The 56,291-nt window shown below is 51.8% G+C and carries 59 protein-coding genes and 2 pseudogenes (1 of these 61 running past the window's edge); 42 read left to right on the top strand and 19 right to left on the bottom strand.

Annotated elements, in window-relative coordinates:
• The 4 genes in view from JOE25_RS25250 to JOE25_RS25235 are tightly spaced (at most 50 nt apart) and all read left to right on the top strand, a layout consistent with a single transcriptional unit that may run on beyond the window.
• On the top strand, positions 1-1,661 hold the 3' portion of the coding sequence (locus JOE25_RS25250) for a hypothetical protein (protein ID WP_129941866.1). The gene continues 457 nt to the left of window position 1, outside the view; 1,661 of the gene's 2,118 nt are visible here — the last part of the coding sequence; the start codon falls outside the window, past its left edge; its stop codon occupies positions 1,659-1,661.
• Positions 1,658-2,029: a ddrA gene (locus JOE25_RS25245; protein ID WP_129941867.1), complete on the top strand. Its 372-nt coding sequence runs from the start codon at positions 1,658-1,660 to the stop codon at positions 2,027-2,029. The genes JOE25_RS25250 and JOE25_RS25245 overlap by 4 nt, the downstream gene beginning before the upstream one ends.
• A 50-nt stretch (positions 2,030-2,079) precedes the next feature.
• Positions 2,080-5,016 (top strand): hypothetical protein, encoded by a 2,937-nt coding sequence (locus tag JOE25_RS25240; protein WP_230118560.1) that lies wholly within the window; start codon positions 2,080-2,082, stop codon positions 5,014-5,016.
• On the top strand, positions 5,009-5,323 hold the full coding sequence (locus tag JOE25_RS25235; protein ID WP_129941868.1) for a hypothetical protein: 315 nt from the start codon (positions 5,009-5,011) through the stop codon (positions 5,321-5,323). The genes JOE25_RS25240 and JOE25_RS25235 overlap by 8 nt, the downstream gene beginning before the upstream one ends.
• 261 nt (positions 5,324-5,584) lie before the next feature.
• Here the strand turns inward: JOE25_RS25235 and JOE25_RS25230 are convergent, their stop codons facing one another.
• From JOE25_RS25230 to JOE25_RS25215, 4 genes are all read right to left on the bottom strand, one after another.
• A complete protein-coding gene (locus tag JOE25_RS25230) occupies positions 5,585-5,809 on the bottom strand; it encodes a hypothetical protein (RefSeq protein WP_129941869.1) in 225 nt (74 codons plus the stop codon).
• A 146-nt stretch (positions 5,810-5,955) separates the two neighbouring features.
• On the bottom strand, positions 5,956-6,444 hold the full coding sequence (locus tag JOE25_RS25225) for a glycoside hydrolase family 104 protein (protein ID WP_129941870.1): 489 nt from the start codon (positions 6,442-6,444) through the stop codon (positions 5,956-5,958).
• A 72-nt stretch (positions 6,445-6,516) separates the two neighbouring features.
• Positions 6,517-7,557 carry a hypothetical protein gene (locus JOE25_RS25220; RefSeq protein WP_129941871.1) on the bottom strand — a complete coding sequence of 347 codons (1,041 nt, stop codon included), beginning with the start codon at positions 7,555-7,557 and terminating at the stop codon, positions 6,517-6,519.
• A 349-nt stretch (positions 7,558-7,906) separates the two neighbouring features.
• A complete protein-coding gene (locus JOE25_RS25215; protein WP_129941872.1) occupies positions 7,907-8,929 on the bottom strand; it encodes a head processing protein in 1,023 nt (340 codons plus the stop codon).
• Between the two features lie 142 nt (positions 8,930-9,071).
• Between JOE25_RS25215 and JOE25_RS25210 the strand changes: the two genes are divergently transcribed.
• The 3 genes from JOE25_RS25210 (at position 9,072) to JOE25_RS25200 (ending at position 10,245) form a co-directional block, all read left to right on the top strand.
• The gene (locus tag JOE25_RS25210; protein ID WP_129941873.1) at positions 9,072-9,491 is read left to right on the top strand and encodes a DUF6283 family protein; all 420 of its coding nucleotides are present in this window, start codon (positions 9,072-9,074) and stop codon (positions 9,489-9,491) included.
• Positions 9,492-9,617: 126 nt separating this feature from the next.
• Positions 9,618-10,124, top strand: a complete 507-nt coding sequence (locus JOE25_RS25205) for a hypothetical protein (RefSeq protein ID WP_129941874.1) — start codon at positions 9,618-9,620, stop codon at positions 10,122-10,124.
• Positions 10,099-10,245: a hypothetical protein gene (locus JOE25_RS25200; protein WP_165366467.1), complete on the top strand. Its 147-nt coding sequence runs from the start codon at positions 10,099-10,101 to the stop codon at positions 10,243-10,245. Before JOE25_RS25205 ends, JOE25_RS25200 begins: the two co-directional genes overlap by 26 nt.
• Positions 10,246-10,330: 85 nt before the next feature.
• On the opposite strand, the gene JOE25_RS25195 is transcribed toward JOE25_RS25200, so the two are convergent.
• Complete coding sequence (locus JOE25_RS25195) at positions 10,331-11,971, bottom strand: phage portal protein (protein WP_129941875.1); 1,641 nt, start codon at positions 11,969-11,971, stop codon at positions 10,331-10,333.
• 87 nt (positions 11,972-12,058) lie between these two features.
• Between JOE25_RS25195 and JOE25_RS25190 the strand changes: the two genes are divergently transcribed.
• From JOE25_RS25190 to JOE25_RS25095, 20 genes are all read left to right on the top strand, one after another.
• Positions 12,059-18,853: an SNF2-related protein gene (locus tag JOE25_RS25190; RefSeq protein ID WP_242507341.1), complete on the top strand. Its 6,795-nt coding sequence runs from the start codon at positions 12,059-12,061 to the stop codon at positions 18,851-18,853.
• A gap of 41 nt (positions 18,854-18,894) precedes the next feature.
• A complete protein-coding gene (locus tag JOE25_RS25185) occupies positions 18,895-19,347 on the top strand; it encodes an olxA (RefSeq protein WP_129941876.1) in 453 nt (150 codons plus the stop codon).
• A gap of 487 nt (positions 19,348-19,834) precedes the next feature.
• On the top strand, positions 19,835-20,014 hold the full coding sequence (locus JOE25_RS25180) for a hypothetical protein (protein WP_129941877.1): 180 nt from the start codon (positions 19,835-19,837) through the stop codon (positions 20,012-20,014).
• Positions 20,015-20,059: 45 nt separating this feature from the next.
• Entirely contained in the window at positions 20,060-20,254 is a 195-nt protein-coding gene (locus JOE25_RS25175) for a hypothetical protein (protein WP_129941878.1), read from the top strand.
• Between the two features lie 40 nt (positions 20,255-20,294).
• Positions 20,295-20,642 carry a DUF5983 family protein gene (locus JOE25_RS25170; protein WP_242507342.1) on the top strand — a complete coding sequence of 116 codons (348 nt, stop codon included), beginning with the start codon at positions 20,295-20,297 and terminating at the stop codon, positions 20,640-20,642.
• Positions 20,643-20,653: 11 nt separating this feature from the next.
• Complete coding sequence (locus JOE25_RS25165; RefSeq protein WP_129941879.1) at positions 20,654-20,854, top strand: hypothetical protein; 201 nt, start codon at positions 20,654-20,656, stop codon at positions 20,852-20,854.
• 101 nt (positions 20,855-20,955) lie between these two features.
• Positions 20,956-21,339 (top strand): hypothetical protein, encoded by a 384-nt coding sequence (locus JOE25_RS26620; protein ID WP_242507343.1) that lies wholly within the window; start codon positions 20,956-20,958, stop codon positions 21,337-21,339.
• Between the two features lie 239 nt (positions 21,340-21,578).
• The gene (locus JOE25_RS25155; RefSeq protein WP_129941880.1) at positions 21,579-22,214 is read left to right on the top strand and encodes an AAA family ATPase; all 636 of its coding nucleotides are present in this window, start codon (positions 21,579-21,581) and stop codon (positions 22,212-22,214) included.
• Positions 22,214-22,537, top strand: coding sequence for a hypothetical protein (locus tag JOE25_RS25150; RefSeq protein ID WP_129941881.1), 324 nt, complete (start codon positions 22,214-22,216; stop codon positions 22,535-22,537). Before JOE25_RS25155 ends, JOE25_RS25150 begins: the two co-directional genes overlap by 1 nt.
• 640 nt (positions 22,538-23,177) lie before the next feature.
• Positions 23,178-23,762 (top strand): VRR-NUC domain-containing protein, encoded by a 585-nt coding sequence (locus JOE25_RS25145; RefSeq protein ID WP_129941882.1) that lies wholly within the window; start codon positions 23,178-23,180, stop codon positions 23,760-23,762.
• Entirely contained in the window at positions 23,750-24,061 is a 312-nt protein-coding gene (locus JOE25_RS25140; RefSeq protein WP_129941883.1) for a DUF4406 domain-containing protein, read from the top strand. Before JOE25_RS25145 ends, JOE25_RS25140 begins: the two co-directional genes overlap by 13 nt.
• A gap of 568 nt (positions 24,062-24,629) precedes the next feature.
• Positions 24,630-25,952, top strand: a complete 1,323-nt coding sequence (locus JOE25_RS25135; protein WP_129941884.1) for a hypothetical protein — start codon at positions 24,630-24,632, stop codon at positions 25,950-25,952.
• 28 nt (positions 25,953-25,980) lie between these two features.
• Entirely contained in the window at positions 25,981-26,442 is a 462-nt protein-coding gene (locus JOE25_RS25130; RefSeq protein ID WP_129941885.1) for a hypothetical protein, read from the top strand.
• Between the two features lie 8 nt (positions 26,443-26,450).
• A complete protein-coding gene (locus tag JOE25_RS25125) occupies positions 26,451-26,753 on the top strand; it encodes a hypothetical protein (RefSeq protein ID WP_129941886.1) in 303 nt (100 codons plus the stop codon).
• A 34-nt stretch (positions 26,754-26,787) separates the two neighbouring features.
• Positions 26,788-27,297: a 3'-5' exonuclease gene (locus JOE25_RS25120; protein WP_242507344.1), complete on the top strand. Its 510-nt coding sequence runs from the start codon at positions 26,788-26,790 to the stop codon at positions 27,295-27,297.
• A gap of 152 nt (positions 27,298-27,449) precedes the next feature.
• Complete coding sequence (locus JOE25_RS25115; protein WP_129941887.1) at positions 27,450-28,001, top strand: hypothetical protein; 552 nt, start codon at positions 27,450-27,452, stop codon at positions 27,999-28,001.
• Positions 28,002-28,373 carry a hypothetical protein gene (locus JOE25_RS25110; protein WP_129941888.1) on the top strand — a complete coding sequence of 124 codons (372 nt, stop codon included), beginning with the start codon at positions 28,002-28,004 and terminating at the stop codon, positions 28,371-28,373.
• A complete protein-coding gene (locus JOE25_RS25105) occupies positions 28,363-28,620 on the top strand; it encodes a DNA cytosine methyltransferase (protein WP_348539721.1) in 258 nt (85 codons plus the stop codon). Before JOE25_RS25110 ends, JOE25_RS25105 begins: the two co-directional genes overlap by 11 nt.
• A complete protein-coding gene (locus tag JOE25_RS25100; RefSeq protein WP_165366463.1) occupies positions 28,521-29,654 on the top strand; it encodes a hypothetical protein in 1,134 nt (377 codons plus the stop codon). The genes JOE25_RS25105 and JOE25_RS25100 overlap by 100 nt, the downstream gene beginning before the upstream one ends.
• Positions 29,655-29,867 carry a hypothetical protein gene (locus JOE25_RS25095; RefSeq protein ID WP_129941890.1) on the top strand — a complete coding sequence of 71 codons (213 nt, stop codon included), beginning with the start codon at positions 29,655-29,657 and terminating at the stop codon, positions 29,865-29,867.
• A 92-nt stretch (positions 29,868-29,959) separates the two neighbouring features.
• On the opposite strand, the gene JOE25_RS25090 is transcribed toward JOE25_RS25095, so the two are convergent.
• From JOE25_RS25090 to JOE25_RS25075, 4 genes are all read right to left on the bottom strand, one after another.
• Positions 29,960-30,562, bottom strand: a complete 603-nt coding sequence (locus JOE25_RS25090) for a GNAT family N-acetyltransferase (RefSeq protein ID WP_129941891.1) — start codon at positions 30,560-30,562, stop codon at positions 29,960-29,962.
• Positions 30,555-30,842, bottom strand: a complete 288-nt coding sequence (locus tag JOE25_RS25085) for a hypothetical protein (protein ID WP_129941892.1) — start codon at positions 30,840-30,842, stop codon at positions 30,555-30,557. The genes JOE25_RS25090 and JOE25_RS25085 overlap by 8 nt, the downstream gene beginning before the upstream one ends.
• Positions 30,842-31,291: a hypothetical protein gene (locus JOE25_RS25080; protein ID WP_129941893.1), complete on the bottom strand. Its 450-nt coding sequence runs from the start codon at positions 31,289-31,291 to the stop codon at positions 30,842-30,844. The genes JOE25_RS25085 and JOE25_RS25080 overlap by 1 nt, the downstream gene beginning before the upstream one ends.
• A 142-nt stretch (positions 31,292-31,433) precedes the next feature.
• Positions 31,434-31,964: a hypothetical protein gene (locus JOE25_RS25075; RefSeq protein ID WP_129941894.1), complete on the bottom strand. Its 531-nt coding sequence runs from the start codon at positions 31,962-31,964 to the stop codon at positions 31,434-31,436.
• A 423-nt stretch (positions 31,965-32,387) separates the two neighbouring features.
• Between JOE25_RS25075 and JOE25_RS25070 the strand changes: the two genes are divergently transcribed.
• Positions 32,388-32,876, top strand: a complete 489-nt coding sequence (locus tag JOE25_RS25070) for a hypothetical protein (protein WP_209640239.1) — start codon at positions 32,388-32,390, stop codon at positions 32,874-32,876.
• Here the strand turns inward: JOE25_RS25070 and JOE25_RS25065 are convergent.
• A complete protein-coding gene (locus JOE25_RS25065) occupies positions 32,844-33,323 on the bottom strand; it encodes a hypothetical protein (protein ID WP_129941896.1) in 480 nt (159 codons plus the stop codon). The genes JOE25_RS25070 and JOE25_RS25065 overlap by 33 nt on opposite strands.
• A 2-nt stretch (positions 33,324-33,325) precedes the next feature.
• Positions 33,326-34,429 carry a ParM/StbA family protein gene (locus JOE25_RS25060; RefSeq protein WP_129941897.1) on the bottom strand — a complete coding sequence of 368 codons (1,104 nt, stop codon included), beginning with the start codon at positions 34,427-34,429 and terminating at the stop codon, positions 33,326-33,328.
• Positions 34,430-34,634: 205 nt separating this feature from the next.
• Here JOE25_RS25060 and JOE25_RS25055 point away from each other — a divergent pair, with 205 nt between their 5' ends.
• Positions 34,635-35,882, top strand: a complete 1,248-nt coding sequence (locus tag JOE25_RS25055) for a hypothetical protein (protein WP_129941898.1) — start codon at positions 34,635-34,637, stop codon at positions 35,880-35,882.
• On the top strand, positions 35,872-37,389 hold the full coding sequence (locus JOE25_RS25050) for a terminase (RefSeq protein ID WP_129941899.1): 1,518 nt from the start codon (positions 35,872-35,874) through the stop codon (positions 37,387-37,389). Before JOE25_RS25055 ends, JOE25_RS25050 begins: the two co-directional genes overlap by 11 nt.
• A gap of 25 nt (positions 37,390-37,414) precedes the next feature.
• On the opposite strand, the gene JOE25_RS25045 is transcribed toward JOE25_RS25050, so the two are convergent.
• Positions 37,415-38,365 carry a hypothetical protein gene (locus JOE25_RS25045; protein WP_129941900.1) on the bottom strand — a complete coding sequence of 317 codons (951 nt, stop codon included), beginning with the start codon at positions 38,363-38,365 and terminating at the stop codon, positions 37,415-37,417.
• A gap of 1,134 nt (positions 38,366-39,499) precedes the next feature.
• Between JOE25_RS25045 and JOE25_RS25040 the strand changes: the two genes are divergently transcribed.
• A complete protein-coding gene (locus JOE25_RS25040; protein ID WP_129941901.1) occupies positions 39,500-40,534 on the top strand; it encodes a tyrosine-type recombinase/integrase in 1,035 nt (344 codons plus the stop codon).
• Between the two features lie 192 nt (positions 40,535-40,726).
• On the opposite strand, the gene JOE25_RS25035 is transcribed toward JOE25_RS25040, so the two are convergent.
• The gene (locus tag JOE25_RS25035; protein WP_047389788.1) at positions 40,727-41,431 is read right to left on the bottom strand and encodes an IS6-like element IS26 family transposase; all 705 of its coding nucleotides are present in this window, start codon (positions 41,429-41,431) and stop codon (positions 40,727-40,729) included.
• Between the two features lie 62 nt (positions 41,432-41,493).
• Between JOE25_RS25035 and JOE25_RS25030 the strand changes: the two are divergent.
• From JOE25_RS25030 to JOE25_RS25010, 5 genes and pseudogenes are all read left to right on the top strand, one after another.
• A pseudogene (locus JOE25_RS25030) lies at positions 41,494-42,240 on the top strand (IS110-like element IS4321 family transposase); the annotation flags it as partial.
• 277 nt (positions 42,241-42,517) lie between these two features.
• Positions 42,518-42,838, top strand: a pseudogene (trbF, locus tag JOE25_RS25025) (conjugal transfer protein TrbF); the annotation flags it as partial.
• A complete protein-coding gene (gene trbG, locus JOE25_RS25020; protein ID WP_129941811.1) occupies positions 42,835-43,884 on the top strand; it encodes a P-type conjugative transfer protein TrbG in 1,050 nt (349 codons plus the stop codon). The pseudogene trbF and the gene trbG, both read left to right, overlap by 4 nt.
• Positions 43,881-45,101, top strand: a complete 1,221-nt coding sequence (locus JOE25_RS25015) for a TrbI/VirB10 family protein (protein WP_011191355.1) — start codon at positions 43,881-43,883, stop codon at positions 45,099-45,101. The genes trbG and JOE25_RS25015 overlap by 4 nt, the downstream gene beginning before the upstream one ends.
• Positions 45,102-45,103: 2 nt before the next feature.
• Positions 45,104-45,340, top strand: a complete 237-nt coding sequence (locus JOE25_RS25010) for a DUF2274 domain-containing protein (protein WP_026227538.1) — start codon at positions 45,104-45,106, stop codon at positions 45,338-45,340.
• On the opposite strand, the gene JOE25_RS25005 is transcribed toward JOE25_RS25010, so the two are convergent.
• The gene (locus JOE25_RS25005; protein WP_011191354.1) at positions 45,337-46,233 is read right to left on the bottom strand and encodes a LysR family transcriptional regulator; all 897 of its coding nucleotides are present in this window, start codon (positions 46,231-46,233) and stop codon (positions 45,337-45,339) included. The genes JOE25_RS25010 and JOE25_RS25005 overlap by 4 nt on opposite strands.
• 367 nt (positions 46,234-46,600) lie before the next feature.
• Between JOE25_RS25005 and JOE25_RS25000 the strand changes: the two genes are divergently transcribed.
• Complete coding sequence (locus tag JOE25_RS25000; RefSeq protein WP_223296479.1) at positions 46,601-47,023, top strand: MarR family transcriptional regulator; 423 nt, start codon at positions 46,601-46,603, stop codon at positions 47,021-47,023.
• Between the two features lie 26 nt (positions 47,024-47,049).
• Complete coding sequence (locus JOE25_RS24995; protein WP_004099025.1) at positions 47,050-48,009, top strand: YeeE/YedE thiosulfate transporter family protein; 960 nt, start codon at positions 47,050-47,052, stop codon at positions 48,007-48,009.
• A gap of 38 nt (positions 48,010-48,047) precedes the next feature.
• On the opposite strand, the gene JOE25_RS24990 is transcribed toward JOE25_RS24995, so the two are convergent.
• Positions 48,048-48,407, bottom strand: a complete 360-nt coding sequence (locus JOE25_RS24990; protein ID WP_166479491.1) for a DUF6314 family protein — start codon at positions 48,405-48,407, stop codon at positions 48,048-48,050.
• A 297-nt stretch (positions 48,408-48,704) separates the two neighbouring features.
• Between JOE25_RS24990 and JOE25_RS24985 the strand changes: the two genes are divergently transcribed.
• Both JOE25_RS24985 and JOE25_RS24980 read left to right on the top strand, forming a co-directional pair.
• On the top strand, positions 48,705-49,193 hold the full coding sequence (locus tag JOE25_RS24985) for a DUF417 family protein (protein WP_004099027.1): 489 nt from the start codon (positions 48,705-48,707) through the stop codon (positions 49,191-49,193).
• A 557-nt stretch (positions 49,194-49,750) separates the two neighbouring features.
• Positions 49,751-50,245, top strand: coding sequence for a MarR family winged helix-turn-helix transcriptional regulator (locus JOE25_RS24980; RefSeq protein WP_004099028.1), 495 nt, complete (start codon positions 49,751-49,753; stop codon positions 50,243-50,245).
• Positions 50,246-50,641: 396 nt separating this feature from the next.
• On the opposite strand, the gene JOE25_RS24975 is transcribed toward JOE25_RS24980, so the two are convergent.
• The 3 genes from JOE25_RS24975 to JOE25_RS24965 are packed head-to-tail and all read right to left on the bottom strand — an operon-like array spanning position 50,642 to position 53,495.
• The gene (locus tag JOE25_RS24975; protein WP_004357654.1) at positions 50,642-51,667 is read right to left on the bottom strand and encodes a zinc-binding alcohol dehydrogenase family protein; all 1,026 of its coding nucleotides are present in this window, start codon (positions 51,665-51,667) and stop codon (positions 50,642-50,644) included.
• On the bottom strand, positions 51,667-52,230 hold the full coding sequence (msrA, locus tag JOE25_RS24970) for a peptide-methionine (S)-S-oxide reductase MsrA (protein ID WP_011191350.1): 564 nt from the start codon (positions 52,228-52,230) through the stop codon (positions 51,667-51,669). Before msrA ends, JOE25_RS24975 begins: the two co-directional genes overlap by 1 nt.
• Positions 52,231-52,262: 32 nt before the next feature.
• Positions 52,263-53,495 (bottom strand): bifunctional alpha/beta hydrolase/OsmC family protein, encoded by a 1,233-nt coding sequence (locus tag JOE25_RS24965; protein WP_004357650.1) that lies wholly within the window; start codon positions 53,493-53,495, stop codon positions 52,263-52,265.
• Positions 53,496-53,723: 228 nt separating this feature from the next.
• Between JOE25_RS24965 and JOE25_RS24960 the strand changes: the two genes are divergently transcribed.
• Positions 53,724-54,599: a LysR family transcriptional regulator gene (locus tag JOE25_RS24960; RefSeq protein WP_011191349.1), complete on the top strand. Its 876-nt coding sequence runs from the start codon at positions 53,724-53,726 to the stop codon at positions 54,597-54,599.
• A gap of 145 nt (positions 54,600-54,744) precedes the next feature.
• Here the strand turns inward: JOE25_RS24960 and JOE25_RS24955 are convergent, their stop codons facing one another.
• Positions 54,745-55,776: an IS630-like element ISEc33 family transposase gene (locus JOE25_RS24955; protein WP_032425611.1), complete on the bottom strand. Its 1,032-nt coding sequence runs from the start codon at positions 55,774-55,776 to the stop codon at positions 54,745-54,747.
• Between the two features lie 124 nt (positions 55,777-55,900).
• Here JOE25_RS24955 and msrB point away from each other — a divergent pair.
• A partial coding sequence (msrB, locus tag JOE25_RS24950) for a peptide-methionine (R)-S-oxide reductase MsrB (protein WP_209640235.1) occupies positions 55,901-56,291 on the top strand: 391 nt, incomplete at its 3' end.

Below are 56,291 nucleotides of genomic sequence, written 5' to 3'. Positions count from 1 at the left end.
CCGACGTTAAGCTGAAAGCTCAAGACGTTCTTGTCGCCTTTAAGTTTCTTCTGAATAAACGGGATGTTACTCATGTTGTGGCGCCGATCGGTGGGCGCGATATGTCTCTAAACCAAACTGCACAGACGCTCTCAAATCTGATTGAAAAAAACAGCTCGAAATTTTCAAAAAGCCGCGACAAGCACAACAAGCTGAAACTGGATGCTGAAGCTGCGGAATTTGAAGCTGAAAAGCTTGAAAGCCTTGCAATTGATGAAATGGCCAAAGCTGATGAGATGGCGCCGCAAATGGCGGATATCGATGCTCAAATTGAAGAGTACAGTGCCAGTATTAGCCGGCAGACCTCAGAAAATGAGCGCTTAAGTTCTGCAATCGAGTCACTGAAGGCAAAAAAAACTCAGAAGCAAAGCCCAATGCCTGAACTGGGCGTTTCCACGGGGGGAACTGCTGCCACTTCTGGCAGCTATACCGTGCCACTGGCAAGTATTCAAACCGGTGCGATGAACCCTACTTTAAAAAAAGCAGCGGTATCCGGCGAAAACCCAATCTGGTATTCACAAAGTAACGGCGACAATATCTCATTTTCTGGTTCGATCACTGTAAACGGTGTTGGCCCTTCCCCCGAAGCCGTTGCCTATAAAAACAAATACAAAGCTGCCAAAACGGCGGGATATCAATATACCTATTTCCGTATCTCTGGCCTGCAAGGTATTTACGTATTTGTGAAGGATGGACAAGTTCTTACCAAAGCCGGATTTGAAGCTATTACGGTGGCTGAGGAAACCGAGCAGCCAGCAACCACGACTGCGGCAGCAGCTGATGATATGGATACCGACACCTCTCAAGCCGGCGCGCTTTATTATTATGGGTTGAAAGCTCGACCAAATTGGCGGCCGGGTGGGGCAGTGAATACATATGATCCCGAGGGCTTTAGTGCTTCAGGAATTAAAACTGAGCGCTCCATTGGTGCTAATGACATTCGTTATGGTGTTGCCGTCTATAACAGCCCACTAAGTGCGGACAAGGTGGCTGATTATGAACTGGTTGATTTGCAATACAGCCAGGATGAGAAGGAGGCTTTTTCGAATATAGAACTGCTGAAGCCGCTAATCGGTCAGTTGAAAGGTAGAGAGCCTCATGCAACCAGTCAGGACTTTTTACGCAACTATCTGACGCGAAGCGGGGCCAATGCTACTGAGCTTCCAGACGGCCTTTCATTGGGAACGATTGTGAAGAACTTGCGTACTGCCGGCCTTGCCCAACGTAAGAGTGCTGAGGGAGTGTTAGAAACCATTTTCAATGAAGTACCACCAGCTTCACCACTTGCACCACCGGAGACTAAAACTCCTGGCGCTCCAATTCCCTCACCGGAACTGGACATTCCGCCTTCGCCGGCAGGAGAACCCCCACCAGTTTTAACCCCGTCTGAAAATGAAGTTGATACAAACGCGAACAAAGCCGTTGAGTTTTTGAAGGCGACTCTATCACTGCAAACGAGTGATATGGATGAGATCCGAGAGGCTCGAGGAAACACTCGTCAGGCCGTTGGTGCTCTGGCAAATGCCGGTATTTATGACGAGCATGAAAGCTTGGTAAACGACGTAGCACAGCATTTGTCAGATTTGTTAGTCGCCATCCAGCGTGAGGGGGCTGCCGCATGATTTTATCAGCAATAGAGCGTCTTGACCTGGCGGATCAGTTGGATGAACTGATGCGAAAGTCAGCCGCCGCCAAGGGGCTGGAAAAGCTTGATTATGACGACCGTATCGATGAGGTGATGGTCAAGCTCGGGTATGGTGGCGCGCAACCGCAACCGGAACCAGCACCAACCGCTACAGCTAATGACCATGACGTCCAACCCCAAGTTGTTGTCGATTTCTTGAGCGGGAAATTTAATCAGTCAGACAAGGATGAGTTCATTAGCGTGCTGGACGATCTGACCATTTATGTGGGTGAGCACTTGAGCTTTGAGGATGTGCAAATCGGCGCCTCAAATTGGGTACGACTGAATCACCCTGAAGCGGCTTAATTCTAGCGCTTGGCCCGTGTGATAGCGGGTCTTTTTTTTCGGAAATGACAATGCAAAAAGTTATAGAAAAAATCCAAAACACCGCCAGCATTAAAGCGCTGGTGGAGGTAATACGTAAGGCTCTGGGGAATGGTCGGAAATCTTATGTTGTTACCGCAAAAGGTGAAGAGGTTAAAACTCAGTTTGAGGTAGTCGATGCTTCAATGCTTCTGGTGTCCAATCATCTTGATGGCCGCATAAACGAGGCTTACCCACAAGAACTCCAGCCGCGAGATCGCACCCGTTTCTCCAGTAAACTCCAAGTTAATAATATTTCTCGGTCATTAAGGCCGGCTCAACTTACCGATTCCGGGTTATCAAGTCACGGCGCGCCGATCATCGGTGAAGATAATGCTGTGGAGTCGGGGAACGGCCGCAGCATGGGGATTATTAGGGCATATGCCGAGGGGCGTGCAGACGATTACCGCTCGTTTCTTATAAAACATGCACGTGACTACGGTGTCCGACCCAGGGATATCGAAAAGATGGAAAGGCCAATCTTAGTCCGTCGGCGTTTAACCGACGTCGACCGGGTGAAGTTTGCAAAAGACTCGAACCTATCTGACCTACAGGAAATGTCTGCCAGCGAAAAGGCCTTTGTAGACGCTGAGAGCATTACACCTGCGATGATGCAGCTCTTTGCCCCATCGGATAGCGGTGATTTGCTATCTCGATCTAACGCGCCCTTTGTGAAGGCGTTTATGGAAGAGATCGGTGCGACGGCGGCGGCCGGCTTGTTAACCGAAGATGGCCGGCCAACAAGACAGCTGATCGATAGGATGCAAAACAGCATTTTCGCCAAGGCCTATAAAGATAGCCGATTGGTGAAAATGGTGTCCGAAGAGCCTGATCCAGAAATGCGCAATGTGTTGACCGCTCTCAATTCTGCCGCCAGTGATTTTGCGCAAATGGTTATGCTCTCTGGTGATGTGCACAAAGAAACGGTCGGCTCTCTGTTGGAAGGGGCCAGTGAGGTAACGTCCCTTGATAAGACGGCCCTGGGCGCGTTGAAAGATGCAATAGACCTAGTGCGGCGATCTAAGGAGTCCGGGCAACATATCCAGGATGTTATAGCGCAAGTGGGTATGTTTGAGGAGGCGACGGATGAAGCTAAAGCTCTGGCCCTTTTCATTGTGGACAACAACCGGTCAGCTAAACGTATGGGCCAAGCCTTTAAGCTGATGGCGGAACGTATCAACGATGAGTTGATCCACCAGCAGCAGGCTATGGGGGATATGTTCGGCGGCGGCAGCGTGTCGCTCCAGGAGGTTTTGCAGATGGTATCTAACCAGATGCAGCTCGAAAGTGGCAAGGGGTTGGCGGGGGCACTTTTTGAATCGACAAAAAAGCGCGGTGACGCCGTGCTCCCGGTGTTGCGTAATGCAAGCAGTGTTCAGGGTATGAAGCGCATTATTGAGGCATTGACGTTTGATGGTAGTGGCTCTTTATCAACGCTAGCCGCAGCTGTGAACGCGGCGATAAAAACACTGACGATGACCAACCTCAATGATGCAGCTGCTTTGAAGCGATACCAGGTATTAACTGCAAGTATCCTTGGGAAGAAAATTGAAACGTTTACTGATCGGTATGGCCGGGCAAGCCTCTATACCCTTCATCCATTAATTCGTAATGCCCACATGTTCAAGCAACCAGATTGGTCTGCTCTCTTTAACTCCGGTCAAATTTTCCAGCTCCATTATGCAATCAAGCTTGTGATGGCTGATGAAGCCGAGCGAACAGAAGTGATAGCAGCTGCGCGCGCTGCTTACCCTGTGATCAGCAAAGTTATTGGGCGATCTCGGATTCTGACACAGGGCTATATGTCCGCTATGGGGATTATGTTGCCAGAATACCGACCAGCGGCGGTATATAAGGCGATCATCGCTGCATCGAGCGATAAAGGGCAGAGCACATTAAGCGCTACCGGAGCCAGTGTGGCCGTCATGTATGACGTTGATCGTGGTAGGGAACTGATGAAGTATGGGGATGTGACTGCTGAAGCCGAAGACACCAAGAAGCGTTACACGGGGTATTTATCAAGGGTTAAGGCGAAAATCGATTCACTTCAGGATAGTGATAAGGCGGTTGTTGAGAAGTTGCCGTATTCATTGCGTGCGGCTTTCCCTGCGTTTCATGCTGTGGATTTGTCCGGGCCAACACTAAACTTTGGGCAAACATATGGTCGCCGCAAATCTGTATCGAACTGGCTTGAGCGATATGACCCCGAAGAAATTCGCGATACTGCTGAAAAATACGGCAAAAGTAGTGTGTTAGTAAGTGAGATTATCAATGAAATGGCTGATGCCGCAGAAAATCACCAACAAGCGATAGTGAATCTATGCGACCGCGCGCGCGCGTTGGCGCAGGAAATTATCAGCGAATCGGACGTTACTGAAGCGGATGCTAATGAGTGGATTAAGGGAATAAAGATCCACAAAAAGGCCATTGAGACGATAGATGAAAAGCATGGGGAAGGTGCATTTTTGAATGCGCTCAACGACATTTACCGTTTATGTAGAGGCGGGATATCAACCCTAAAGGAAATTAAGTATCTCGAGCGTACCAGGGCGGCCGCCTGCGTGAACGATGGATCTCTAATCCTTGGCGCCAGTTCTGACCTTGGGGTGTTGTGGCATGAAGTGGGGCATCACTTCGAGTACAGCCATCCCGATCGACTGGCAAAGGCAAAAGCATTTATGGCTTCTGGTGGAGAAGCCGGCCTTCTGGATCTTGGCAGGAGCGAAATCGCTGCCAATTTAAACCTGAGTGACCCTTACATGGGGCGCCTGTATGGCTCCAAAACCATCGAAGATACACGTTCCACCGAAATATTCTCTATGGCCTTTCAATGCTTCTATGAGCCGCGTTATGCCGGTAATTCGATACTTAATGGCGATGCGATTCTGGATTTTGTGATCGGTTTGATTAAAGGGGAACACAATGCTTAACGTAACTATCATTTTTGATGGCCGGGAAGGGGTGATCCAATATGACGGTGACAGCATCGAAATACCGGCGCCTTTTGACGTTCTTGGAGCAATCAACAAAGCAGAGCTGGTGGATGAGGTGAAATTTGCTCATCTGAACCCGGTGCTGGGGTTTGTGCGTTCAGCTGAAGGGGCTTCACTTTATGAGCTGGTGAATACGTTGAGTGCTATCGGTTTTGAGGTGGAAATGGATGAAGAGACTAAAAACTCATTTGAAGATGTGCATGAGCGGGAGCAGCAGCTAGCCGACGAGCTTGTTGAATATTAACTTTCGAAATGTTGCACGAACGGCCCCTGGTGGGGCCGTCATCATTTGTAGATACGATGGGCTAAAAATTCTTTTGTAGAACCACCAGAAGGCTGGCGTGGCGATAGGTAGTGTTTTTGATTAGGTCAGTAGCCTTCCACCTTTTTCCTGAACGAGAGATCAGCATGTCAGGTCGTATTAATGTACCCTCAACTGTCTTTTTGAAGCCTTTTGACAGCCAGTAATTGCGAGATTTATTGATTTCCACTGTATCAGCGACAGTCATTCCTTTGGCCCCTCTCCATTATTTTTTTCCCTAAGAAACTCAACAGCCATTGCCACTGAGTTCCCCTTGTATCCTGCTTTCTTACTGATATCGAGCACTATGGTGAGCAGGTATTTTTGAACCTCCATCACTTCAAATGCCTGGCGCAGTAGAGGGCCGTGGATTTCGCTCGTTTTCGATATCTCAAAAATGCGTGTTGATACACTCTTTTTAATCGACAATTTAAAACCTAATTATCTATTAGATATTTGAAACAATACTATTAGTAAGGGCGCGGATAGGCAATAGGGAAGGTGAGATTTTTGGTGTGATAGCTTAGGGCTTAATCATATTATGTATTAATAAGGGGGCGCGACTCCCCTTCAGGTTACTCGGTTAGTGTCCCACCAAAGCGAACGTAGGCATTCAACAACGTATCAAGGCTATGCATTTTCTGGCCGTCATAATTGGCGCCAGGAAATGAAGCCCATGTTGCTCGGCATTTGTGGATGGCTGTAGCTATCCGGCCGGCATCTATATCAGCTAGCGCTCCTCGCTCTCTGATCTGCTGGAGAGCTACAGCATCTTGGCTGGCCGGCGAAAAGTCTTTTAAATTGAGCTGTATCTTGTATGGCTTCCACCAGCGATACAGGAGTTGGTATCGACCGGAAGCCGAAGATCTCTCGCCTTTTTTGTTAAACACTTTGGCCGGACGCCCGTTAGCGAATGGGTGATCGTTATAATCAGTGAACACCTCTGGTTTTAAGTCTAATCCTGTAACGATTACATCATAGCCATCATTTTTCGTGAGCACGTGAGTGCTTGTGCCTTCAGAAAACGCGATTACGTCGAAAAATGCGCGGCGGTTTTGATTCATTGGTAACTCCCACTTATTGTGCAGGCAAAGTGCCGTCACGAATCCTAATGGAAGTGTGTTTTTATACAGTGCCTATACCAAAGCAGGTTTTCTGCCAAGCATCGCTTTCAGCGAGTTCAAGTGAGTGCTTATTTTGGTTTTGTCTTTGAGCGCCCCCGCTTTTGAACGTGCTAAAGCCTCATCGAAGCGTTTTCCTTCAGCGATGATCCTCGAGTGGTTGTACTGGGTTTGAGAGTTCAGGGTGTGACTTCTGTTCCGGTTCTGTAAGAACGTAGCGCGTTCACGGCGTGCATGTGCTGCCCTGGTTATGGCGGCTGCTTCAGCTTCACGTATGAGACGAGTTGAAACAAGCTCAGCGTTAGTGATAGCGCGACGGGCTATCCCGGTTATGTTTTGCTTCTGCAAAGAAATTCCCGTGTTTGGGCCGCAGGCACGAACAAGGTTTTTATCTTCTTTTTTTCCCAAGGGTTGTACTTCTTTTTGTAGGTCACTTTGTCCCTTGGGGCTAACGTCATCTTGTCCTATGGGGTGGGCCTTTTTTAAAGGGGAAATATCCTTCAATTTCGATACTTTATGGATTAATCCACGGATAGGGGAAAGCGCAAGCTCAACGAATTTCTGTAGATCGCTATGGGCAATTTTGCGGATGTTCTTAATGCGTTCTTCACCCAGGTGAACCGTGAAGAATACACGGACGGCAGAAATAAACTCGCTGGTAAAAGTGTAGAGGTTTGGCTGGTGGCCTTTGATACTGTCGCTGACTGCTGTACGTGTCATGATCCCACTGGCCTCGATGACACGCATGTATCGTTGGACTGTGCGGGTAGATACGCCCGATTTCTCGGCCATAGTACTTTTGCTGTAGAAGAGACGGTATGCGTCCGAAGCTGCGGCGACATTGCAAATTTTTGATAAGAAGTCGCAGGCAGCGCGTGGGAGTAGAGTGTTATTAAGGTGGCGAATAAAAAACTCCAACGCCATTCCGGTTACATTTTCACCACGCACGAAGGGATTCCGCGCCACAACTGGCTTTTTTGCATGTTCCTGAGTGTTTTTTGGGCGTGCAGAGTTGCTACCAGCGATCTGCTGGGATAAAATTACATCCGGTGTCATTGCTTAGTTGCCTTGATTACCTGTTTCTTTAACCGCCAGGACAAAGAAATAGTTAGCTGGTGAAGTTCGTCAAAACTTATCAGCATGATTTAGAAAAAGGACGTCAGTTAAAAGCTGGCGTTTTTTTTCGCCTGTTAAAAGCTCAAATACTGTTAATCGCCTTCATTGAGAAGAGCATCAGAACGATCCTTTTTCGATCCGTGGCTCGGATGATAAGAGGTGATCCCCGTAAAACACAAACCATTAATTAGTTTTACGCAATCTTTTGGCCGGTTATTGTCCGGTTGCTGTATGGAAACACAGTGTGGTGGTGGAAACCCCTGATCGTGTGATCAGGGGATATTGTTTTTTACAGGAAGGATTTAAAACCATTGGGCAGAATTGGTGGCACTTCGCCAATTTTAGACTTGGAGGCCGGCGCCGCTTCTCTGGGAGTATTGCTACCAATAGGTAGAGAATTAAGGTTTCCGGCTGCGATGGACTCGAACATAGCATTTACAGTTTTAAGGTCGTCATCGGAATCTAAGCGTAATAGAGCCTTTTTCTGTTCTTCGCTTAGGAAAATCGGCAAGGTTCTGATTGCCGTTTCTAACATGGCGTCGCGGCGGTTCCGTTCGCGATTCGCTTCATCCAATGCCGTACCACTTTGTCGAATTTTATCCTCTAACTCCATCATCTGACCTTGCATGATAAGAAGGTCGCTTTGTAGGTGAACGTTTCTTTGTGCTGATTCGAACATCATTTCGTGGGACTGCATCTGGTCAAAATGCTTCAGGATATCGGAGGCGCCTTGTTCTGTGTAACCAGACTTGATTAGCTCTTCCAGGCGCCAGGTGTGCATATCGGACACGCCCTCCAGCATTGCTGCTTTTCGATTAAGACTGATGTAGTTCGGTGTAGTTACATAGTCAAAACCGTGGAAACTAGTTACGCGTGAAATTGCTGTGTCGCTGCCACCAGTCGCCCAGCTCCAGCCACCTGCCATTGACCGTTCCATGCCGTTAACAATATGACCTGGCTCTGTGTCTAAAATTTCCTGGGTATGTTCTACGATACCCTCATCATCAATACTGATCGCTAATGTTCTGTTTGAGGGCACGTTCTTCAACATGACGGGTTTGCCGTCGATGGTGACATAACAGACTTCCGGCAGGTCGAGATTGCCAGTTTCCTTATGATATAAGGCCCGATTAGTATGGCTGTAATACCCATACATTTCGCCTAAGTTGATACGTTCTTGCACTTCAGGTGAGCTAATGGTTGCGCGGATTGCACTCATTAGGTAGTTGCGACCATTGTGTGCGGTATGTTTGCGAATGTTATCGACAAGGGAAAATCGGTCAGTAACAGTTCGTAGTGCTTGTGTGGGCATGGTTCCCCCTTGGTTATGAGTGATGCTCAGTGCGACGGGAAACGTTATCCGAAGTGAGTTAAGAGTGGATATTAACTTTAATCTAATAGTTAATTAGATTAACATCATCACCGTTCAATCGACGAAAGAGAACCTAGGGAACATGATACCGAACAAACCAGAAATTATTGAAACTCGAGCTGCCGGCGATGAGCATCAAGTAGTGACGGTCAAAGGGGGCGGGAAATCTTGCCGGCGTAAACCGTGTCCTAAGTGCCCGTGGCGAAAGGATGCAGTAGGCGAGTTTCCGGCACAGGCATTTCGCCACTCAGCCAGAACAAGCTATGACCAGGCGACCAGCGTGTTTGCTTGTCACGATAGCGGGGTGGAAAATAGTGCTAAGTGTGCGGGATTCCTTCTGCGCGGGGCTGACCACAATTTGGCTGTGCGTTTGGGTTATATCCGGGGTGAGATTCCAGAAGTTGAGGATGGCGGGGTTGAGCTGTTTGATAGTTACCGGGAAATGGCCATAGCGAACGGTGTTGAGAGTGATGATCCTGTTTTGCTCTTGTGTCGCCCTTAAACATATTATGTATGAATAGTGGTTGATGTTGCGCAAGTATGAAATCATAATTCATACTTATGCGTTATGAAGTAGGCTCATTTGTAGGTTTTGTTACGCGTATTGAGTTAAGATGTCGTATCGACAATGACCAAAACTATAAAAATGCCTGTCTATCATTTGGAAAAGTTTATTGAGTTCCCGCACGGCGAATTCCTCTGTCATAGGTATGATTTTTCGGTTAAAAATCATGACTTCTTAATAATTTTTGCACCTGTAGATATCACAGATGCGGAATACCATGCATATCGGTGCGAGGAAGTCGGTTTCCAGGTGCCAGTTGATAGCTATGATGTAAAGTTTGATCGCATTGAAAACTTTGAAAGTGGCGATTTTTATGCTCCGCCGGCAAAAGGCAATTGTGGCGGGGGGCGGGCGTATCTGAACGAATTGGCAGGCGCTTTGGAAACGATCATCACTTTACATTGCAGTGTGTACCGCGCTAAGGCCTACTTTGCTATTGCTGAAACCGATAAGTTAAAACGATTTTACGACCGAATTTTACAAAAGACTTTTGATGAAGTATTATCTGACGTAACCACCGATCTAGGTGAAGAAGGAAAAGGTTATGCATTCAAAACGCGATATTACTAATCTGAAACAAATGACAGCGGCAGAACGCAAGCTTGAAGCTATGCGCCAGCTCAAGGCGTCCTTCGTTCAGGCAACGCGTTCTGGTACCGTGCGGACACGCACCGTTTCCGTTGAAGGCTAATTTTGTTTTTCCTTAAAACCCGCTACGGCGGGTTTTTTTATGCCAAAATTTTGAGTAAGGGCCGTTTATGGCCCTCAGTATTGGACTATGGCGCCATAGCGCTTTTAAAAATGCTTAAAAGATCTTCCCGAGAAAGCTCATCCAGACCAACGTTGCCCCAGCCGGCACTCTCCATCATTGAGTCATCTTGCTTGGTGCTAGATAGTTCCTGGTAGATTTTCGAGATAGTGTCATTGTTCATCTGGAGCATTTCAGAGAACAGCAGGTTCATCAACGCCGGCGAACTAGCCAGGCGCGCGTTGTTTTGAACTGCGTCCAGAATACTGACGACAACCGACACGTAGTTCGCCCTGCTTTCTTGCTCGCGGTTGGCTTCTGCCTGAAGCGCTGTGTTCACAGAGTTGAATTCAACACGGAAGGGGCGATTATTGTGCTGGTAGACCTTGCCATATTTGTAGGCGCAATGAATGTCGAATGTTCGGTAAAGGAAAGAGGCTGCTGCCTGCCTGAGCCAGTAACTCCTTTGCGCGGACTGTATAGCTGTCTGCTGCCAGCCCCCATCACCGAGTCCACCAGCCATTTGATCAGCCCATCCAAGCATAGTGGCGTCGACACCGACAGTAGAGCACAACTGTCGTAGGTGGAACATGACGTCTTCTATTCCAGTAATATCGGCTGGTATGAACTGTGTGTCGATTGTTATGCCGCCTTTCCCCTCGCCCATAACAGGAACGATATGGTTATAGACTGTCGGCATTACATTGCTGTTGCGAGAGGCGCGCATAATCTCTTCAGAGCTTCGTTTCAGTGATTGCCCAACGTTACGTGCATGTGCTGCTGCATTGACTGGATCAAGCTGGTTTGTCGATAAGGCTATCAGCCTGTCTATTTTTGCGGCGTTGTTCCTTGTGGCTTTTAGCGCTCGCAATGCGTCACATAAGTTGACGAAAGACTCATAGCTATATTCCAGGAAAGAGGTGCCATAGTTTTGAGTCTCAATTAGCTGCCGTTGCGAAGGGTCACTCAACAATGAATATCCTACCGTACCGGTATTCATAGGTCGGTTGTTAATGTCCGGCGTCCAGTATGGCACTTTCATTGCAACCAATTCCCACGGCTTTGCTAATACCCGTTGGTTCGTCAGTGGGTCAACAAAGTAATCCCCGGAGAAGCCGGCTAACTCACCACCGCGCTCGTACTCTGTTGTGAAGTGAGGCAGCGTGTAATAGCTGGATTCCAAGCTGGTGATCCCTTTGCGCTCTTTAGCGTAAGGTCTAATGTAGCTTACGCCATAAATAGCCATATTCAGCGCCCATGATGGAAGGCCTGAGTTCAGCATATCTCCCAGGTCGTTCATGATCTCGTTACAACGCCCGGCTGTTTCCTTATCGGTCGCTTCAATGGGCGCCAGGTTGAAACACATCCCACTTTTTTTATCCTGCGCCAGCGCATGGGACACATGAATGTTAAGTGCCGCAGATAGGGTTGGTGAGCGAGCCATTTGGTCAAAAATGGTATAGCGGGATAAGCGATCGCTGGGGAGAACTGAACCAGCGACGACAGTATCTCCTGCCGTAGAAAGGCCCGTTTCTCGATCATCGATAACAGTCGGCAGAAGTGTTCGAGAAACGATATTTCGGCCGCCGCCGCTGGCGATTACATTGGAGATGCTATCCCCGGCATCATAACCCCCCATCATACGGCGCAGTAGGTTTACGGGGTTCATCTTCGAAGGCTTCTTCACGGATAAAAACTCACAAGGTATAGGGTCAGTGCCGCCACCCTAACCGATGTGAGTTTTTGGAGAGCCAGCTTGAGCACAGAAAACAATCGCGCTGAAATTATTCCCGCGATCCAGCCTGTTACTACGATCAGGCAGATTGTCCGTGTCATCCGCGCGCTGGGGATGCGGTACAAACCAGTCGCATTTGGCGTAGATAAGCGCCAGGGAGTGAGTATTGACCGCGAACGAAAGAGCGCGAACAAAGCAGCACTGATGCTGTTAAACAGCCTTCAAGACGGAGACAAGTTAACGGACGAACAGCGAAAAACGTTGGCCGGGTACACCGGCGAGGGCGGGATCGGTGGTAGCGAGTACGAATATTACACTCCGCAGCCGGTAGCCGAGGGTATTTGGGATCTCTTGGCTGCATATGGTGTGGCTGGTGGAATTGGGCTTGAACCGGCGGCCGGCACTGGTGTATTTCAAGAAACGAAGCCCACCGGTGTGATTATGCAGTCTGCCGAAATTAGCGACACGTCAGGTCGGATAAACCGCTTACTTCACCCTGAAGATAACGTGAATATTGGGGCTTTTGAGTCCTTGGCAAGTAGTACGCCAGATAACACCTTCGATCACTGCGTTGGCAATGTGCCGTTTGGCCAGAGCCGTGGCAAATTCGCCGAACTTGATACGGTTTACAAAGATGAGTCCTTAGCCGGCTACTTTGTGTTACGGCCGATCGATAAGGTGCGATACGGTGGGCTTATCTGCCTCATCGTTCCGAACGGCCTTACGCATAACACTTCTGAAGCAAAACTCAGAGAGAAAGTATCCCGGAAAGCCGAATTCTTAGGGGCGCACCGCCTACCGTCAGGCACGTTTGAAAACAGTGGAACGGCGACGGTTGTCGATGTGTGGGTGCTACGAAAGCATTCGCAGGAAATGACCGAACGCATAATGCAGGAAAAAGAGAACGTGCTGCGTGAAGCTAACGTTCTTTGGGATACGTTCATTAAAGGGAAATGGTTTGATCTTGATGGCCGGCGTTACATTCACGGCGAAATGTCTAAGGTCGGCAAGGATAAGTTCTCTCGCCTGGTTGTTAAGGCTAATGGGATGGTTGACGGCGCGGCCATAAAAATCGCGCTGGCGAAGAAATTCGACAGCCGCATTAATTGGGAGCTGCTTTCACTGGATGAGCCACAATCGGCTACTGCAAACGAAGGCGAAAAACGACTCTTTTCCGGTGTTTGGTATGAGTTTGTAGGTGGCCGGTGGCTGGTGGATGATTCGGCCAACTACGACACTATCGACATGAGCAAGTATGGCGGAAAGAGCTACAGCGACTTGGTGACGCGCCTCAATAACGCTGAAGGGTTGTTATCACTTACGCCGTCGCAGCTGGAGGCTGTTTGGCAAAACTTCCCAGACGCGATCCCAAAGGAGTTTCACTTCGCCATTTCCTTTTCCATGCGGCAAAAACCAGCCTTGCGGGAACGGGTGTTGCGGGGATCGCTGATTGGCGCCCGGATTAAGACGTTGCAAGAAAAAATGGCTACTGGTTGGCAGTCTGAGGCGCTTGATCGTGAGTTGGCCGATGTGCAACGCCTGGTAGGCGAAGAGGTCACTGCCCACGGAAATCCGCACCAGGGACGTTCTGCTAAAGTCGCCGGCGACGGTGCCGCAGGCTGGCTTACCTTCAAGGCCAGCGTCACGAAAGAGGGAGAATTATCCGCGCTGCTGCGTGGTGATTTGGACAAGGGCAATCTGAAAACCTACGACGCCACGGATCATGAGCAGGTGTTGCGCCACTTGTTTAACCAGATTGATCTTGATCCGGTCGAGCTAAACTCCTTCCGAGAAGCATTCACTGGCGACCTACCGGCGAGTGACACGGCGCTATTAAACCTGTTGGCAACTAAAGACGGGATCGCCGTCCAACCTGACGGCACGCTTATGCCGATGGATAGGGCCACCAGCGGTGATATTGGTCTGTTGAATAGCCAGTTATTAGGTGCCCTGGATGGCACGCCAGATGGAGCGATCAAGGACAACTATCATCGCCAGCTGGCCGAGATAAAGGCGCGTCGGAAATGGACGAATGCTGATGATATAGATTTCTCGCTCAACAGCCGCTGGTTTGACCGAAGCGTGATCCAGGAGTTTTTACAGGAACGCGGGTACAGCGATGTTAAATACGTCAAAAATGTGCAGATAGAAAATGGCGACCTGGTATCTGAGGATGGCTACCACGGCGGCGACGGTATATTTACCGGTTACCGGTATAAATCCGTGCGCACCAAAAACAAGGAAACGGGTAAGGAAGAATGGGTTTATAAGCGAGTACGCAACAGCGATGGTTTTCTTGACCAGTTTGAGAACTACCTTAACGGTGTGAAACCTCGTGGCGTTAATGCAGATCTATATCTGGGGCAGATCCGAGGGTTGGAAGACGACTTTAATCAGTGGATACGCCGCCACGATTCACTGTCAGCACTGGTGCAGCAATACAATGATTCATTCAATGCCTTTATCCCGTACAGCCATAGCGAGGAATCGCTAAACCTGAGCGGTATATCAGGTGATCGTATCCCGTTCCGATATCAAAACTCGGAAGTGCGCCGGTTATCCGAGGATGGTCGAGGGATCACTGCGTTTGGTACGGGCCTGGGTAAATCCACCGTGGGATTAGCCCTGGAAGCGTACAACTTTGAGAACGGCCGCAGTAAGCGAACCGCTTTTGTTGTGCCAAAAGCTGTACTTGAAAACTGGTATCACGAAGCGCAGGAGTTCTACAGTAAACCTGCACTCGATAACATGTTGTTCGTTGGCCTGGATGAGATACGCGGGGAAGATGGTTTTATCAAGCAGGTACCGGTGCTTGATGACAACGGCGAACCGGTAATTAATAGCAAAACCGGCCTACAGGTTTACCGCAACGCAGTAAAACTCGCCTCGCCAGAAACAATAAAAGAGCGGATGAACATGATCCCCATGTCCAATTATCGCTCGGTACTTTTGACCAAAGAGCAGTTTGCTGCCATTCCACTCCGCCAGGATACCGTAGACGAGCACGCTCGAGATGTTCTGTTTGCCGAAGCGCAAATGGGGCGTGTTGATCTGATCGGTGGAAAGCACCGCGATGCTGCGAAGCGCAACAAAATACTGGCTCGTGCCAGTGATACCGGTACGGACAAAAAAGAGGACTTTCCGTACTTTGAAGATATGCACTTTGACAGCATCATAGTTGATGAAGGGCATAACTATCGCAACAGCTATGCTGCTGGCCGTGAGGCTGCACAGTTGGCCTACCTACCCACCGGTGCCGTGGCGAAAACCGCACGAGATATGGCGTTGAAAACGGCTTTTACCACCAGCAAGAATAGTGGTCGAGGCCCGGTATTCCTGACGGCAACTCCGCTGGTTAACTCACCGATCGACGCCTTCAATATGCTATCCCATGTCGTTAGCAGTGAAGAATGGCAGCGTATGGGCATTCTCACGCCGGATGACTTCGTGAAAACGTTTGGTTTAACCGAAGAGGTCACTGTTCAGAAGATTTCCGGCGAAATTGAACGTAAGCAGGGGCTGGTGGGCTTTAAAAACCTGGACGGCCTGCGTGGTATTTTCCACCGTTGGACAACGCTTAAAACGGCCAAAGATGTATCAGATACGGTAAAAATCCCCGAGCTGGACGAACGGAATGTTCCGGTGCCGATGACCGCTAAGCAAGCCGAGATTTACGAAGAGTTACGCCAGCGGGCCGATGCGCTTTCTAAAGGTGAAAAGCCAGATGAAGGAGAAGAAGGTGATTCTATTTTCTCCATCATCCGCGATATGGATCGCGTGTGCATAGACCCAGACCTTTACTACCGTCAAATGACGTTCCGCTTTCCTGTAGGGAAAGCTAGTGCCGTGGCTGCGCTCGTGGATCTGCTACCGGAATATGTCGGTCGTAAGCTCGATGAGGACGACGATAGCGGTAAGTCTGTACGGATCAAGGTTGCCCCGGAAGTTACAACCACCAGCGATTTCGTTCAGCTTGTTGTGTCGGAGGCAGCAGAAAGCGAGGTGTTGAAACGTTTGGGCAAAGCGGGCTTACAGGTATCCGATGTATCGCATCCGGTACCGCCGAAATACAGTGCGCTGGTCGAGAATCTGAAAGAAGGGGTAAAAACCGGCAAGCAGATCATATTTACCGATGAAAAAACGCAGCATGGCAAATTGGCGCGGATTATTGCTGATGCTCTCGGAATTGACCTGTCGATGATCGGCATTCTCAACGCGACAACCGTCGCTGAGGCGGGGAAAACAGGGAGGTCACCCAAAGCTGTCGCAGAACCAAAAGAACCGAAAGAAGACGCTAGTCAGGAAGAATTAGCGAACTACTACCAGGCCAAAGAGGAGTATGACGAGTATATCGCCAAAAAAACGGAAGTATCCCTTGGCGGGTTGGAGCAAATCGCAGCGAACTACAACGAAGGCCGCACGCCGTTCCTGATCTGTAATAAAAAGGCCGAAGTAGGGATCAACCTTCACCGTGGCACCAGTGATGTTCACCATCTTACTCTGCCGTGGACGCCTGCCAGCATCGACCAGCGCAACGGTCGTGGTGCGCGTGTGGGTTCAAAAGCCAGTTCCGTTCGAGTCCATTACTACTGTGGTAAGGGTTCGTTTGACGAATTCCGGCTCAATACGCTGAAACGTAAAAAGGACTGGATTACCGAAATTCTCACCTCGGATAAGGCGCGAATGGCAAACGCGGACGCCAATAACCAGGAAGAAATGCGGCTGTTGCTTGCTGCTAACCCGGAAGATCACGCTCGCATGGTCGCTGAGGCCCGCTCGAAGGCCGAAGCCGTTGCAAGAGAGAAAGCCCGTCAGCGAGCTGAGGCTAATCTGGCGGAGTACCTCAAGATGAGTCATGCCGAGAAAGAGAGCGCAACTACGATTGCCTCGCAACTAGCCGGTGCTCGTTCGCGTCAGGCAGAGGCCGAGCGTAAACTTGCGGCAGCGCGTGATGATGTGCAAAAGGGGATGAGTTCGCAGTATTCCGGCGTGGAACGACATGCGCGAGATTGGGTAAGTGCCATACAAAAATCATTACAGAAGGAAACGCGTGAAGTTACACGACTTGAACGAATTACTTTACGAATGCAGAAAGCGGCCGACCGAATTAAGCAACTCTCACCTGAAATTGAACGCGCAATCAAGGCAGGGTTACTGAACATTGATACCGATATTCTGACACATGGTGATCGCTACGTTCAGACAGCATCAGGGCGGATGATCAAGCGTGGCGGTATCTATCGATTGAAACCGGGTAGCGGGAGCTATGTGCGACTTCGGTCGATCGATATAGACATTGGCTCAGGCCTCGCCGATGTTATTTTCTTTGAGGATAACAAAGGAGGTTCTTTGGAGAGCGGTAAGACAGTTGTCCTGGCCGACTTGGGAGAAGACAGCGATGTGCCGGAATCCGAGGCCACTCTTCGAGCTTGGGCCGCACCAGGGCGCTATACGCATTCTGTAGAAGAACAGATGACTAAGGGCGAGTTTGAGCGATACCTGGGGAATGGCTGGCTGATTCTGAGCGATACGAGGGTGGTATATCGCAATGATGCAGGTGAACTGGATGCTTATGATTTGCGGATAACACGCTCCTATTCCCCTAATCCGCTCATCACTAGTGAAGGCATGGAATGGCTAACCCAAAATGCGGCGAACGTGGTGTACCCGGATACTCAGGACGATACGCTTAAAACTGCGATGGCAAAGTGGTGCCGCTCTGATCGGAATGTGAGAGGGATTGAACCATTTCTTATTGGCCTATTTGGCCGAGAGTGGCGTAGCGAGGTTAATAAATACGGGGAGATCGCAAGTCCAGCGGCTATTGATGAGATTGTTGCTGCGTATGTTGCACGTTCGATTGAGAAAACCGACCTCAAAAATCGGAAATTTGACGGTAGTCAAGTGTCGCAGTACAGCGAATACCTGCTTACCGGGAAATACGATGCCACGCAGTACATAAGCAATGTAATCCCTCCGTTCAAAGCAAGCTATATCCCTAGCGAGTACCGAAACACCGAGGACTTCCAGCCTGTGCTTTCTGCTGCCACCAGGCAGAAAACCGCCGAGCATCATGAAAATGTTGTCCAGCAAGCGAAGCGTATCGCGCACGCAGCCTGGTTGCGATATGGCGATAATCTGGCGCTACCTGTGAGTGTGGTTTACGAGAAGGCCAAAGAATTTAGGGCTACGGCTCTATTGTTATCGCCCATGTATAAATCATCGTCTTTCGGGGTCATTAACTACGATGCGTATAATCTGGATGAGTTCTATGCGCACGCGGTCATCATGGGGCTGATCGACAAGGAGAGCATCACCGAATCCGCTTTTTATGACAGCTCGATGATCGGTGAAACGACCAAAAGGATTGACTCAGCCTTCAGCGCAGCTAACAGCGACAATACTGCGTTCCTGGCGGGACTAAAATTGCGTGCAGGCCTGATAACCGAAGAAGAGGCTAAGGCAGAGGCCGACCGCGTAGAAGCTGAGAAGACACAGCGTGTGAAAGCCGATGAGACAGTATCCGAAGCGACCACCAGCATGGATAGCATTACTGTCCGAAAAAATACCCAGCCATTAACCGGCGGGAAAGGTACTAACCGTTATGATTTCCCCGCTGATGGTGCGTATGGTTTGCAGGATAGCGATGGGATAGGTGGCGCTTTGTACCAGGCTAAGGATAAACTCAAGTCTGAATTTGGAGCTAAGTACCTGAATGGGAAACGCTCTGGGATGGAGTTTATGGGTAGCTGGTGGATTATCCCTGCCACGCATGATTTGAAAGACGTTATGGCAGTGATCGCTGAATATCGCTAACTACTGGAGAAGCCCCCGAGAGGGGGCATATCAAATCGAAAATGACAACATTGATCGACACTATGCAGCCATCAGAAAGCCACATCGAAGAAATACTGCATGAGCAAGCCCTCAATGGCCGTAGCGAGCTTGAGTACACCTCAGCATACCTTACTGGCCTTTCGTCGTGCCTGAAGGCCAATCCGGCCCAATATCGTACCTTTGGGCCGTGGTGGCCTACGGTAAAAACTTTATTGATTGATGGTTTTGGCTCGGACTTGTTCGGGGATCAGGTGGCCCAGGATGTTAGAGCTATCTATGGTCTTTCTCGGCCAGCACTCTCCCTTGTTGCTGCTCACCTATATAGCGCGGAACGCATCGAATTCGGTTTAATGTATGCACCACAGCATGAACTGGCCGTGCATGCTGATGCTGATGATACCGAGCCATATATTTATTATTGCGACGATGATCAGATGGAAAAGCTGATCGCTTTGAGAGGGGTTTTAGCGTGAGAGAAAGGCGCTGGTATACATGGCTAGAGCTGGTATCTATGGCTGAAAGCATGGGATACGAGCTGACAATCGATCACCGGCAGATGAGCCGCATGATGCGGCTTACAAGCAAGGCTGATCCTGAATGTTGGGGCACTGTCTCGGATTTGAGCACTGGCGAACCAGCCAAAGGTGTGAGGCATTACTCGCGGGAGGGATGGAACCGTTCGTTGCCGGATAACATCAGGCAGATAGAAGTCACCCATAAAGGGAATAACAAGAGAGCTTAGGCTCTCTTTTTTTATGATTATATTCATGAATAACAAAAAGTTTAAGTTATCAGTGATTGCAAAAACATGATTTTATGTTGCGTTAAACTAATCAATAAATGTATAGTTGTCGTGTGCCGGAAAACAGGCACAAAAAAACCCGCCGAAGCGGGTTTCAATGAGGGGTTGTCAATCGACGAAATTTCCAACCCCGTTTTACCTAACGACGAGAATATATCATGGCTAAGAATCAAGTGTCTACGCTGGTGGATTTTGTCAACGCCCGCCCTGCAAGTCGCTCAGCGGCAAAACCTTCCACCTCTTCTGTTCCAAAACTGCTTCAGTTTCTTGGTATGGCGCTCGGTACCATCGGTGTGATGACCGTGCTTAATGCCGTCTACGTGTTTGCCACCCGTTAACCACGACGCCCCGGCTTGCCGGGGCTTTCAACAGAGGTTTCAACAATGAACAAAGTGCGAACCGTAGAAAATACTCGAGCACGCATTGTGAATGCGGCAAAAACGCTGGTTGACGCTAAAGCGCAATACGCCAAGGGCGATGTTGATGACAGTGCGGCACTGACTGATGCACAGGAACAGTACGAGGAGTTACTCACCGCCGTCGCTGCGGAAGAAATGCTTCTGCTACTCAAAAAATAACTCCTTTCATGCCTCCGGGCAGAACATTTCGAGAAATATCATGAGCAAATTCAATATGACAGAGTTAGCCAAGCTGGCGGCCAAGGTTCCAAGCGTCAAGATGGCTGTGATCAGTACCGCCCACGTTCCAGAGTGTGATTCTGAGGTGCTCCCGACTTTGAGCTGGGATGAACAGGATGAAGAGGGTCTAAATTGGCTGGTTTGCACTGGCTCAGGCTGGATCGTTCTCCCGCGCGAAGATGAAGATTGGGCTGAGGTGCTTACTCACTGTGGGATTAGCGAGCCGACCATAGCCACAATCACTGTGCTCATGGAAGCAGGGTTCGATGCTATCAATTTTGATGTTGGTGCAGCAACGGTCGACGGCCTGCCACTGTTTGACTGGTAAAGGAGGTACCAATGGAATACGGAAAATTTCGTAAATTGGCTTCGCAGATCGCTAAAAAATTAACAGGTGCGAAGCAGTTTGCTCAGTATCAAAAAATTCTGAAAGAACACCCAGAATTTAGCGAGCAAGAGCGGTTTCGCTTGGCGCGGTTGGCCGGGGAAATCATCGAGGCTGAAGGCGTTATCGACCCTTCCGAACACAGCCCACTCTAACCATTTAGCGCCCGTATGGGCGCTTTCATATTTGATGCCCCGGCAACGGTTGGCATCCTCACCGCCGAGCAGAAGGCTGAAATCATGAAGGAGCGTGCATAATGAATAAGCAACTGGAAGAGCTGAAAGCGGCCGCAATTGCCGCACTTGCCGCAACTCCGGGACAAGATGCGATATTCATCGCTGCTGCTACCCCCGCCGTCGTACTGGCTCTGCTGGAAGCGCTAGAGACTCTCGACTCAATGCTAACTGGGTCTGAGCAGGCGCTGGAAGATAAAGACCTCCAGCTTAAGGCCTCGATACGCCGAGAGTCGCCAGCGCCAGCAGTTCCGGATGAGGCGACAGCGGAAAATGTAGAGGCGTTATCCGGTTATGTTTCTACCTACAAAATGACCGAGAGTGAGCGAGATATCGCCGCCGAGGTTTGGAACGCCTGCCGCGCTGCAATGCTGGCAAGCATTCCAAGTCCGGTCAGTGAGCACTGAGCGTGTTCTAACTAAGGAACCACTGAAGGTAAGGGCGCAATGCGCCCTTTTTAATGCTCAATTATTAAATATGAAATCATACTTCATAAGTTATAAATATAAATTATGACTTTACATTCTGATTTATTGGGATAATAATCAGTCAAATTATAGAGTGACACGCAGTTCATATTTCATACGTATGAATTCATAAGTGTTAACTCATACGTATAAATTATTAAGTTATATCGAGGGTTCGCATGATCACTGTCGTTGGCGCAAACAAGGGTGGATGTTCGAAAACTACCACGGCCGTAAACATAGCGGTGGGGCTTGCATTACGTGGTGAAGAGGTTGTGCTGGTGGATGCTGATATACAGCTCTCGGCGTCGCGTTGGAATGCTGAGCGTGAATCATCTGGCCTTCAGCCATTTATTACCCTAATACAGAAAACAGGAAACATCGCGGCAACGCTGCGAAGCCTGGACGAGAAATACAAACACGTCATAGTGGATGTGGCCGGGCGTAACAGTCGGGAACTGATCACGGCATGTACCGTGGCACATCAGCTAATTGCACCGCATCAGTGTTCACAGCTGGATCTGGACACAATGCTTGAGTTGCAAGAGCAGTTAATCCAAGTTCGTGACTTAAACCCGGAACTGAAGGCGTATTGCTATCAAAGCATTGCCTCAACGAACGTAATTTTAGCTGGGACTGAGCGCAACGAATTTCTGGAATACGTTGCAGAGTTCGACCAGCTCAAGCCATTGAACTCAAAAAGTTGTTTCCGCAAGGTTTATCGCGATGTTATGGCTGAAGGTAAATCGGTGCTGGAAACCGGCAATGAAAAAGCGAAAGTCGAAATTTGGTCTTTGATTGACGAGGTATTCTAATGGCTGTTAAAAAACCAAGCGAACGTGTGCAGGTAGATCGCCGCCCCGCACCAAGTGAAGCCGAGGTTGAAGCCCTCGCTAAGCGTCTGTCAGACCGACCATACGGGCAGCACGAAGCTGAGCCAGAGGCGTCAGTGGCACCAGCGGTGGCCCCAGCACCAGCTGAACAGATGACGCGCACCGCTATTTCGTTGCCAATGGCCCTACAGCGCAAAATTGAAGATTTGGCACTTAGCAATAAGCGAGCAGGGAAGAACCCTAAAAGTGTCAGTGCGATTATGCGAGAAGCAGTAGAGAAATACCTGGCCGAACTTAATAAGTAATAACTCATACTTCATAAATAATACTTGCTAATTCATAAAGGTGCCTTCTGGTACCTTTTTTTTGCCTGTAAAAATGTTAATCTAATAGTTAATTAGTTTTACATGGTAAAGGATTGATATGAGCACAGAATTCAAACGCAGCGCAGGCCTATTCTACGTTACTCGTGTAACACCGGGCTACTTCCCAACTGGAGGATGGAGGGCAACGGCAGCACCACACTTTGAGGTTGGATATTTCCCTGTAGACCCCATTTCACCTGATCGATACAGTGTACCTCCAGGAAAAAAAATACCTGGTGCGCCCGAGAGATTTCGAGGGGAAATGGAGGCAGGGAAGTGGCTGCGTGAGAATGTAGATCGCGTGAATGCGGAGGTGCTTGCTCAAACCGGAGTAGCAAAAGTAGATATCAGCACTCGGTTATAAATTGCTGGTGTTGGTGTTAAACTAATTAAAGGTTAGTTTTTTATTATGATGAGTGAGTGATGGCAAGAGCTGAACGGAAAATCGCGGACAGTAGCATCTATCGATTGAGTACACCCCGCAAGCTGATAGAACCAGCTGAAAACGGAAAAACTACTTTTGATCCTATGGCGAAGCTTAACCAGGCCAAAGAAATCCGTCGATCGCGGAGAGGTTCCAATGATTAGGTTCACAGAGGAATGGTTAGCAGATCGTCAAAAAAAGATGGGGGGGCGATCAAGTCGTACAACCTCGCGAGTTAGCGGAAAGGCCAACGTCCTGGGAGAAGTGATTAAGAGCGCAGTGAAGAAATCGGCGCATGCAATCGCGTTGGCTTTGCTTGATAAGAATCCCGACCGGATTAAGGGCCAACAAGAGCACTATGAACAGGTCAGAGTTTTCTATTATTTCGAGTGCCACCATCAGGGAATTTATCACCTGCTGCACTCTACGCCTAATGGGGGCCAAAGAACCAAGGCGACTGGAGGAAAGCTAAAGGCTGAGGGCCAAAAGAAGGGTTACCCGGATATGTCGCTCGATGCCGCTCGAGGTAAGTATCACGGTTTGCGGATAGAGTTGAAGTATGGGAAGAGCGGCGCAAAAGAAGAACAAAAAGAGTGGCTGAACCGCCTAACATCAGAAGGTTATTACTGTGCGCTGTGTGTTGGGCATAATGAAGCTATCGAGGTGATCATGTCATACTGGCATCTTGAGGCCGGTGCCTCAATGTCCCTGCGGGAGCGTGATGAAGTATGGCGGATTTGATGAGTGTTTATCTGTCGACTCCTCATGATGTCGATGCCCGTATAATGAGGGCTAGGCTTTGCAACGTGAAGGCGACATTTGAAGAGCAGGGATATGCTCTCATAGAGCCTCCAGTTACGATGATTAGCCAGCCCCTTGAAACGGTATCCATGATGCGCCTGGCAATGCTGGTGGCTTGCACGGTAGTTTGGTTTCCTCGTGACTTCCAAAAATCTCCGGTTTCTGTAGCGGAATACAACTACGCATATGCGATGAATAAAAAAATTATGGTCGACACGACCCGGAGGCTTCTTGATTAAGGACTTCTTTACCCGCCGTCGAATTGTAGCGACCGGGATATTTGCCGGATTTTTTACAGTAAACATGCTGCCGCTCCATATGTTCGGCCTGGCATCTGACACTTTTGCAGTGCTTTTAAACGCTATCGTCGCATTTTCCCTATCCAGCTTCTGTGCGCTAAAAATCAAGTAATATCAATAGATAAGGTTGGCGTTACGTCATCTGCTGACCTTCCTCAATGCTTCAATATCGTCCCCACCCCTCTAAAATCTATAATCAATGTTGCGTAAAACTAACAAAATTAATGCAAATCGATCCGGTGTTTTGTAATATATCTAATATATTATTAGATTTACGCTAACAACGTGGTGTTTTGATGTTTAAACGTAGGTATTACTGGTTTTCGTTGGTGTTTGAACAAAGTGACAAAAAGCGGCAACAGGTAGCTGTACGGTTCAGGCACAAGCGCCTTGGTTACCGTCGCATAGAAGTTTTGAAGAACGAATTAGGCCTGGAGCCTGGGGCGATACTTGCACAGGTTGTGTATCGCGGAAAAATGACAGAAAAGCAGTGGGAGCAAGAGTTCTAATGACTGACGCATTATTAGTGGCTGAACCGGAATCGGCCTTCGTACCAGATGCGGATATCCTGGTTGCACAAATCAACATGTTATCGTCTGAAGCGACCTTCTGTAGCCGCGTGGCAGGTAACTCAGTGTTCCGGGCAAGCATGGAGCGCATGGAGGCCGATTTAGCCGACCTGGCTCGCAACATTGCGATTTTTGCTACTGCTGAGGCAGACGGTTACAACGAGCTGGTGGATGCTGTAGAGGCCCGAGACAATAGCATTACAAACTTGCGCCTTCAGCTGTCAATCAAAGCTGATGAGTTGCATTTGCTTCGTGTTGAGTTGGGTCAGTCCACAGGTATAACCGCCGAAGAAAAACGAAGCTTGGAGCGAGAGGTAGAGCGATTAGCTCAACGACATGATGACTTGAAGGCTGACCATGCCGAAGCTCTGCGCCGCCTTACCGTAAAGCTGAAAACCACAGAAACAGAACTGAGCGAAGCGCGCGGTAAAGTCACACAGTTGCGTAAGCGTTTGGGTCAAGAAATGACGGCGCATGACAAAACTTCGCTGTCGTACAACAAAATGCAGTTGGATCATATTGCTCTGCTTCACTACCGCGATTATTCCCGCCGCGAGCAGGATATTATTAACGGTTTTTGTGGTGACCGCTTCTGGCAGAGTAGTGCGAATCCGGGCCTAAAGTTCTACATGCACTTCTTCATGTATCCGCTGCAATACCCGAATGCGCCACGTGATGTGGATCAGCCAGCATTCGTAAATAACCTAAATTTCCATATCAACCTACGCAGTACCTACGGCGTAGACCTTGTTGCTCGCATTAGCGAGTGGGGCATTGTCCAGTACCAGAACCTCGCTATTTTCAAGAACGAGATCCCCCAAGAACTCTATAACGAGCTGACGCGCGCGCATCACGCACTTGTAGCGGTAACAAATCCTCATCTCGCGTCCTTCTTCGAATATGCCGACCGCGTGAAGCTTGTCGACGTTCCCGAGTTAAAACCAGCTGACGTAGTGAAGATGGCCGAGTTGGAAATCACCACATTGGCGCACTTGGGCAATGCATTCACCTCTGACCTGGAAAAATTGAAAGGCATAGGTGAAGTAACAGCCCGGAAGATCCGCTCGGTTGCATACGTTTATAAGGAAGCATGGGAAGCAGAGCTTGGCCCCATTGAAATTGAGAAGCCAATGCTTCCTGAATCATCTCGCACCATTGAAGAAACTATTAGTCGCCAGGTTGGGCTATCCGGGCAAACCAAAGGAAGAGCAGACGCGCCGACCGTTGGTCGTAGTAAGAAACATCGCAAAGGCAAGAAATAACTCCCTGATTACATTCTGAGAAAGAACGATGAAAACAGTATTGGAACAGGTTTCATTTTCGCAAATCCGCTCTTTGGCTGAATGGCTAGGCATGAAAGTGACGATTCCGGTCGGCGTCGACACTCGGAAGCCCCTGAGCATGGCTGGTAGCTCTTTCACGACTCTGCTTAAGCTAACCACAAAAGCGGAAGCGACAGGCCGCCAGCAGGCCGCTGAGGAGCATAAAGCGACCATTGACGCATTGACTGATGATCGACGTTCTCTAATGGCTCGAAATAGTGAATTAGTTCGTGAGCTGGACAGCGTTAAATCGCGGGCAGTTGTCGGTGATTTAACCCCGATCGAATGTCAGCGTTTACAGAGGCGTCTTAAGTTCCTCGAGCTGGTGGATTACCTGGCGTCCTTTGTGTTCCGTCACCGGTGCACCTCGATCAAGGCTCTACGTATGGCTGTTATCAATGCTGGGCATGCTGCCGGGGTCGATAAGTAGTGGATGTTATGGCCGAGTTGAAGCGCCTGCGTGAGGAACACCTGGCCTTCATCATAAAACCTCACATCAATGATTGGCCCCAGCAGAAAGAAGGAATATCGACGAAATGCACCGTGGGCCGGATGGATGTTTTCTTTCACGATCAGTTGATCGGTTGGATAGAAGAGACACCACTCCAGCCCTGGGAATGTAAAGCGGAAATAACGGAATTAGATAGAGCGGTTTCAAATGCACTCCATTGTGGCCGGTTCCAAGCAAAGGCGCACAGCAAATTAAAAAATAAGGATAAAAATGCAGAACGTAATGGTTGATATTGAAACCCTCGGTAATGGCCCATAGGCACCAATGTTGACGATCGCCGCAGTATTTTTCGACCTCAAGACTGGAGAGGTTGGGCCGAGTTTCTATACGGTCATAGACCTGGTGAGTGAGCTGGAACTGGGGGCAAAACCAGATGCTGACACGATCTATTGGTGGCTGGCACAGAATGATGCGGCTCGAGCAGCGGTTACAGCGAAACCACGCGAAAGGAACGTCGATGCGCTGAAGCGTTTAGGTGGCTTCATACAGTCCCATTGTAGTGACTTAGACCGTGTTCAGGTGTGGGGGAATGGTTCAACCTTCGATAACACAATTCTACGCTCCGGTTATCAACGCTGTGGTGTGAAACCGTTCTGGGTCTTCTGGAATGACTGTGATGTGCGAACTATCGTGAAAGCTGGCCTTGATATTGGCTTCAATCCAAAAAAAGAACTGCCTTTTGTAGGCGAAAAACACAACGCCCTCGATGACGCGATCCACCAGGTCAAATATGTATCGGCTATTTGGCAAAAAATTACCTTTCCGAGGATCTGACGATGCTGACTTGGGAAGTCCTATATAAAGCCCTCCCATTCATCTTATTAGGTGTTGGCGTGTTGATTTGGGTGGGGTTCGCATCAGACCACGAATTTAAAAACCGCCCAGAAACAAAGAACTACGATTAACTTTCATCAAGGTAAACAAGTATGGAACTCCTCATTTCGGCTCGCCAGGTTAAAGATCTGGCAGAGTTTACGGGCCTACTCGTCTCTGAATCGACATCAGACATATTAGACGCCCAATACACAATTACGTCGGGCCACATCCCGGCAGCCCCAGAAGAGGGGGCAGAGGCATTTAACGGGCTGGTGGCATACAGCACCGACTACCCGGATGAAGGCCTATTTCCTTTGGTTGATGCGTTCCAAATTGAGAATGAAGAAGATAAGGATTTCGGGTTAAAAACCTGCACGTTGATCGCTGAAATGCTCGGTGTGGAAGATAAGGGCATTTACCAAGCGGTATTTGATCTGAAAAACAAAATGGACGCACTTCTGTTGGAAACCTCAGCGCATTCAGTAGCGGCCGGTGAGGTCTATGCTGCCGGCTATCGTCACGGCCACTTGAACACAGCCGACGGCATTGCTTTCCAGAATGAGGTTGAACAATCCTTCCAGGAGCGCGGCGCCGAGGCATTTTCCGAAAGCGTTGAAGCGATTCTGGAGCGGCCTTCACAGTCACTGGAAGAGGGCGCTTAAGTGGCTTTTGTATCAATAAATGAAATGACGGTACGAAACGGCCCGAACCAGTGTCCTCGAAGGACGCCAGCGGTTACCGTCAGAAGGAACGGAATCGGTCACATCACGATTGCAGTATTTGAAGGCCCAAAGCAGCCCACGATTGAATTCCAGGTAGATGCAGAATTAAAAAAGGTCAGGTTAAAAACTGGTGGCGACTTCAAGCGAAAATTGAATGGACAGGTCGGTATGACATTCGCGGTTCCGAAGAAGGCGCGTGAGCAGATTTTAGGGGAAGGGGAGCCGGTCAAAAAAATGCTGCTGACTAAAGCTGACGATGGCTGGTGGTACGGAAATTATGGCGTAGTTTCTGGGGGGAGTCATGGTGCGTAACCCTATAACAGTCAATTCCTACTTCTGTGGCGCCGGCTTAATGGATATTGGCCTTATGGATGCCGGCATTCAAATTAACCAGGCGTTTGAACTAGATGCTGACGCTTGCAAAACCTACCGCGCCAATCTTGGGGATCACATTAAGCAATGCGATATCTCAAAGGAGCTGGTATTCGAGCAGGACAGCTGCCACGGGATGGTTTTCACGTATCCGTGTACGAAATACTCAACGATTGGGGATGCATGACACATACACTAACGACTGAGGCGATGCAGGAAATATATGAAGCCGCGGTGCATGTAGAGGCTGTTGGCGATGACCAGGATGCAGGTTTCGAATTGCTCTGCAAATTGGAGGATGTCGGCGGCACGGGTGCAACAATCCGCAAGCTGATCGACATGGTTCGGGCGGCTAACCGGGAGGCGCAGCCGGTGGCAGCAACGCAAATATATCAAATTTGGGACGACGGCCGCTGGTACGATGCCGAAGAACGAATCTACAGCGAGGTATACAACGAGGCCTGTAAAAGCCAATTCCGCATTGTCTACACCGCTTCGCCAGAGCAAAGGGAGGCGCAGCCTGCGCAAGCGCCATTCATGTACGCCATCTGCAACCCTGATGGATCTGCTTGGCTCGATGAAAATTGCGTAGCCTGTACTGCTGAAGAATTAAAGCCGGTGCTGAATGATCTGCGGAGAGATACCGGTGATGGGTTTAGAATTGTGCCGCTGTTCACCGCCCCGCTAGCGCCAGCCAATGTGAATCCGGTGGCATTCGATGAGATTGCAGATGCAGTAAAGGAAGTTACTGGCGGCATTAGGATGGAGTTCACCCCTGGAACGTATAAGGGCCATCAGCCGGTGCCTTTCATGAACTTCACGTCATTGTCGCGCATCGTTGAAATGTTTCGCATCAACCCGTCAGCGCCACAACTGCGAGATGGTAAGCCGGTATGCCTTCTGACTATTGGTGCCAAAACTCTGGCAGACCACTCCGTCGCCTGGACAGCGGCTGGAATGCAGCTAGGCAAAGGGATTCACCGACTCTATGCCTCCCCACAATCGCCGGCATATCCTGAAAGACTGCCATGCCCCGTGCATTTGCTGCCTGGCTTGAAGTTCGGCAAAGGTATTTCGACTAGGGTGCTCCTCGAGGCGCTTGCGCGCAGGGCTGAGTACAACGCTGAAATGGAGGCTATGACTCCAGAGGAAAGGGCGGAGCATGATGACAGGGCGAAGCTCTTTAAGGCGATGCTCCCACAGCCGGCGCCAGAAATCTGAATGGTAAGAAACACAATAATCGCAATGTTCCGCTCCCTGCTGGTGGGAGCGGCATTCATCACCTGGGGCATTATCGTTGGCATGGCATGGGGCGCTGAATGGGGTACGGCACCTGCCGGCAAGATAGCATTACTGTTTGGAGCTTTAAGTTTTGTTTACGGTGCGGCTGAATATCGAAAAGAAATGAAAAAGAATACAAGGACTAAGAAATAAAGAACGGCCTGACACTGGTCGTTCCGCTCCCTTTACAATGACATGCGGAAAAAAGCATCATTGAAATCCCCGGTCAATGCCGGGGATGGGGATCATTTTTTGGCTGATACTATGGCCTGTATGATGTTATCAATGTCGCTATCGTTCAGCATGAAGATGGGCAGGCCATTAGCCTCACCACTATCAGTGCTCATTACGCAAAGACCTGCATACATACCGCGAGTTTTCGTGAATCCCCCGTCTGATGGCGTAGTGAAGTTTCCTTTGAAGTGCATTCCGGCAGATTCGTAAAAAGGAACGAGATCAGACGAGCAAACCAGACCAACTTCGTTTGGAAGGGCAAGAATCCCGCCCAGCAGCAGGCTGCCAATTCCATTACCACGATATTGCTCATACACATAAATTTTATGGCAGTACAACGAATAGTTTTCCGATGGATGGCCAAAAATTAAGGCGTACCCGAACAAGGCTCCATCATCAGCGGAACCCATGATGCGTAAATGTCCGACGCGGTAGCACTCTTCAAATATGCCAATGATGTAGCTGCGCGCGGCTTTTACTTCTTCCTCGGTCGCAAACATCATCATCCCCATTAGGGTTGGAGTACCGATCAGATCCTGAAGAATCCCACTGGCTTCATTTTCAAAGATTGAGGATAAATGTGGTGCTATCTCATTTGCTGCGGTATCAGTCATACAAAGGATCCTTCGTTATTTTTTCAAAGCCTGATGTTAGCAGCGAAACGGATAGAGTTATGGGGTGAAGAACAAATATTGAGCCTGCCAGGAAAAGGGCTTTTGCTATGGCTCGGTTGAATTCGGGAAAGGCGTGATCCTTGATGACGCTTTGTGTGAAGTCCGGCGCATTGTCTTCTGCGTCGCCACAGTAGGATTCGCCAAGCACCAGGACACGAACGCCATAGCGGCTTGAGTAGTAGCGGCCGCCCACGAATGGAAGGAACTTAACGCTGCTCATTAGTTGCTGTCCGCGTAAGTTACATTGTCACACTTTGCGTTGCTGACGGGCATTGCCGCATTATCAACGTCCTCTAGCCCCAGCATAACTTCGCCTTTCCTCAAGATGGCATCTCGAAGCATCGTTAGGCGGAAATTAGAGCCTTTCCAGAAATACTCTTTGTACTTTTCACCTTCGACAAAACCACCTACTCGATGGCGCTTGTACACGATAGGCGGCATGCTCCCCTTAACAGACGGGTGCAGCTCCAGCCAATATTTGTCTTTACCATTCTCATAGACTGTTAAGAGTTGCGCTTGCTCGGTCAGCTTACCGCTGTCCAATTCCCACCGGCACATCATTGACACTATTTCTTTTGCTGCGGGATCTATGCTGGATTTTGTTGCGGAATGTGCCTGAGAGGCCATTAGCAGTGTAGCGGCTATGGTAATTGCATTATGTCGTTTCATACCAGATCTCGGGGTTTGAGGGCCAACCGTACAAAAACGTACGCTAAAAATGAGGTGGTTGTCTGAAAAAACGATTAGTAGACAACACTGTCCGTTAAAAGCCATTTATCGATTAAAAAAAATCCATTCCGAGGGTGTCAGGTTAGTAATTTGGCGAGTAAATCTTCAGGAAACTATGAGCGTTCATTCCTGTATCAGGCTTGGTTAAGATTTCCTCTCCTCCGATAAGTTGTCTGGCTATACTCATGGATACTTCATTACCAGCATCAACTACAGCTTCGACAATGAACCCATTTTCGGAATGCGGAAGCATCCCACTTATAAATTCACTTAATGCCTTGAAGGCAATCGCTTTCCCAAAACCCTTTGATCTGTAATGAGATAAAACAGCCCAGTCAACTTGAAAGTGTGGTAAGCCCTTGCTCTCTCCGGTATGCACAAATGAACACCTAGCTATAACTTCATTCTGGACTGTTGGGCTAAACATTACATAACTGATCCTAACCACCCCCTCGGGTCTATCCGCATGAACATAAATATCGTCAAATATCCTACCTACCTCAAGTGATATGAGTTCATTTTTGATCGCATCAGCGATGACAGATAAGCCAGTCTCCGCAAGCTCCGCGCCAGTTATAACTCTATCGTTGTGATTATTTAAAAGATTGGACATTTATCAAACCCTCTTTAAAAAATTATTAGTAATTGACCATGACTCACGCAAGCGGGTGTAAAAATTTCTCCTGAAAGAATAAGCCGTGAAACGCCAACGGCATGAACAAAACCAATGGCGCTGGTAAAGCCCGATTTGAAGCGTAGTTCATTGGCATATGAGGTTATACCTCTAGCTGTGCGCCTCCATGACACCCAGAGGTCATGTTAAATCTAATCATATGATAGATAAATGGAATCATATTTAAGCCCCGCAAGATTTGGACGGTTTGATTCGGCCTGAAATGGCACAAAACAGAGCAATGTACTGAAAAATGAAGATGGCCTGCGAGAGGTTTCGAAATAATTAGTTAATTAGTATTGCATTAACGGAAGAATCGACGCCCGTCTTAGCACTTGTGAGTTATTCGGCTCAACAGCGTATTTGAATGGTCGTGAATCTCCCGCTATTATCGTTGCATGGTATTTAATTAGTTTTACGCAACAACGCAGAGTGAAGGACGCAATGCAGGAAAATCGCCCACGTATCAACAGTGCAGAAGTCGCAGATTTTATGTTGAGGCTAAATAGGCCTGTCTCAGCCCCCGAGCTAACTATTCTTCTCCAGAAAGCGTATCCAGGCCTCCTCATAGAAAAAAATGACATCTACATACGGTTGAAAGGTTTCTACCGTTCCAACCAGGCGGATTGCGTGCTTTATGACGAGATCCGGCCGCGAACTTTCCACTTGAAAGCTATCAGCAGCCATTACTTCAAGTTCCGAAATGGTCGACGCACTGATCTGTCCACGACCATCATCAAGGAAACACTCAGGGGGGATGCAAAAGAAAAAGCCATGCTTAGTGCGATGGCTTTTGGAAGGGAGTTATTTCACAGCCTATTAGCTAAACGTTCGGGCTTTATCACGTTTTAACGGCAATGACATTTTTGTGGTTTCGGCGCTGTCACTGTATTCTTCAGCCGGTACTTCAGGTGTCTGATCCACGGGCTTCTCTTCAGCTTTCACTGCTGGTGGCGCTGAATCAACAACCCTTTGCACTACCGGCTCATGAGCTTGTTGAGGGATTTTGGCGCTGTTGGTTTTAACTCCGCTAAATAGCTCCAACGCTCGAAGAATCATTTCGGCTCGATCCGCCTTACTGGCGTTCGCAAACGTCGCATTATCCAGGGCCTTAAAGGCGCTATCCAAACCACTTTCGATAATCATATTGCCGATGCTGATCGAGTTGAACAGCAGTGCCTGCCGGGACACCAGAGCATCAGTCTTTTGGTGCTTATCGACAAAGCGCTTTCCAAAATAGCTGTGAGCAGCAACTTTATCCAGATTAAGCTGAAGTAGCCGGCGTTTGTTTTCAGCCATAATTAAGCCTCAATTTCAGTTGTTTGTTCTTCCACATCATGCCGGGCCAGCAGGGCAAGGTAGGCGCCTCGTGCAACCGCAGTTTCTGGCTGGTGGGGTATCACAACGTTATCATGCCAATCCGCAACAAAGTTAGGCATTTCTCGAAGCAAGCCACCAATATAGTAGGCGCCGCCACCAACAATAATCAGTGCGTCGATGCTGCCAAGTGACTTAACAATCGTTTTGAGAGCATAGTTGATTTCACTTGCGAAGCTAGCTGCCGCAGCCGAGATGATATGGTCAAGATACACACGTTTATCCTTCAAGGCTTCAATGCTCGAACCGTAGTAGCCCTTGCGGACAATGGAGTCGATGTCATCGAGCGTCATCACGCGAACTTTCTCCACAGGGATACCGATCGTTTCTGCCTGGTCAATCATCTGCATTTTGACCGCTTCCAGCATGATATGAACACCGCGAGGGGTTGTGCCACGGGAGAACAGGGTATGGTTGTCACAGTCCAAGTGTGCGACATCGCAGGTATAGCGGCCAATATCGATAATGGCTACATCCTTGGCACCTATCAGGAACGGGTTATCTTGCCCATCCTGAGTGTATAGGGCTGCATTATATGCGGTCACGGCTTCCGGCATAATTTCAACACACACGATATCAGGTGAAGCAATTTCGCTGGTGGCGTTGGTTACCGCGGTCATCAAGGAATTTCTCTTCAGCTCGATCTGCTGGCGGTTTATGGCGTTGTTATCATCGTAATACTGGTCTGCCGGCAAGGTGTCAGCGATTACTACTTTGCGGCCGCCAAGTTTGAGCTGTGCCAAAGCATTAACTACAAGCACACGACAAGCCGCGCTCAGTTGATAATCGGGTGTCCGGGTATCAATGGCGCCGATAGCCTTATTCATCACAGCATAGGTTTCCAGTTCGCCGCTGGCACCCGTTGTAACCCAGTTAGTCTTCGAGTCGCTTTCTTTCGCCTGTCCCAGCACTCTCGCTACAAACGATGGAGTTACACGAATCTGAACCTCGCCCTTATTCTCCATTACGGTAGCAACATTGCCAGAGCCACAGTCTAAAGCCACATAAACTGGTTTGTTTTTGCTCATTTTTTTCGCCTTTTTCTCTGTTAGGTAAAACACGGTGAGAGATTATCTCACTGCGATCATCCATTCAAGCAAAGAGATGATATTTGATTGCAAATGGTTAATTAATGATTTCAAAAACATGATAAATCTAAAAATGCCAGCTTCATTACTCACTTTTGATATACCGCGTTGCACGTACTGAAATTAGGCCACTGAGTAGCATCGAATGACCTGGGATGAGCACAGAGAAAGATTTACCGCGCTCCAAAATGAGCGAGGGATCACAGTCAAGGAATATGCAGAAGCCCACGGCTTGAACGCAAATACGGCCCGTAGAGAGCTAAAAAAGAAGTCGGCAGACCAGTCGCAGCCGGCCACAAAAAATAAACCAAAGAAAGCGACAGCAGGAAAGGCCTCTAAAGGTGATCACAAACGTGATCGTTCAAGTGATCATCCTATCGGGAACGAAAGTGATCACGTGATCACTGCCCCCAAAAAAACACGACGAACCCGCACCAGCTCTGGTGATACACGATTTAGCGCTGAGGCGGCAGACCATAAGCGATCACGAAAAGCACGTGATCACGCAAGCGACAAAAAGATCACTTTCCCGGCGGCGAACGGGGTGGACGATGCGGCCCTGCTTCATGTGCCTAAAGCGCGGGGCGGCCGTCGCTTTGGACACATGAACGAGGAGTGCATTATTCATGGCCGTTATGCAACACCTCGCCCCCAGGATGTGGAGGACACCCTTGAGGAAATGCAAGATCCAAACTTCATTAACACCCTAGAAGCTCGCTCAATTGCAATGGTCTATTCCCACCTAAAACTCATGGAGCGCGCTCGCAATCGTAGTCTCGATCGGTTAGACGAGGAGGCTGAGGGGTTCAAGCCAGATGAAGGAGGCACGCACCCGGTACACAAAACGCTACAGATGCTACTCAATGTCAGTGTAGGGATCGGTGAAACAGCCAAATCGATGAGCGCACTACGTTCAGTGATGTTGAAGTCGCGCAGAGAGGAAGAGGCCCACAGCATCAAAATGGAAACTCTTAATCTGATTGCGGTGGCCTATGAACAACAAAAGGAACACGACTGGAGCTATCAGGAGACGGCAGAGTTCATCGAAGCAAACGGAGGCATAGTTCCCCCTCATTTGATGCAGCAAGCCCGTATAGAGGCCACCAAGCCACCTGAGCCTGATGACAATACAAGTACCGTCGATGATGAACAAATCGATGCAGAAGCCAGAAAGCATAAGGCAATGAGGGAGGGTAAAGAGGAATTCATTGCAGAACGGCGAGCAATGGTCGCGCAGATCGTTGATGAAGGTAGCTATGGAGATATTGACGCCGATGGAGATGGACGCGAGGGCGAGTTTATAAGTAGTGAATTTGAGTCTGACGAGGAGTTTGATGACGAACTAACCGACGAAGAGTTGTATGGGCCAGGAGGGGCAAAAGATGGCGCGTAAAACGATACGTTCGGTCATCACCGACCCCCGCTGGCGGGATATGGTAATCCGCTATCGCTATGACTGGAGCCTGGCAGCCGTGGAGCTGTTCGGTAAGATCCCCAGCTGGCAGCAGGAAGAGATTATCAACGCCGCCCAAGATACTGGTAGCCGCACAACTGTTGCATCCGGGCATGGTACGGGTAAATCGGACATGACCTCTATCATGATCCTGTGCTACCTCATGTTTTACCCAGGTGCGCGCGTCATTATCGTTGCGAACAAAATCCAGCAGGTTATGACCGGTATCTTCAAATATATAAAACAAAACTGGAATGAATGCGTTCGCCGGCAACCGTGGCTCCAGAATTACTTTGTAATCACCGATACGTCTTTCTATGAGATCGCCAATAAAGGCAGCTGGACAGTCATTCCAAAGGGCTTCCGCCGTGGTAATGAAGAGGCACTTGCCGGCGAACACGCTAAACACCTGTTTTACATCATCGATGAAGCGTCAGGTGTTAATGACAAAGCTTTCGGTATCATCACTGGCGCCCTGACAGAGGACGATAACCGACTATTACTGATATCTCAGCCAACTCGCCCAAGTGGCTATTTCTACGACTCTCATCACAAGCTTGCCCGCTCCAAGGAAAACCCAAGGGGCGACTTTACAGCTATTACGCTTAACTCTGAGGAGTCCCCTTGGGTAAATGAGAAGTTTATACGCAGCAAACTGCTGGAGTATGGTGGCCGCGATAACCCTGAGTATCAAATCAAGGTGCTTGGGCTGTTCCCTAAAAATGCTCATGGCTTCCTGCTGGGGCGTGATGAATGCGAACGGGCAGCCCGGCGGAAAGTACGCCTCCATAAAGGCTGGGGTTGGGTTGCGTGTTGTGACGTTGGTAACGGCCGCGACAAATCAGTGTTGAGTATTTTCAGGGTGTCCGGTCGGCGCCACACCAGGCGAGTAGTTCCGTTCTTGGTAATGGAGATGGCCGGCGACTGTCACCCCGTGAAGTTTGCGCACTATATCTTCCAGGAATGCACTCAAGAGAAGTTCCCCAACATAACAATAGCCGTGGATGCCGACGGCATTGGCGACGCAACAGTGAGGGAATTAGAGTCCCTTGGTGTGCCTGTTGTTCGTATAAATTGGGGTAAACCAATGCACTCCCGCGACGATAAACAGCGATTTGCCAACCAACGCGCTTTTGCCAACATTATGGCAAGGGATGCGATAAAGTCCGGTCGTATGCGTCTTGATGCGAACCCTAAAACAGCTGAACAAGCCAGTAAGATCCCCGTCGACATAAATGAGATGGGCCAGAACGTGATCATGAAAAAAACCGTAATGCGTCAGAAACTTAATATCAAGTCACCTGACCTATGGGATACGTATTGCTTCTCGATGCTGGTGGATTTTGTGGCCGCAAATGATGACGTTGGTTTCGACAGGGAGAATGTACGAGTGGATGCGTTGAAATACCTGGATGACTTTGATGATGCAGAGGAAGGGGCGGCATAGCCTCTTCCTCGCAGCTTTGAAAGCGTCAATTTTTGGGGACAGCTTTGCTTGAAATCCGTGTGCGGAGCGGCTTCTTTTCTTCTGCGCCTTCATCAATATGACCGCGAGAAGCTCGCATTACCTGGCGACTCGTCTTACGACGCTCATCCAGGGCAGCTTGCTTCGCTTCTGCTTTGGCACGGTTCACGTCATCGAGCAGATATAAGGAGGCGTTAGAACTCATTAGTGCACAAGGTACTGGCGTGACATTGGCGTATACATTTCTACGAGTTTCCGCCGTGGTCTTGTCGTCGATAACTGGCTCATATTTCAGTTTGGAACCATCCACCACGCAGCCATAGGCGCCAACACGAATAACCTCGATTTCAACAAATCCGTCGAAGATAGAACTCAAGGTCGACACCTCATCTTGTGAGGCTTCATTCTTAATTTTTACGATAACGTCGGTATATCCACTTTGCCGGCGAACGAGCATTGTACCTTCAGGCATAGCGTTGAAGCGCTCAAGATCGGCTTCGTATACGGCAATGGTCGCATTGATTAAAGGCAACTCACTCTGTGGCAATGCACCAGACTCCACCAGCCGGCGCATTTTGACATGCTGAGCCAGTTTCTTTTCCAGGGACATGATCACCTTGTCTCTGTGCCATTTCATGGTATTGGCCGCCTGGGTAACAATGACAGCAGCTAAGTCACCACTACTTGCGATGACCGGTACCGGTGAATACAACGAAACCGGCAGCGGCGACAACTTTTTAAGCCGGCGAGATTCCGCCAGGAGGTAAAAACGCTCCCATTCAAGCTGTAGGTGACTCAGGCGCTTCATAACCTCGGGATCATCGATCACCGCCACTGGCCGTTGCACGCCGTCTCCGGTATCGTTAATGTACACCGCGTAGCGCTGTAAAATCTGAATCCACTCCCTCCGTACTTCCTTAAAGGCTTTAAACGCGGTATCGAACAGGGCAGTATTCATTCTATTATTCATTCCCATACGTTAATTAACGCTGCACAATCCATTCTGGATACATCTAAAAATTCTAATTATCTATTAGATAAACAGACACACTTTTTATTTTAATACGTTTCAACGCGAATTGAGAATGTTTTTTGCTGGATCGTAGAGATAGGTGGTGATTTAAGAGGATTCCGCACCTACACCCCCCCATAGAGGGCCGAAAAACGCTACGGGGGTGGTCGGATGGGTTCGGATTTACTGGAGGGAGTAGCGACCCCTACAAGGGGTCATAGACGCCAAATATATTTTAAAAATTAACCACTAAAACTATTTGAATGCGCATTATGAATGTTGGTAAGGGCTTTGATCCTACGATGTGCCTCCTGCACACAAGTGCTCGGAAACTCAGCACTTAATATGCACATCATTTCCGCGATGAAAGAAGAAGACCTACTGCTAATAAAGTTATTCTTAGCCGACTGCAATATTTGCTCAGCGTCGGGCGAGGTTAAAGAACTCACGAAACTCCCTTTACAATAATAGTCAGTTAGTTTTTCACATCGGCGCTATTTTATCTGGTTTTAGATCGCTGTCCATTACAAATTATAACAAACGAAAACGTAACTTTTACGCATTACAAACGTTGATATTCTTCATTGTTTATACCCATGAGGTGTGGATATCCATGGCACACATCACAAAATGTTCTTAGCCCCCAAAAGATAACGTCTTAAGTAAAATTGAGCCGGTTCTGTACTCCTTGGCGGTAACTTTATATAATGGGACTTATATAAAGTTAGGGGCGACTATGGAAGGTTGAGCGGGGCGATCGTCACGAGTCCGCATTAGAAAAATTTTTTCTGTGTCACCGACCTATGGCTTAATCACGTTGCCGGCAAGGATTGTTCGCAAATCACCCAAACAGACTTGGCGTGACATGAAACAGTGAAAAGTGACGTCCCAATCACTGACAGGATTTGAGATGTGCGAATAGTCGCCTTTCCCTCTCCGCTGGTGGTTTTCATCAACCAGATGGAAAAAGTAGCAACATTGGGCTAGGTAACGCTACAAAGAATCTGACGGGGAAAACCCCTGGTGACTTATTATTTTTCACGTAGCGCTACCAACTGTAAATTGAAGGACTATTAAATTATGAACGGCATTACAGACCTGAATTCTTTGGTGGCCGTAGGTGCGCAGGACGATATTTCTCAGCGGCTACGCGAGTTCGTCCGCGATAAAGGTGCCTTCGCTACGAACACCTGGGCGCAGTTAATTAGTGTCATGCGTATAGTCGCGGCATGGGCGGCGAAAGAAGGTCGGACTTTTTTTCCTATGAAAAGCGCGGATCTTCGAGACTATATTTCACACTTGGAAGATAGCGGCCAATCTGTCGGCACTATTGAAGTTCATGTTTCACTGATCTCGATGCTTCACAAACAGGCCCAAGTGGTATCTCCCACAGCTTCACCGACGATCGCTCGAGCCATGCGGTTAACCCGCAGATCTGCGTTGGTTTCTGGTGACCGGACAGGGCAAGCAGTCCCATTCCGCCGCGATGACCTTCTTAGCATCGATGCCGTTTGGGCTGACTCGGATCGCGTTGCGATAATCCGTAATTTGGCATTTCTTCATGTTGCCTATAGCACCCTATTGCGCATGAGTGAAATAGGCCGTCTGCGCGTTCGTGATATTGAGCGGGCGCAGGACGGGCGGATCATACTGAACGTAACTTATACGAAGACCATTCTGAAAGCCGGCGGGGTAACGAAATCACTCAGTGCCCTGTCTACCGAGCGGCTTACGTCCTGGATAAATGCAGCTGGGTTATCTGACCATCCTGACGCATTTCTATTTTGTAGAACACATCGAACTAACAAGGCGATCATCAACACTGCAACTCCGCTAAGCGCGCCGGCGATAGAAAAGATTTTCTCCGACGCCTGGGCATCACTCGGGAAAACCGACAAAAAAGCCAACAAAGATCGTTATACGTGTTGGACTGGTCATAGTGCCCGCGTAGGTGCCGCGCAAGATATGGCTGCTGCCGGCTACAGCGTTCCGCAGATCATGCAGGAAGGTACCTGGACGAAAACTGAGACACTTATGGGTTATATCAGGCATATAGAGGCCCAAAGAGGCGCCATGCTTGATCTGATGGAAAATGGAACTAAAACAAAGGTGTAAGACGCTCAGCCTTGCTTTTTATTAACTGTATGAAAATTAACTACCTCAGTGATCGCGTTAGGTCGCGAAGAACAGAATTGAACCTAACTCAGCAGAACCTTGGCGACGCTGTGGGAGTTTCGCACGTAACCATTTTTAAGGGCACTGTTGCAAAGTTAGCGATGAGGCAGCCTTTTGTCTTATTCAAAGGCCTTACATTTCAAAAACTCTGCTTACCAGGCGCATTTCGCCCAGGGGATCACCATAATAAAATGCTGAGCCCTGGCCTTTGCGTAGTGCACGCATCACCTCAATACCTTTGATGGTGGCGTAAGCCGTCTTCATGGATTTAAATCCCAGCGTGGCGCCGATTATCCGTTTCAGTTTGCCATGATCGCATTCAATCACGTTGTTCCGGTACTTAATCTGTCGGTGTTCAACGTCAGACGGGCACCGGCCTTCGCGTTTGAGCAGAGCAAGCGCGCGACCATAGGCGGGCGCTTTATCCGTGTTGATGAATCGCGGGATCTGCCACTTCTTCACGTTGTTGAGGATTTTACCCAGAAACCGGTATGCAGCTTTGCTGTTACGACGGGAGGAGAGATAAAAATCGACAGTGCGGCCCCGGCTGTCGACGGCCCGGTACAGATACGCCCAGCGGCCATTGACCTTCACGTAGGTTTCATCCATGTGCCACGGGCAAAGATCGGAAGGGTTACGCCAGTACCAGCGCAGCCGTTTTTCCATTTCAGGCGCATAACGCTGAACCCAGCGGTAAATCGTGGAGTGATCGACATTCACTCCGCGTTCAGCCAGCATCTCCTGCAGCTCACGGTAACTGATGCCGTATTTGCAGTACCAGCGTACGGCCCACAGAATGATGTCACGCTGAAAATGCCGGCCTTTGAATGGGTTCATGTGCAGCTCCATCAGCAAAAGGGGATGATAAGTTTATCACCACCGACTATTTGCAACAGTGCCATAAAAACGACTTTGTCGACGCCGAAGCTATTTGTGAAGCTGCATCGCGTCCGTCTATGCGTTTTGTGCAGCCCAGAACGGAATCTCAGCAGGCAATGCGGGCTCTGCATCGTGTCCGTGAATCCCTGGTTCAGGATAAGGTAAAAACAACCAATCAAATGCATGCTTTTCTGCTGGAATTTGGCATTAGCGTTCCCCGAGGAGCTGCCGTTATTAGCCGACTGAGTACCCTTCTTGAGGACAATAGTTTGCCTCTTTACCTCAGCCAGTTATTGCTGAAATTACAACAGCATTATCACTATCTTGTTGAGCAGATTAAAGATTTGGAATCCCAGTTGAAACGAAAGTTGGACGAAGATGAGGTTGGACAGCGCTTGCTGAGCATTCCCTGCGTCGGAACACTGACAGCGAGTACTATTTCAACTGAGATTGGCGACGGGAAGCAGTACGCCAGCAGCCGTGACTTTGCGGCGGCAACAGGGCTTGTACCTCGGCAGTACAGCACGGGAGGTAGGACGACATTGCTGGGAATTAGTAAGCGAGGTAATAAAAAGATCCGAACTTTGTTGGTTCAATGTGCCAGGGTATTCATACAAAAACTGGAACACCAGTCTGGCAAATTGGCCGATTGGGTCAGGGATTTACTGTGCCGGAAAAGCAACTTTGTCGTCACTTGTGCTCTGGCAAACAAGCTGGCCAGAATAGCCTGGGCCCTAACGGCACGACAGCAAACTTATGTAGCATAACGGCAGAAATACACCGGTTTAAAGAATTACTGATCTGGTTTTGCGAATACTGATATTGATGATACTAACGGCCCACCGGCCTGTTGAGGAACCTGTAAAACGGAAAGGCTCATTGAAGCCGTATATTTTCTGGAGGTTCATCAGGCGCGGAACTCATCAAGGCGCGGGAATAAAATCCCATTCAGACGCCGGATAGATTCAAGCAAGCCAACTTGTCGTCAAAATCGGTGTTGCAAAAACGGGAGTGACCATAGATTCCGTTTTCTGAGACGACCCCTGGCTGCGCGCCTACGACTTCACGACTGACCGCGGCGCCATGGCGCTCAATGACTACGCCCGCTCCAACGACCCCTTTACACGGGTCGGCCGGCAGCAGGTCGCTGTCGACGTCTCCAGCGTCATCCGCGCGTCCCCGGACAGCTTCCGCGTCGCCTGGGTCGAGCGCCGATACGAAAATGGCCAGCTCGCCGAGACCACGCGCTGGACCGCGATCCTGACGATCGTCGTGCAGATCCCCCGAAACGCCGACCGGCTCAGGGCGAACCCGCTCGGCATCTACGTCAACGCCATCAACTGGTCACGGGAGCTTGGGCAATGAAGCCGTATTTCCGTAAAGCCGGAAACCCGGCTTCACACACACACGTACTCCCGGCTCTCCGTAGAGCCGCATTCCCGGTCGTTCTGCTAGCGGCGACCGCGCTCGCGGGCTGCGCGACCACCAATCCGCCGCCGGAGATTTCCTACGACAATGCGGCTCCGGCGGTGCAGACCGTCGATCCACCCGCGCCGGTCACCGTGGTCGAGCTGCCCCGGCCGCTGCCGCTGCCTGGCCAATTGCAGCGTGTGGAGGAGACGCGGCGTGCCCCGGAGCCTTCTAATCCGACCGCTCGCGTCAACCAGGCAAACGAGGCGGCACGAGTCCAGCCGGTGCGCGACGGCTTCATTAACTCGATGCAGGTCTACCCGTGGACTCAAGGGGCGCTTTATCAAGTCTATACCGCCGTCGGGCAGATCACCGACATCGCGCTCCAACCCGGGGAGCAGCTTGTCGGCGCAGGCCCGGTGGCCGCCGGCGACACAGTGCGCTGGATCATCGGCGACACCGAGAGCGGATCGGGGGCAACGCGCCAGATCCACATCCTAGTAAAGCCCACCCGCGCCGACCTGATGACAAACCTCGTCATCAACACCAACATGCGCACCTATCACATGGAGCGGCGCTCGACAGAGCGCACCTATATGGCGTCGGTCTCATGGCAGTATCCGCAAGACCAGCTCATTGCGCTGCGCCGTCAGAACGCCGAGGCGCAGGCGGCCCAGCCGGTGGCGAGCGGCGTCGATCTCGCGAACGTCAACTTCCGCTATGCGATCGAGGGCGACCGTGCGCCGTGGCGGCCGCTGCGCGCCTTCGACGACGGACGCCAGGTCTTTATCGAGTTTCCGCGCGGCATCGGTCAGGGCGAGATGCCGCCACTCTTCGTCGTCGGCCCCGAGGGCAACACCTCTGAGCTCGTGAACTATCGCGTTCGCGGCCACCACATGATCGTTGATCGTCTGTTCGCGGCTGCCGAACTTCGCTTCGGCTCCGGCCGCGAGCAGAAGCGCGTCAGGATCGTCCGCACAGACGGGAGGCCGACCTCGTGAGCGAGAACCCGCCCCGGATTGAGGAAGTGCCGGACGACGATGCGCAGCCCCTGACCGGCGAGCCGGTCGGGCCTGCGCCGATGCGGCTGCGGGCCGAACCGCCCCGCGTCACCCGGTTGTCGCGGAAGGTTCTCGCCGGCCTCGGTCTTGTCGCCAGCGTCGGGCTCGGAGGTGCGCTGATCTACGCGCTTCAGACCCGCGACGCCGGTCGGCCGAACGACGAACTCTATTCGACCGAGAACCGCTCGACCGCTGACGGACTGGCCGGCCTGCCGCGAGATTACAGTGGCGTGCCACAGCTCGGTCCCCCTCTTCCCGGTGACCTCGGCCGGCCGATCCTTAGTACCCAGGATCGCGGACAGCCGGTGCCCACACCCGGGACGGCCACGCCCAATCCCGGCATCAGCCCGGAAGAGCAGCGCCGCCTTCAGGAAATCGAGACCGCGCGCACCAGCCGTCTCTTCTCCGGATCGGAAAGCCGGGGCACACCCGCTGCTGCGGGAGCTGCCCCAGCGCTCGCGCCGGTGCCGGATTTGGCGAGCATTGGCCTCGCTCCGCCGCCCGCCACGCCCTCGGCGCAGGACCGGCAGAACGCGTTTCTGAACGCCGCGGCCGATCGCAGGACGGTTGCGCCCGATCGCGTCGCTGCGCCAGTATCGCCGAACGTCCTTCAGGCGGGAGCAGTGATATCCGCGGCGCTGATCACCGGCATCCGATCCGATCTACCCGGCCAGATCACCGCGCAGGTCACCGAAAACATCTACGACAGCCCAACCGGCCGTATCTTGCTTGTGCCGCAAGGCACTCGTGTGGTCGGGCAGTACGACAACAACGTGCAGTTCGGCCAGAGCCGAGTCCTGCTCGTCTGGACTCGGCTCGTCTTCCCGAACGGGCGCTCGATCGTTCTCGAGCGCCAGCCTGGTGCTGACGCTGAAGGGTTCGCCGGGCTGCAGGATGGCGTCGATTACCATTGGTGGGATCTGGCCAAGGCTGCGGGATTGTCGACACTGCTGAGCGTCGGCGCCGAACTCGCGGTCGACAACGACGATCAGCTCGTTCAGGCGATCCGGAACGGTGGGCAGGACACCATCAACGACGCAGGGCAGCAGATTGTGAGGCGTCAGCTCAACGTCGCGCCCACGATCACTATTCGGCCCGGATTTCCCGTGCGCGTTCTCGTGACGCGAGACTTGGTACTGGAGCCATATGGAGGGTGATGATGTCGAAGCTTAAGCTAGGCCCCATCGCGGACGACAAGCCGCTTAAGGTACAGGTCGAGCTACCTGCAGCTCTCCACCAGGACCTTGTTGACTACGCCCACCTATTGGGCCGAGAGCAAGGTCAGTCCGCTGTTGACCCAGCTCGGTTAATCGTCCCGATGTTACAACGGTTCATCGCGACAGACCGTGGCTTCGCCAAAGCCAGGCGAACGTTGACGCCGGGGAGCGCCGATTAATCCGTGGTCCCCGCTCTAGAGGGGGTGTCGAAACACTTCAGCAGCAGCGGCAGAGTCGGGTTGTCGTTGTCACTGGAAGAAATTATAGCGGCCGTCGGCGCCCGCGCCGATGGGAGCGGGATCAACGCGATATCCGGCCGGTAGATCACGCTGGTGATGGTCAAGCCGAAGCCCTGTTCGACCATCGTCAGCAGGGTTTCTCGGCTGACTTGTTGGATCGAGAGTTGAACCGCTCCGTCTCCGGCGCCCACCATGCGCCGGAGTATGCCAGCGAGCTCACGCCCAGCGCCATCCGAGCGAACGAGGAAGACTTCGTCACAAACGTCCTCCCACGACAGCTGTGGCCGTGCTGCCAACTCGTGAAGCGGGGACAATGCCACGAACAGATCTGGTTCGCAGAGACGTCGAACTTGGAACTGAGGGCTCTTGCTCGCACTCAGGCTGATTGCTGCGTCCAGTAATCCGCGCTTCACCCCCAAAGTGTTTTCTTCTGAAGTGCCTTCCTCAAGCTTTACCTCGATCGTCGGATGTCTATTTCTGAATGCCGAGAGAATGTTGATGATCGGGCACGCCGGGAACGCTTCAAGCATTCCAAACCTCACGAGCCCGGTCTTGAGTTTCCGCGCGGAGCGGATCTCCGTTGCGGCGTTACGAAGGTAGCGCGCTCCCACCACCGCTTGTTGAAGGAAGCGCTCACCTTCTGGAGTCAGCCCTGCCCCCGCTCGCGTACGCTTGAAGAGAGAAAAGCCAAGTTGGCGCTCAAACAGCTGCACACGTCGGCTGACGGTGGATTGCGATATCGATAGGCGCTCCGCCGCTCGGCGGAAGCTGCCGGCCTCGGCGACCTGAACGGCGTACTTCAGGTATCGGAGATCAAGAGTCAGGTCGGGCATGAGACCCGTCCGATCATACCGGCGGTCTCATCGGCGAACCGCCTGCGCCCGGTGAGCGGCACCCATGCACGTCCACTTTCATCGAGCCCACCCCCGCTAGCGCCTGGGGAACGAGCACGTCCGTTGATCTCAGATGTGGAATCCGAGCTGAGCCCCTCAATGAGCATGACCATGTCCGAATCTGTCATAGATGCATGCGGCGGTCATACATTTTCACACGCTTGAAGTCTATGCGCGAAGCATATATTCTTGCGGTATGGAGCCTGAGGTCGCCAAGTACCATTTAGGTGCACTCGCGTTGGCCGTTGCAGACAGCATCGCCAGTGTCTCGGCCTCGTTTTCACCAAGCGGCCCGGGGACCGCCGTGATGGTGTTACTCAGCATGGAGCCCGGACTGCCGATCAGCGTTTTGGCTACCTCGATCGGGCTTTCTCATGCCGGGACGGTGCGATTGATCGATAGGCTCGAGCGCGAACAGTTGGTGGAACGACGAAGACAAATCACCGACAGGCGGGCGCGCTTCATTCACCTCACCAATTCGGGGAAGAAGATAACGGACGCCTTGCTCAAGGCACGGGAGCAGGTGATCTCCGAATGTATTTCGCCCCTGTCGCCCAATGACCTCGACATTCTAGGCATGCTGTCGGAGCGGCTCCTTGTGGCAAACGGCTTCGACAAAGATGGCTCGGTCAGCCTTTGCCATCTGTGCGGCTACAGCAGGATCGCGCCTTCCCGTGGTAAAGCTAAGCCGGGGCGCTCGCCACGCTGGAACGTCGCATCAGAAGGCTGACGATATGATCAGGCAGGCTTGAAATAATGGGATCGTTTGCGCTCGAACTTCTTCTATGCGTACTTGCCTTCGGGTTCGGATATGCGGCGAACCAAGGCGGAACCTGTTTAGTGGTGGCCGCTCATGAGTTACACAGAAGACAGCCGCCGAAAATGTTCGTCGGATTTCTCGCAGCGTCGGCAGCGGCAGGCCTGGTTGCGGTCCCGATAGTCTGGACGGGAACACTGGGCGCAACACTCGCACCCTCGACCAGCATCAATTTCCTCCTGCTCATCGGCGCCATCGCCTTCGGCCTCGGCGCACTCATTAATGACACATGCCTGCTCGGATCGCTGGCGCGGCTTGGGGATGGGGAGATGCGACTTCTAGCTCTACCCTTGGGATTAACGATTGGTATCTTGGCTGCCGACCATGGCAGGTTCGGCTACGATTCAACATGGCCAAGCTTAATCTCCAAACCGAGCGCAACAGGCCTCGTTACTCTCCTAGCCTTCCTAGTTGTGCTCGTGCTGGCACTCGTTTTCGTTTCCACGAAGAGCGTTCTGCGAACAAAGCCGGGTTGGTCGTTCGGCGCTTCGATGATTGGACTCGGTATCACTGGCGGACTTCTATATGCACTCTCGCCGGCCTGGACCTTCGCAGACGTGATTCAACGCGCCCTTCCTCTCAGAATGTCCCCGGCCGGCGAGGTCGCGCTCACTGCGGTGATCTCTTCGATCGCAGGCGCCCTAACCGCCTCCTTTCGCCAAGGCAATCTGCGTCTCCAACTGCCGACAGCCAATGGCATTCTGCGATCTGTCGTCGGCGGCACATTGATGGGTATCGGCATCGCGCTCATACCCGGCGGGAATGATGGGTTGATCCTCGCAGCGGTTCCGACTCTTTCACCTGGTGGGATAGTCGCCTACCTTCTGATGACGACGACAATCGTCTTCGGATTTGCAGCGCGTGGTAAGTTATTCCGGCGCTGCCTTTCACGGCCATGATAAGGGCAACAGAGGACTTGCCCTCCTGACATGAGCATTTATCCCGACCGGGAATATCGGCTGACTAGCTCGTATGCCTTTGCAGGCCCTTGGACCATGATGACCACTTCAAAGGCCGCCGGCCCCAGAATCCTGTAGGTTGCATGGTAGGTGTCGTCTCCGCAGGCATAGACGCCACTCGCTTCCAACCCGGTATCCGTCCGCGAGAAACTCAAGCTGAGGAACTGCGTCCCGATATGAGGTCCGTCTGCGAACTCGACGACAACACTGTCCTCGCTCAAGCGATAGCGATACTGCCGGCACGCGGAGAATACTCTGCCATCTGCCAGTGAGAGAATGCCGCTCTCTCGATAAGCGAGCGCGCCTTCGCCGATCGCTGCTACGATTTCGGTGGGCATGGTTATCTCGTCCAGGGCCGCGTCCATCCGTACAGGCTGGACGTTTGCCAACGGGCTATAGGCCCACCCGGAGCGCCAGCCCCATCAAGTCAAAATCCCGCAAAGGTCGCGCGTTTGCTGGGTAAAGGCATCGCCGATGAGGATGGCTTCGTGAGGCAGCGAAGCGCGAGCCAGCCGCTCGACATATCTCGCTTATTAGTATATGGTATATGCGTCGCGCATATACTGCAACGCCTGCCCGAAGCACGTAGACGACGTTCGTGACGTTCCCACGGGACCACTGTTGAGGAATTTTAGATGAGCATTTTCGACCGTTATGAATTTCTTGTCCCCGAGCACGGTCGGAGGGATCTTGGCCTGCTTAGATGGGCTCTCGTGATCGTATTTCTGTGGTTCGGCGCGATGAAGTTCACAGCGTACGAGGCCTATGGTATCGCCCCGTTTATCGAACACAGCCCGATCATGAATTGGCTCGGCATGTTCGGGACGCAGGGGCAAAGCTATTTCATCGGCGTTATCGAGTTATCGACCGGTCTCGTTCTGATCCTTGGTGCATTTCGTCCACTCTTCTCTGCGCTAGGCGCACTAATGTCAGCAGCGACCTATCTGATCACGCTGACCTTTTTCATCACCACTCCAGGTGTCGCGGAGCAGACTGCCGGCGGCTTTCCTGCGATTTCGGCTGCACCAGGGCAGTTTCTACTGAAGGACGCAGTTCTGCTAGCGGCGTCCCTCGTGCTGCTGCGTGCTTCGGTCCGCCACAGAGGGGCGCTTGTGCTCTCGTGACTGTGGTCCTCTCGTGACGGCGGGCGTGCAAATCCTGCAGAACCTCCGCGGGGCATGGATGCTCCGTCGCGATATCGAGCCCGGAGGCGCTCAGCTGCATGGCGACGCGGTCTTCGCCCGTTTCGCCGCAATCCCCGACGTCGTGGAGCACGGACTGTTCCTCAATGGGATTGATACAATCGTGATCGCGCGCGGTGACACGATGGAAGTGCGACGCCGGGGGCAAGCTAGGTCTCGCTGATCTGCACCTGCGCGGCCTGGATGACAGCGCTGACGCGGAGTGATTCTCGGGCGCGACCTACGGCGATTCCGAGCGAAAAGGCTTGCCCTATAGCCGCCAGGTATCAACGGTTCCGCGGCCTTAACGAGCCGGACCCGTTTTTTTCGGCGCGCTCGATCAGTCGAAATCCTCCGAAACCCTTCTAAAACAGGACATTTTCCACAAGCCGCGCGGAGGAAGAGGACCACGGTATGGCTTGCTGTCTATGCTCCGCGCACATATAGATGTGGCAATGGATGGACCTCGAGATCGAAACATTTTCGGGGCGTTCGCACTCATGATCAGCGACGACATCGTTCGCGCTAGTTCATCGCGGGCGCCGGAAGCTGGACCCGCCGCCTCAGCGCTGGCGTTGCTCGCGCACAAGCCCGGGCTCTCGATCCGTATGCTTGCGATCGGGGTGGGCCTTTCACATGCTGGAACTGTTCGCCTGGTGGATAGATTGGTAAGCGAGGGATTGATCGAGCGTAGGGAGCATTCGACAGACGGGCGCGCGCGATCCCTCTATCTTACTCCAACTGGCAAGGTCGCGAGCGACGAGGTCCTGGCCTCGCGCGATCAAGTGATTGCCGAAGGGCTATCGATCCTTAATCCAGACGAACTGAAAACCTTATCGGACATCGCTGAACGCGTTCTCCGAAATCGCTTGGAAAACCTCGAGCAGTCATACCGCATCTGCCGCTTGTGCTGCTACGAGGGCTGCACGAACTGCCCCGTCGATGCCGAATTGCATGAGCGAGGTGTGGACCGCGAGAAGAACGACGACGCGTAGGAGACTCGCAATTGCGGCAGCTCAACGCTGCTCAGATGGCGGGGCTTCATAATGTCAGCGAGCCTACCATCAGCCGCATTCTTTTGGCTACGCGTCAAGCCGGCCGATCGGGCATGGCGGTCTCATTCTAATATGTCGGTGATCGCCCCACTTTTAGCCGCTCAATTGATCGGAACGCGGTTTCGGAAGCGGCCGTTCAAACCACTCGCTGCATTCCCATTTCTCTATGTCCGATAGGTAGTTTCGGGGAAAAGCAGTCGGGAACAGGTTTCGGGAACGCATGCTCCGGCAGGAGCGCAGCGCGCGTCCCAAACGCGTTTTCCCGGTAGAGCTTCCCAATCGGCAAAGTGCGGGCCACCTCAGACTGCGAACGCGAAAAACCGCCTGGCTGGTCACTCAAGGCAGGGTAACGACGATTTTCGCTGCGGATACACCCGCCTTCAGGGCTTCCAAGGCAGCCTGGAGCATTTCAAGGCCCTGGCCCACGATCTTCGCCGGAGGGGCGGGGACGAACGTGCGCGCCGCGAGAGCCTGCGGCAGGAATTCGCGGTAGATCATTGGACCAACCTCGTCATCCTTGAGGCTCGTCCCGGAGATGTGCGTCGCCTCGACTCCAAATGAACGCTCGTCGGGCGGGGCCAGCGTCGCTGCCACCCGGCGCGAGCCCTCGCATCTCGCAACTACGGCAAAACAGTCTTTCATGTGACCGGTCGCGTGAAGCGTTCCAGCGAGACTGCGCCCGCGCATTGCCTCAATCACGTCTTCCACGATGGCTGGACTCGAGTGGTCAAGAACCTCGCTTGCACCCAGCTCCTTCAACAGGCCGACGTTGCGCGCCGAAGCGGTGGCGACGCACCTGTAGCCCGACGCCACCGCGAGCTGGATGGCGTTGCAGCCAACGCTCGACGATCCACCCCAGACCAGAACGACCTCTGGACGCGCGGTCGGCGAGTGTAACGGTGGCGCGAGAGCCAACTGTGTCCGTCCGTAGAGCCCGCTTGCGGCGGTGCCAAGGCCAAGCGGGAGGACTGCCGCATCAGCGAAGGCAATGTTGTTGGGGATCGGCGCCGCCATGTGGTCCAGCACGATCGTGTGGTGCTGGAACGCACCCTGCGCAGGTTGATTTACGGTTGTCCCGACCGCCTGTCCGATGACTCGATCGCCGACCTTGAACCGCTCGACCGCGCCACCGACCGCCGCGACCTCACCGGAGACGTCGCTGCCGAGAATCGCGGGATAGTCGAGCCATGGCAAAAGCGCGACGTCCTGCAGAATCCAGTCGAGTGGGTTGATCGCGATGGCCGCGTTGCGGATCAATATCTCGTTCGCCGCCAGATGCGGCAGAGCGGTGACACCGATCCTCAGTGGCTGCCCCGGCGCTTTCTGCCAGGCGGCCTGATTAGTCACGGTTTCGGTCATCATCAACTCTTTCTGTCAAGTATTACAGCTGGGCGTTCGTCTGAGCGGTCCAACCGCCAGGTCGGGCGCACGAAGTGGCAGCTATAGCCCCCAGGATAGCGCACCAGGTATTCTTGGTGCTCTGGCTCCGCCTCCCAAAAGGGTTCTTCTGGGTTGATCTCCGACACGACCGGGCCTGGCCAGCTTCCTGATGCCTCGATTTCCGCGATGGTTGTGAGGGCGACTTCCTTCTGCACTTCGGTGGTGTAGAAAATCGCCGATCGATAGCTCGGACCGACATCGCTGCCTTGTTGCTCGTAGGTCGTGGGGTCATGTATCTGGAAGAAGAGTTCCAAGAGCGAGCGATAGGCGAGAACGGAAGGGTCGAAGGTCACTTCCACTGCTTCCGCATGGCCGTAATGTCTCGCGTAGGTCGGATCAGGCATTTCTCCGCCTGTGTAACCGACACGCGTCGAAATGACTCCCCTGGCTCGGCGCAGCAAATCCTCCATGCCCCAGAAGCAGCCGCCTGCGAGAATTGCTCGCTCTGTCGCGGCCGCCCTATTGCCGGTAGGCGATTGGCTCACAGTCCGTTCGCCCTCCTCCGTGTGCGCCACGGTCAAGCCAGCCTCGCGGGATCCGCAGCCTGACTGGCGCTCAAGAGCTCGGTCTGCACGTCCGAACCCCGGATGAGACTCAGATCGACGGGACACCGATCAGCGATCGCGAGGATCCGAGCGCGCTGATCATCACTCAGCGGCCCATCGAGGACAATGGTGCGGGTGAACCGGTCGGGTGGCATCATGTCCGGCACCTTCTCGTGCTGCACGGTCGTGCTCGCCCGTTCGAGCGGAAAGCCCTTGCGGTTCGCATAGAGACGCATCGTCATCACCGTGCAGGCTGCGAGGCCGGCAGATACGAGTTCGTAGGGAGATAGTCCGGTCCCGAGGCCACCGACCGATGCTGGCTCGTCGGCGAACAGAGTGTGCTCGCCGCTGCGGACCTTGAGCTGGAACGTCCCTGCAAGAGTTTCGGTGGAGACGACGCCCTCCGCAACCTCGACCTGCGGAAGATCCGCGCTGAGTGGTGGGAGAAAGCGGCTCGCCCAAACCGCCACCATGGCCGCGGCGTAGTTCGCGTCCGCGACGTCGGTGAGAAGGTGATCCGCGTTGTCGAGCGAGATGAAGCTTTTAGGGTGCCTGGACGCGACGAAGATGCGCGACGCGTGGTCGATGCCGACCACCTGATCCAGCGGAGAGTGCATGACCAGCACCGGCCGTCGCAGGGAGGCAATGGCCTTCTCGACGTCGATCCCCTCAACCGCCTCAAGGAACCCTCGGCGAATGAGGAAGGGCCTACCGGCAATCTCCACCGAGGCCTCGCCCTCGCTCGCGATGGTGTCCAGATCATTCGGTCCGAAGAGGCGCAAGATATGCTGAAGGTCGGCCGGCGCACCAATCGTCGCTACCGCCGCAATATCAGGCATGTCGGCGGCGGCTACGATCGCAGCGGTGCCACCCAGGCTGTGCCCGACGAGGAGGGACGGTGACATGCCCGCCGCCGCCATCGCATTTGCGGCGGCCCGAAGGTCCTCGACGTCCGACGCGAAGTTCACAGGTTCTCCCGTCCCACCGCCGATCCCGGTCCCGGCGAAATCGAACCTCAAGACCCCGATGCCCGCACGCGACAGCGCGCGCGAGATGTGAACAGCGGCGCGACTGTCTTTCCCGCACGTGAAGCAGTGGGCGAAGATCGCCCAGCCCCGCGGCGTCCCTTCCGGCGGTTCGAGGTGCCCGGACAGCGGAGAGCCAGCCCCACTGACAAACGTAAATGATCTTCCTGCCATGTCCATCAAACCTCCAGCACGCGGCTTGGCGGTTGCGCTCTCAGAACCTTCGACGGAGCTGAGCGGAGCGCACCGCCAACCGGTAATCGTCATCTCAGGCTATCATTTATATGTCTGGCGCATATAGACAAGCCCCTATACCATGATTATATGCGCCAAGCATACTTCTGCGACCTGCTTTCCAAAGGCGGTCTCACGGAAGAGGTATCAGTCAGGCGCGTGGGCCAAAGGACTATGGAACTCAATCAAGTCAGCTATTTCATCAACTTGGCCGAGACGCTGAATTTCACAGCGGCCGCTCGCTTGAGCGGTGTGTCACAGCCAAGTCTGACCCGCGCGATCCGCCGCTTGGAAGATGAGCTTGGCGGGCCGCTGATCTATCGCGACGGGAAGAACAGCCGCCTGACTGGCCTTGGCCATGACGTCGAGGCAGAATTCCGGCGCATGGTGGTCGCGATGAAGAGCGTTCGCAATCACTCGGAGCACTGGGCGATGGGGGGGCACCGCGTGCTGGATGTCGCCGTCGCGCCCACCGTCGGACCAAAGGAATTTACGGCATTCTTCGAGAGCGCATTGGCGGAGATGCCATCCATCGAAATCAAGCTGCACTCGCTCCAGTCGAACGAGGACACATCGGAGGTGCTTTCAGGAAAATACCACGCGTGCATCATGCCGCGTGAAACAAGACCGGAACGCAAGCTGGATGTGCATCCTCTATTTCGGGAGCGCTTCGTGCTCGGCTGTTCTGCAAACCATCCCTTGGCTGCCAACGAGATCGTGCGCGGCGAAGACCTGCTCGAGTTTCCTTTCGTCGATCGCCTGAAATGCGAGTTTCGCGATCGGATCCTCGATCACTTCGCGCGACGGGACTTGCTCATGCGACCTCGCTTTCGATCAGATCGCGAGGACTGGGTGCAACGGGTCGTCGCTGACGGCCACGCCATATGCATTCTTCCGGAACGATCGCCGACCGTGCAAGGCCTCGTCACTCGGCCGATCGACGGATTTGTCTTGGAGCGCGAAGTCGTGATCGCGACAGTATCCGGCTCCACGGCAACGGTCGAGATACGGAACATCGCGCAGCTGGCAGCCCGGTATGAGTGGAACTGAATCACGACGTGAAGAGCTTCGGCGCTATGGAAACTATACGCGCAGCGTATTGGATAAATCTGGGGCGCACTGCGATAGTCGGCGCAATGACTGCAAAGATAAATGACAGTGTGTCGAGCTCTCTAAATAGCTGCGCCTAATACCGCTACACTTTTGCCTGACCATGTTTTCCTCCGGGGAATGGGCTGGCGGTTTCCATAAAATGGCGGACCTTTTTCAGTAACTGCCACATTGAGCGGCACTGATGATTACGGGTTATCGTGTCATGAAGTGCCTGCCATAGCCGTTCCACATGATTCACCCACGGCGAGTAAACCGGCTGGTAAATTACCCTGAACTTGGGATTTGCTTTCAACCAGCGCTGTGTTTCGCGGCTTTTATGGATAATGTAGTTATCAACGATCAGCGTGATTGTTTTCGCCCGCCGGTAAGTGGCTTTCAGGTGCTTCAGCAGAGCGATAAACAGCGCTGAACTTTTGCTGTTGCCGCCCACGTAGCTGACTTTACCCGTGCCACTGTGCAGTGCGCCGGCCAGATAGTATTTTTCGTTCTGCCCCGGCGTCACTACCCGTTTCTGCTGTCCGCGCAACTGCCAGTCCGCACCGATTTTAGGATTAAGGTGGATATCCACTTCATCTTCATAAAATACCGGATGCTCTGCGCTGCATTCATCCAGCGCTTTGTGGATTACCGCCATCTTTTCATCTTTATGTGGGTCACGGATACGCAGAGTTGGCGCGGCCCTGCGCCATACAAGCCCCGCAGATGGCAACCAGCGGCGAACGGTTCCTGCATGTAACTGGCAACCGGTTATCTCATTGATTTTTAATGCCAGTAATTCGGTGCTCCAGCGTGAACGTTGATAACCAAAATCGCCGGGAGAATGCTTTATCAGCTCACGTAACAGGGTGCAGATATGTTCAAAAGGCCAGCGTCGGGAGCGCCCTGCGGGTAAGGATTTCAGGCCTTCAATACCTGAGTGCGTAAACCAGTTAATCCAGCGACCAACGGATGAACGAGCACAACAGAGAGTTCTGGCAACATCGCTGACCCGTTCACCCCGATGAAGCATCAGCATGGCCGTGAGTCTGCGGGCATGATTTTTATCGCGCGTTTTATGAATAGCTTTCTGCATCAGGCGTCGTTCGCCACGGGGTATTGGTGCTATGATCGGCATCGCTCAGTCCGGTTGGTGGTTTTGGTTGGTTTGGCGATTGATCAGATCGCACAATCCGGGCTGAGTTCCCTTTCAGTGATCTACTATTCCGCGCATCTATTTAGATTAATTATTGGAGACTATCATGAAGTTTGAGAAGTCACAGGCAGCAGTTGACCGCCTGACCCCCGAGCAACGCCGGATTACCCAGGATTCGGGGACCGAAAGGCCCTTCACGGGTGAGCACAACGACAACAAGGAGCCTGGCATCTACGTCGACATAGTGTCGGGAGAGCCGCTGTTCGCTTCAACGGACAAGTTCGATTCGGGTACTGGCTGGCCCAGCTTCACCAAGCCGATCGTTCCGGCAAACGTGAACGAGGTGCGGGACAGTGCACACGGCATGGTCCGGACGGAGGTCAGGTCGGTACACGCCGACAGCCATCTGGGCCACGTTTTCCCGGACGGTCCTTCCGACCGCGGCGGTCTGCGCTACTGCATCAACTCTGCGTCCCTTCGCTTCATCCCGCGCGACG

The sequence above is a fragment of the Serratia sp. PL17 genome, assembly GCF_017832355.1.
Classification (GTDB): Bacteria; Pseudomonadota; Gammaproteobacteria; order Enterobacterales; family Enterobacteriaceae; genus Serratia.
This window is presented reverse-complemented; position numbering and strand designations above follow the sequence as displayed.

Excerpts from the sequence above, each read along its gene's own strand:
- JOE25_RS25245 (WP_129941867.1), top strand. The coding sequence starts at position 1,658 with ATGATTTTATCAGCAATAGAGCGTCTTGACCTGGCGGATCAGTTGGAT.
- JOE25_RS25240 (WP_230118560.1), top strand. The coding sequence starts at position 2,080 with ATGCAAAAAGTTATAGAAAAAATCCAAAACACCGCCAGCATTAAAGCG.
- JOE25_RS25235 (WP_129941868.1), top strand. The coding sequence starts at position 5,009 with ATGCTTAACGTAACTATCATTTTTGATGGCCGGGAAGGGGTGATCCAA.
- JOE25_RS25225 (WP_129941870.1), bottom strand. The coding sequence starts at position 6,444 with ATGAATCAAAACCGCCGCGCATTTTTCGACGTAATCGCGTTTTCTGAA.
- JOE25_RS25220 (WP_129941871.1), bottom strand. The coding sequence starts at position 7,557 with ATGACACCGGATGTAATTTTATCCCAGCAGATCGCTGGTAGCAACTCT.
- JOE25_RS25215 (WP_129941872.1), bottom strand. The coding sequence starts at position 8,929 with ATGCCCACACAAGCACTACGAACTGTTACTGACCGATTTTCCCTTGTC.
- JOE25_RS25210 (WP_129941873.1), top strand. The coding sequence starts at position 9,072 with ATGATACCGAACAAACCAGAAATTATTGAAACTCGAGCTGCCGGCGAT.
- JOE25_RS25205 (WP_129941874.1), top strand. The coding sequence starts at position 9,618 with ATGACCAAAACTATAAAAATGCCTGTCTATCATTTGGAAAAGTTTATT.
- JOE25_RS25200 (WP_165366467.1), top strand. The coding sequence starts at position 10,099 with ATGCATTCAAAACGCGATATTACTAATCTGAAACAAATGACAGCGGCA.
- JOE25_RS25195 (WP_129941875.1), bottom strand. The coding sequence starts at position 11,971 with ATGAACCCCGTAAACCTACTGCGCCGTATGATGGGGGGTTATGATGCC.
- JOE25_RS25185 (WP_129941876.1), top strand. The coding sequence starts at position 18,895 with ATGACAACATTGATCGACACTATGCAGCCATCAGAAAGCCACATCGAA.
- JOE25_RS25180 (WP_129941877.1), top strand. The coding sequence starts at position 19,835 with ATGGCTAAGAATCAAGTGTCTACGCTGGTGGATTTTGTCAACGCCCGC.
- JOE25_RS25175 (WP_129941878.1), top strand. The coding sequence starts at position 20,060 with ATGAACAAAGTGCGAACCGTAGAAAATACTCGAGCACGCATTGTGAAT.
- JOE25_RS25170 (WP_242507342.1), top strand. The coding sequence starts at position 20,295 with ATGAGCAAATTCAATATGACAGAGTTAGCCAAGCTGGCGGCCAAGGTT.
- JOE25_RS25165 (WP_129941879.1), top strand. The coding sequence starts at position 20,654 with ATGGAATACGGAAAATTTCGTAAATTGGCTTCGCAGATCGCTAAAAAA.
- JOE25_RS26620 (WP_242507343.1), top strand. The coding sequence starts at position 20,956 with ATGAATAAGCAACTGGAAGAGCTGAAAGCGGCCGCAATTGCCGCACTT.
- JOE25_RS25155 (WP_129941880.1), top strand. The coding sequence starts at position 21,579 with ATGATCACTGTCGTTGGCGCAAACAAGGGTGGATGTTCGAAAACTACC.
- JOE25_RS25150 (WP_129941881.1), top strand. The coding sequence starts at position 22,214 with ATGGCTGTTAAAAAACCAAGCGAACGTGTGCAGGTAGATCGCCGCCCC.
- JOE25_RS25145 (WP_129941882.1), top strand. The coding sequence starts at position 23,178 with ATGATTAGGTTCACAGAGGAATGGTTAGCAGATCGTCAAAAAAAGATG.
- JOE25_RS25140 (WP_129941883.1), top strand. The coding sequence starts at position 23,750 with ATGGCGGATTTGATGAGTGTTTATCTGTCGACTCCTCATGATGTCGAT.
- JOE25_RS25135 (WP_129941884.1), top strand. The coding sequence starts at position 24,630 with ATGACTGACGCATTATTAGTGGCTGAACCGGAATCGGCCTTCGTACCA.
- JOE25_RS25130 (WP_129941885.1), top strand. The coding sequence starts at position 25,981 with ATGAAAACAGTATTGGAACAGGTTTCATTTTCGCAAATCCGCTCTTTG.
- JOE25_RS25125 (WP_129941886.1), top strand. The coding sequence starts at position 26,451 with ATGGCCGAGTTGAAGCGCCTGCGTGAGGAACACCTGGCCTTCATCATA.
- JOE25_RS25120 (WP_242507344.1), top strand. The coding sequence starts at position 26,788 with ATGTTGACGATCGCCGCAGTATTTTTCGACCTCAAGACTGGAGAGGTT.
- JOE25_RS25115 (WP_129941887.1), top strand. The coding sequence starts at position 27,450 with ATGGAACTCCTCATTTCGGCTCGCCAGGTTAAAGATCTGGCAGAGTTT.
- JOE25_RS25105 (WP_348539721.1), top strand. The coding sequence starts at position 28,363 with ATGGTGCGTAACCCTATAACAGTCAATTCCTACTTCTGTGGCGCCGGC.
- JOE25_RS25100 (WP_165366463.1), top strand. The coding sequence starts at position 28,521 with ATGCGATATCTCAAAGGAGCTGGTATTCGAGCAGGACAGCTGCCACGG.
- JOE25_RS25095 (WP_129941890.1), top strand. The coding sequence starts at position 29,655 with ATGGTAAGAAACACAATAATCGCAATGTTCCGCTCCCTGCTGGTGGGA.
- JOE25_RS25090 (WP_129941891.1), bottom strand. The coding sequence starts at position 30,562 with ATGACTGATACCGCAGCAAATGAGATAGCACCACATTTATCCTCAATC.
- JOE25_RS25085 (WP_129941892.1), bottom strand. The coding sequence starts at position 30,842 with ATGAGCAGCGTTAAGTTCCTTCCATTCGTGGGCGGCCGCTACTACTCA.
- JOE25_RS25080 (WP_129941893.1), bottom strand. The coding sequence starts at position 31,291 with ATGAAACGACATAATGCAATTACCATAGCCGCTACACTGCTAATGGCC.
- JOE25_RS25075 (WP_129941894.1), bottom strand. The coding sequence starts at position 31,964 with ATGTCCAATCTTTTAAATAATCACAACGATAGAGTTATAACTGGCGCG.
- JOE25_RS25065 (WP_129941896.1), bottom strand. The coding sequence starts at position 33,323 with ATGGCTGAAAACAAACGCCGGCTACTTCAGCTTAATCTGGATAAAGTT.
- JOE25_RS25060 (WP_129941897.1), bottom strand. The coding sequence starts at position 34,429 with ATGAGCAAAAACAAACCAGTTTATGTGGCTTTAGACTGTGGCTCTGGC.
- JOE25_RS25055 (WP_129941898.1), top strand. The coding sequence starts at position 34,635 with ATGACCTGGGATGAGCACAGAGAAAGATTTACCGCGCTCCAAAATGAG.
- JOE25_RS25050 (WP_129941899.1), top strand. The coding sequence starts at position 35,872 with ATGGCGCGTAAAACGATACGTTCGGTCATCACCGACCCCCGCTGGCGG.
- JOE25_RS25045 (WP_129941900.1), bottom strand. The coding sequence starts at position 38,365 with ATGAATACTGCCCTGTTCGATACCGCGTTTAAAGCCTTTAAGGAAGTA.
- JOE25_RS25040 (WP_129941901.1), top strand. The coding sequence starts at position 39,500 with ATGAACGGCATTACAGACCTGAATTCTTTGGTGGCCGTAGGTGCGCAG.
- JOE25_RS25035 (WP_047389788.1), bottom strand. The coding sequence starts at position 41,431 with ATGAACCCATTCAAAGGCCGGCATTTTCAGCGTGACATCATTCTGTGG.
- trbG (WP_129941811.1), top strand. The coding sequence starts at position 42,835 with ATGAAGCCGTATTTCCGTAAAGCCGGAAACCCGGCTTCACACACACAC.
- JOE25_RS25010 (WP_026227538.1), top strand. The coding sequence starts at position 45,104 with ATGTCGAAGCTTAAGCTAGGCCCCATCGCGGACGACAAGCCGCTTAAG.
- JOE25_RS25005 (WP_011191354.1), bottom strand. The coding sequence starts at position 46,233 with ATGCCCGACCTGACTCTTGATCTCCGATACCTGAAGTACGCCGTTCAG.
- JOE25_RS25000 (WP_223296479.1), top strand. The coding sequence starts at position 46,601 with ATGGTGTTACTCAGCATGGAGCCCGGACTGCCGATCAGCGTTTTGGCT.
- JOE25_RS24995 (WP_004099025.1), top strand. The coding sequence starts at position 47,050 with ATGGGATCGTTTGCGCTCGAACTTCTTCTATGCGTACTTGCCTTCGGG.
- JOE25_RS24990 (WP_166479491.1), bottom strand. The coding sequence starts at position 48,407 with ATGCCCACCGAAATCGTAGCAGCGATCGGCGAAGGCGCGCTCGCTTAT.
- JOE25_RS24985 (WP_004099027.1), top strand. The coding sequence starts at position 48,705 with ATGAGCATTTTCGACCGTTATGAATTTCTTGTCCCCGAGCACGGTCGG.
- JOE25_RS24980 (WP_004099028.1), top strand. The coding sequence starts at position 49,751 with ATGATCAGCGACGACATCGTTCGCGCTAGTTCATCGCGGGCGCCGGAA.
- JOE25_RS24975 (WP_004357654.1), bottom strand. The coding sequence starts at position 51,667 with ATGATGACCGAAACCGTGACTAATCAGGCCGCCTGGCAGAAAGCGCCG.
- JOE25_RS24965 (WP_004357650.1), bottom strand. The coding sequence starts at position 53,495 with ATGGACATGGCAGGAAGATCATTTACGTTTGTCAGTGGGGCTGGCTCT.
- JOE25_RS24960 (WP_011191349.1), top strand. The coding sequence starts at position 53,724 with ATGGAACTCAATCAAGTCAGCTATTTCATCAACTTGGCCGAGACGCTG.
- JOE25_RS24955 (WP_032425611.1), bottom strand. The coding sequence starts at position 55,776 with ATGCCGATCATAGCACCAATACCCCGTGGCGAACGACGCCTGATGCAG.